The organism is Actinoplanes sp. NPDC051537, from assembly GCF_055586105.1.
This window is the reverse complement of sequence record NZ_JBVJIU010000035.1, coordinates 1-46,914: the sequence shown is the minus strand read 5'-3', so window position 1 is coordinate 46,914 and position 46,914 is coordinate 1. Positions and strand designations below refer to the sequence as shown.

Annotated in this window: 40 protein-coding genes and 2 pseudogenes; 28 read left to right on the top strand and 14 right to left on the bottom strand. The window is 72.5% G+C overall.

What is annotated here, in order from left to right; all coding sequences use genetic code 11:
• Nucleotides 1–57 precede the first annotated feature (57 nt).
• From hrpA to ACZ6TB_RS47770, 4 genes and pseudogenes are all read left to right on the top strand, one after another.
• Nucleotides 58–3,819: pseudogene (hrpA, locus tag ACZ6TB_RS47785) on the top strand (ATP-dependent RNA helicase HrpA); the annotation flags it as partial.
• Between the two features lie 75 nt (nucleotides 3,820–3,894).
• Complete coding sequence (locus ACZ6TB_RS47780) at nucleotides 3,895–4,284, top strand: DUF6401 family natural product biosynthesis protein (RefSeq protein ID WP_465568212.1); 390 nt, start codon at nucleotides 3,895–3,897, stop codon at nucleotides 4,282–4,284.
• Between the two features lie 75 nt (nucleotides 4,285–4,359).
• Nucleotides 4,360–5,127: a LamG-like jellyroll fold domain-containing protein gene (locus tag ACZ6TB_RS47775; RefSeq protein WP_465568209.1), complete on the top strand. Its 768-nt coding sequence runs from the start codon at nucleotides 4,360–4,362 to the stop codon at nucleotides 5,125–5,127.
• Nucleotides 5,128–5,435: 308 nt separating this feature from the next.
• Nucleotides 5,436–5,678 carry a hypothetical protein gene (locus tag ACZ6TB_RS47770; protein ID WP_465568207.1) on the top strand — a complete coding sequence of 81 codons (243 nt, stop codon included), beginning with the start codon at nucleotides 5,436–5,438 and terminating at the stop codon, nucleotides 5,676–5,678.
• A 370-nt stretch (nucleotides 5,679–6,048) separates the two neighbouring features.
• Here the strand turns inward: ACZ6TB_RS47770 and ACZ6TB_RS47765 are convergent, their stop codons facing one another.
• From ACZ6TB_RS47765 to ACZ6TB_RS47740, 6 genes are all read right to left on the bottom strand, one after another.
• Nucleotides 6,049–6,924, bottom strand: a complete 876-nt coding sequence (locus ACZ6TB_RS47765) for an alpha/beta fold hydrolase (protein ID WP_465568204.1) — start codon at nucleotides 6,922–6,924, stop codon at nucleotides 6,049–6,051.
• 96 nt (nucleotides 6,925–7,020) lie between these two features.
• Nucleotides 7,021–8,019, bottom strand: a complete 999-nt coding sequence (locus ACZ6TB_RS47760) for a cobalamin B12-binding domain-containing protein (protein WP_465568201.1) — start codon at nucleotides 8,017–8,019, stop codon at nucleotides 7,021–7,023.
• Nucleotides 8,020–8,024: 5 nt separating this feature from the next.
• A complete protein-coding gene (locus ACZ6TB_RS47755; RefSeq protein ID WP_465568198.1) occupies nucleotides 8,025–9,719 on the bottom strand; it encodes a PP2C family protein-serine/threonine phosphatase in 1,695 nt (564 codons plus the stop codon).
• Nucleotides 9,720–9,804: 85 nt separating this feature from the next.
• A complete protein-coding gene (locus tag ACZ6TB_RS47750) occupies nucleotides 9,805–10,566 on the bottom strand; it encodes an exodeoxyribonuclease III (RefSeq protein ID WP_465568221.1) in 762 nt (253 codons plus the stop codon).
• A gap of 215 nt (nucleotides 10,567–10,781) precedes the next feature.
• Nucleotides 10,782–13,022, bottom strand: a complete 2,241-nt coding sequence (locus ACZ6TB_RS47745; protein ID WP_465568196.1) for a putative bifunctional diguanylate cyclase/phosphodiesterase — start codon at nucleotides 13,020–13,022, stop codon at nucleotides 10,782–10,784.
• A 38-nt stretch (nucleotides 13,023–13,060) separates the two neighbouring features.
• Nucleotides 13,061–13,909 carry a universal stress protein gene (locus ACZ6TB_RS47740; RefSeq protein ID WP_465568193.1) on the bottom strand — a complete coding sequence of 283 codons (849 nt, stop codon included), beginning with the start codon at nucleotides 13,907–13,909 and terminating at the stop codon, nucleotides 13,061–13,063.
• Nucleotides 13,910–14,073: 164 nt separating this feature from the next.
• Here ACZ6TB_RS47740 and ACZ6TB_RS47735 point away from each other — a divergent pair, with 164 nt between their 5' ends.
• The 5 genes from ACZ6TB_RS47735 to ACZ6TB_RS47715 all read left to right on the top strand — a co-directional run bounded on the left by ACZ6TB_RS47735 (nucleotide 14,074) and on the right by ACZ6TB_RS47715 (nucleotide 17,425).
• On the top strand, nucleotides 14,074–15,357 hold the full coding sequence (locus ACZ6TB_RS47735; protein ID WP_465568190.1) for a citrate synthase: 1,284 nt from the start codon (nucleotides 14,074–14,076) through the stop codon (nucleotides 15,355–15,357).
• Nucleotides 15,358–15,504: 147 nt separating this feature from the next.
• Nucleotides 15,505–16,191, top strand: coding sequence for a polysaccharide deacetylase family protein (locus tag ACZ6TB_RS47730; protein ID WP_465568188.1), 687 nt, complete (start codon nucleotides 15,505–15,507; stop codon nucleotides 16,189–16,191).
• 8 nt (nucleotides 16,192–16,199) lie between these two features.
• Nucleotides 16,200–16,718 (top strand): pyridoxamine 5'-phosphate oxidase family protein, encoded by a 519-nt coding sequence (locus ACZ6TB_RS47725; protein WP_465568185.1) that lies wholly within the window; start codon nucleotides 16,200–16,202, stop codon nucleotides 16,716–16,718.
• 10 nt (nucleotides 16,719–16,728) lie between these two features.
• Complete coding sequence (locus ACZ6TB_RS47720) at nucleotides 16,729–17,061, top strand: cupin domain-containing protein (RefSeq protein WP_465568182.1); 333 nt, start codon at nucleotides 16,729–16,731, stop codon at nucleotides 17,059–17,061.
• Nucleotide 17,062: 1 nt separating this feature from the next.
• Entirely contained in the window at nucleotides 17,063–17,425 is a 363-nt protein-coding gene (locus ACZ6TB_RS47715) for a nuclear transport factor 2 family protein (protein WP_465568179.1), read from the top strand.
• Here the strand turns inward: ACZ6TB_RS47715 and ACZ6TB_RS47710 are convergent.
• Complete coding sequence (locus ACZ6TB_RS47710; protein WP_465568176.1) at nucleotides 17,415–17,909, bottom strand: SRPBCC family protein; 495 nt, start codon at nucleotides 17,907–17,909, stop codon at nucleotides 17,415–17,417. The genes ACZ6TB_RS47715 and ACZ6TB_RS47710 overlap by 11 nt on opposite strands.
• 3 nt (nucleotides 17,910–17,912) lie before the next feature.
• A complete protein-coding gene (locus tag ACZ6TB_RS47705) occupies nucleotides 17,913–18,215 on the bottom strand; it encodes an ArsR/SmtB family transcription factor (RefSeq protein WP_465568173.1) in 303 nt (100 codons plus the stop codon).
• 30 nt (nucleotides 18,216–18,245) lie between these two features.
• Between ACZ6TB_RS47705 and ACZ6TB_RS47700 the strand changes: the two genes are divergently transcribed.
• The 11 genes from ACZ6TB_RS47700 (at nucleotide 18,246) to ACZ6TB_RS47650 (ending at nucleotide 32,483) form a co-directional block, all read left to right on the top strand.
• The gene (locus ACZ6TB_RS47700) at nucleotides 18,246–19,925 is read left to right on the top strand and encodes a glycosyltransferase (protein WP_465568171.1); all 1,680 of its coding nucleotides are present in this window, start codon (nucleotides 18,246–18,248) and stop codon (nucleotides 19,923–19,925) included.
• Nucleotides 19,926–19,981: 56 nt separating this feature from the next.
• Nucleotides 19,982–22,339: an ATP-binding cassette domain-containing protein gene (locus ACZ6TB_RS47695; protein WP_465568168.1), complete on the top strand. Its 2,358-nt coding sequence runs from the start codon at nucleotides 19,982–19,984 to the stop codon at nucleotides 22,337–22,339.
• Nucleotides 22,340–22,405: 66 nt separating this feature from the next.
• A complete protein-coding gene (locus ACZ6TB_RS47690) occupies nucleotides 22,406–22,960 on the top strand; it encodes a SigE family RNA polymerase sigma factor (RefSeq protein ID WP_465568165.1) in 555 nt (184 codons plus the stop codon).
• Nucleotides 22,957–24,132: a hypothetical protein gene (locus ACZ6TB_RS47685; RefSeq protein ID WP_465568163.1), complete on the top strand. Its 1,176-nt coding sequence runs from the start codon at nucleotides 22,957–22,959 to the stop codon at nucleotides 24,130–24,132. Before ACZ6TB_RS47690 ends, ACZ6TB_RS47685 begins: the two co-directional genes overlap by 4 nt.
• Nucleotides 24,133–24,148: 16 nt before the next feature.
• Nucleotides 24,149–24,496, top strand: coding sequence for a VOC family protein (locus ACZ6TB_RS47680; RefSeq protein WP_465568160.1), 348 nt, complete (start codon nucleotides 24,149–24,151; stop codon nucleotides 24,494–24,496).
• Between the two features lie 9 nt (nucleotides 24,497–24,505).
• Nucleotides 24,506–26,095 (top strand): gluconokinase, encoded by a 1,590-nt coding sequence (locus ACZ6TB_RS47675; protein ID WP_465568157.1) that lies wholly within the window; start codon nucleotides 24,506–24,508, stop codon nucleotides 26,093–26,095.
• Nucleotides 26,096–26,455: 360 nt separating this feature from the next.
• The gene (locus ACZ6TB_RS47670) at nucleotides 26,456–28,633 is read left to right on the top strand and encodes a VWA domain-containing protein (protein ID WP_465568155.1); all 2,178 of its coding nucleotides are present in this window, start codon (nucleotides 26,456–26,458) and stop codon (nucleotides 28,631–28,633) included.
• Complete coding sequence (gene cobO, locus ACZ6TB_RS47665; RefSeq protein ID WP_465568152.1) at nucleotides 28,633–29,232, top strand: cob(I)yrinic acid a,c-diamide adenosyltransferase; 600 nt, start codon at nucleotides 28,633–28,635, stop codon at nucleotides 29,230–29,232. The genes ACZ6TB_RS47670 and cobO overlap by 1 nt, the downstream gene beginning before the upstream one ends.
• Nucleotides 29,226–30,587 carry a cobyrinate a,c-diamide synthase gene (locus tag ACZ6TB_RS47660; protein WP_465568149.1) on the top strand — a complete coding sequence of 454 codons (1,362 nt, stop codon included), beginning with the start codon at nucleotides 29,226–29,228 and terminating at the stop codon, nucleotides 30,585–30,587. The genes cobO and ACZ6TB_RS47660 overlap by 7 nt, the downstream gene beginning before the upstream one ends.
• A complete protein-coding gene (locus ACZ6TB_RS47655; protein ID WP_465568147.1) occupies nucleotides 30,584–30,994 on the top strand; it encodes a cobalamin biosynthesis protein in 411 nt (136 codons plus the stop codon). Before ACZ6TB_RS47660 ends, ACZ6TB_RS47655 begins: the two co-directional genes overlap by 4 nt.
• Before the next feature lie 58 nt (nucleotides 30,995–31,052).
• Complete coding sequence (locus tag ACZ6TB_RS47650) at nucleotides 31,053–32,483, top strand: hydrolase (protein ID WP_465568144.1); 1,431 nt, start codon at nucleotides 31,053–31,055, stop codon at nucleotides 32,481–32,483.
• Between the two features lie 33 nt (nucleotides 32,484–32,516).
• Here ACZ6TB_RS47650 and ACZ6TB_RS47645 read toward each other — a convergent pair whose 3' ends face one another.
• From ACZ6TB_RS47645 to ACZ6TB_RS47630, 4 genes and pseudogenes are all read right to left on the bottom strand, one after another.
• A complete protein-coding gene (locus ACZ6TB_RS47645; protein WP_465568218.1) occupies nucleotides 32,517–32,999 on the bottom strand; it encodes a CPCC family cysteine-rich protein in 483 nt (160 codons plus the stop codon).
• Nucleotides 32,994–33,161, bottom strand: a pseudogene (locus tag ACZ6TB_RS47640) (glycoside hydrolase domain-containing protein); the annotation flags it as partial. The pseudogene ACZ6TB_RS47640 and the gene ACZ6TB_RS47645, both read right to left, overlap by 6 nt.
• 24 nt (nucleotides 33,162–33,185) lie before the next feature.
• Complete coding sequence (locus tag ACZ6TB_RS47635) at nucleotides 33,186–34,667, bottom strand: glutamate-cysteine ligase family protein (protein ID WP_465568141.1); 1,482 nt, start codon at nucleotides 34,665–34,667, stop codon at nucleotides 33,186–33,188.
• An 82-nt stretch (nucleotides 34,668–34,749) separates the two neighbouring features.
• The gene (locus ACZ6TB_RS47630) at nucleotides 34,750–35,271 is read right to left on the bottom strand and encodes a hypothetical protein (protein WP_465568138.1); all 522 of its coding nucleotides are present in this window, start codon (nucleotides 35,269–35,271) and stop codon (nucleotides 34,750–34,752) included.
• Nucleotides 35,272–35,471: 200 nt separating this feature from the next.
• On the opposite strand from ACZ6TB_RS47630, the gene ACZ6TB_RS47625 reads away from it, so the two are divergent.
• Nucleotides 35,472–37,673, top strand: a complete 2,202-nt coding sequence (locus ACZ6TB_RS47625) for a hypothetical protein (protein WP_465568136.1) — start codon at nucleotides 35,472–35,474, stop codon at nucleotides 37,671–37,673.
• Nucleotides 37,674–37,789: 116 nt separating this feature from the next.
• Here the strand turns inward: ACZ6TB_RS47625 and ACZ6TB_RS47620 are convergent, their stop codons facing one another.
• Nucleotides 37,790–38,524, bottom strand: a complete 735-nt coding sequence (locus tag ACZ6TB_RS47620; protein ID WP_465568133.1) for an ATP-binding protein — start codon at nucleotides 38,522–38,524, stop codon at nucleotides 37,790–37,792.
• A 102-nt stretch (nucleotides 38,525–38,626) separates the two neighbouring features.
• Between ACZ6TB_RS47620 and ACZ6TB_RS47615 the strand changes: the two genes are divergently transcribed.
• The 6 genes from ACZ6TB_RS47615 (at nucleotide 38,627) to ACZ6TB_RS47590 (ending at nucleotide 45,723) form a co-directional block, all read left to right on the top strand.
• Nucleotides 38,627–40,360, top strand: coding sequence for an ABC transporter ATP-binding protein (locus ACZ6TB_RS47615; RefSeq protein WP_465568131.1), 1,734 nt, complete (start codon nucleotides 38,627–38,629; stop codon nucleotides 40,358–40,360).
• 36 nt (nucleotides 40,361–40,396) lie between these two features.
• Nucleotides 40,397–42,688, top strand: a complete 2,292-nt coding sequence (secA2, locus tag ACZ6TB_RS47610) for an accessory Sec system translocase SecA2 (protein ID WP_465568129.1) — start codon at nucleotides 40,397–40,399, stop codon at nucleotides 42,686–42,688.
• Between the two features lie 312 nt (nucleotides 42,689–43,000).
• The gene (locus ACZ6TB_RS47605; protein ID WP_465568126.1) at nucleotides 43,001–43,558 is read left to right on the top strand and encodes a winged helix-turn-helix domain-containing protein; all 558 of its coding nucleotides are present in this window, start codon (nucleotides 43,001–43,003) and stop codon (nucleotides 43,556–43,558) included.
• Between the two features lie 11 nt (nucleotides 43,559–43,569).
• A complete protein-coding gene (locus tag ACZ6TB_RS47600) occupies nucleotides 43,570–44,202 on the top strand; it encodes a nucleoside/nucleotide kinase family protein (RefSeq protein ID WP_465568124.1) in 633 nt (210 codons plus the stop codon).
• A gap of 167 nt (nucleotides 44,203–44,369) precedes the next feature.
• Nucleotides 44,370–44,786, top strand: a complete 417-nt coding sequence (locus ACZ6TB_RS47595; RefSeq protein ID WP_465568122.1) for a TraR/DksA family transcriptional regulator — start codon at nucleotides 44,370–44,372, stop codon at nucleotides 44,784–44,786.
• A 64-nt stretch (nucleotides 44,787–44,850) separates the two neighbouring features.
• Entirely contained in the window at nucleotides 44,851–45,723 is an 873-nt protein-coding gene (locus ACZ6TB_RS47590) for a DUF72 domain-containing protein (RefSeq protein WP_465568120.1), read from the top strand.
• Here the strand turns inward: ACZ6TB_RS47590 and ACZ6TB_RS47585 are convergent.
• The gene (locus ACZ6TB_RS47585; RefSeq protein WP_465568215.1) at nucleotides 45,698–46,438 is read right to left on the bottom strand and encodes a DUF72 domain-containing protein; all 741 of its coding nucleotides are present in this window, start codon (nucleotides 46,436–46,438) and stop codon (nucleotides 45,698–45,700) included. The genes ACZ6TB_RS47590 and ACZ6TB_RS47585 overlap by 26 nt on opposite strands.
• Nucleotides 46,439–46,530: 92 nt before the next feature.
• Between ACZ6TB_RS47585 and ACZ6TB_RS47580 the strand changes: the two genes are divergently transcribed.
• The gene (locus tag ACZ6TB_RS47580) at nucleotides 46,531–46,785 is read left to right on the top strand and encodes a BatC protein (protein ID WP_465568118.1); all 255 of its coding nucleotides are present in this window, start codon (nucleotides 46,531–46,533) and stop codon (nucleotides 46,783–46,785) included.
• Nucleotides 46,786–46,914: the final 129 nt, after the last annotated feature.

The window sequence follows — 46,914 nt, the reverse complement described above, 5'->3', positions numbered from 1 at the left end:
CTTTGGGACGACACCGGAAAGAAAAAGGAGGGGGCGCCCTGAGAACCCTTCTTCACAGAAGCGAGGACAGAGGCCACAAGGGCGCGCGTCCGTCGGGACGCGCCCCTCGCCTCGGTTCCGAAGATCACCTATCCCGAGTCCCTGCCGGTCAGCCAGCGCAAGGACGACATCCTCGCCGCCATCCGCGACCATCAGGTCGTGGTGGTGGCGGGCGAGACCGGCTCGGGCAAGACCACCCAGATCCCCAAGATCTGCCTCGAGCTCGGCCGCGGCGTGCGCGGCCAGATCGGGCACACCCAGCCCCGGCGGATCGCGGCCCGCACGGTGGCCGAGCGCATCGCCGAGGAGCTCGACCGGCCGCTCGGCTCCACCGTCGGCTACAAGGTGCGCTTCACCGACCAGGTCGGCGACGACACGCTGGTCAAGGTGATGACCGACGGCATCCTGCTGGCCGAGATCCAGAACGACCGGTCGCTGCTGCGCTACGACACCCTGATCATCGACGAGGCGCACGAGCGCAGCCTCAACATCGACTTCATCCTGGGCTATCTGCGTGAGCTGCTCCCGCGCCGGCCCGACCTGAAGCTGATCATCACGTCGGCGACCATCGAGACGCAGCGGTTTGCCGAGCATTTTTCGGACATTTCCGGAAAGCCGGCTCCGGTTATCGAGGTGACTGGCCGGACATTTCCGGTCGAAACGCGATATCGGCCGCTGGTGACCGCAGCCGAGGACGACACCGAGGAGCCGCTCGACCAGGTCGACGGCATCGCCTACGCGGTCGATGAGCTGGGCCGCGAGGGCGACGGCGACATCCTGGTCTTCCTCTCCGGCGAGCGGGAGATCCGCGACACGGCCGACGCGCTGGGCAAGCGCGATCTTCGCAACACCGACATCGTTCCCCTGTACGGGCGGCTGTCCGCGGCCGAGCAGCACAAGGTGTTCGAGCGGCACAGCCGGCGCCGTGTCGTGCTGGCCACCAACGTCGCCGAGACCTCGCTGACCGTCCCCGGCATCCGCTACGTCATCGACCCCGGCACGGCCCGGATCAGCCGCTACTCCAACCGGCTCAAGGTGCAGCGGCTGCCGATCGAGCCGGTCTCGCAGGCCAGCGCCAACCAGCGCAAGGGCCGCTGCGGCCGGGTCGCCGACGGCATCTGCATCCGGCTGTACTCGGAGGAGGACTTCGAGACCCGGCCCGAGTTCACCGAGCCGGAGATCCTGCGGACCAACCTCGCGAGCGTCATCCTCCAGATGACCAACCTCGGGCTGGGCGACCTCGCCAAGTTCCCGTTCATCGACCCGCCGGACCGCCGCAACATCACCGACGGCGTCAAGCTGCTCGAGGAGCTCGGCGCGCTCGACGACCGGAAACTCACCCCGCTCGGCCGCCAGCTCGCCCAGCTGCCGGTCGACCCGCGGCTGGCCCGCATGGTCATGGAGGCCGACAAGCAGGACTGCGTCACCGAGGTGATGGTGATCGCGGCCGCGCTGTCCATCCAGGACCCGCGCGAGCGCCCGACCGACAAGCAGCAGCAGGCCGACGAGAAGCACGCGCGCTTCACCGACAAGGAATCGGACTTCTTCAGCTACCTCAACCTCTGGCGCTACCTGCGCGAGAAGCAACAGGAACTGTCCGGGAACGCTTTTCGGCGGCTGTGCCGGTCCGAGTTCCTGAACTATTTGCGCGTACGCGAATGGCAGGACATCTATGCGCAGCTGCGCCAGGTGGCGCGCACTCTCGGATTGACGCTCGCCGAGGACCGCGAGGAGGTCGCCGAGGGGCAGCACGTGCACACCGCGCTGCTGTCCGGCCTGCTCAGCCACATCGGGCTGAAGGAGGGGGAGAAGCGCGAATATCTCGGCGCGCGCGGTGCGAAGTTCGCCATCTTCCCCGGCTCGGCGCTGTTCAAGAAGCAGCCGCGCTGGGTGATGTCGGCCGAGCTGGTCGAGACCAGCCGGCTGTGGGGGCGGGTGAACGCGCGCATCGAGCCCGAGTGGGCCGAGAAACTCGCGCCGCACCTGGTCAAGCACAGCTACAGCGAACCGCACTGGGAGAAGAAGCAGGGCGCCGTCATGGCGTACGAGAAAGTCACGCTCTATGGCCTTCCGATCGTGCCGCGGCGGCGGGTCGGATACGCCCGGGTCGACCCCGTGCTCTGCCGCGAGCTGTTCATCCGGCACGCGCTGGTCGAGGGCGACTGGGACACCCACCACAAGTTCTTCGACGAGAACCGCAAACTGCTCGACCGGATCGAGGAGATCGAGAACCGGGCGCGGCGGCGGGACATCGCGGTCGACGACGAAACCGTTTTCCGCCTGTACGACGAGCGGATCCCGGCCGAGGTCGTGACGACGCGCCATTTCGACGCGTGGTGGAAGAAGGCGCGGCGCGACGATCCGGAACTGCTCACCTTCACCCGCGACCTGCTGGTCAACGCCGGGCGCGACACCGTCGACCCGAACGCCTTCCCGGACGCCTGGCTGGCCGGTGGCGTACGGCTTCCCCTCATGTACGCGTTCGAGCCGAACTCCGATGCCGACGGCGTATCCGTCGAGGTGCCGCTGCCGCTGCTCAACAAGCTCGACGCCGACGATTTCGGGTGGTCGGTGCCGGGGTTCCGCCGGGACGTCGTGATCTCGCTGATCCGGTCGCTGCCGAAGGCGCTGCGGACCAACTTCGTGCCGGTGCCGGATTGGGCCGACGCCGTTCTCGACCGGGTGCCCGCCCGCCGGGGGCCGTTGCCGGACGCGATCGGCAACGAACTGCGGCGGCTCACCGGGACGGTCGTGCCGCACGACGCCTGGCGGCCGGCCGAGGTGCCGGCCCATCTGCGGGTCAACTTCCGGGTCGTGGACGAGGCGGGCGACCTGCTCGGCGCCGGGCGCGATCTGGACGACCTGCGGCGGCGGCTCGCGCCCAAGGTGCAGCAGACGATCTCGGCCGCGGCCGGCAACATCGAGCGGCGCGGGATCGTGGCCAACGACTTCGGCGTCCTGCCCCGGCGGATCGAGCAGGTGCGCGGCGGTTACCAGGTCAGCGTCTATCCGGCCCTGGTCGACGAGGGCGACAGCGTGGCCGTGAAGGTCTTCGAGACCGAGGCCGAGCAGCGGGTCGCCATGCGGGCCGGCACCCGGCGGCTGTTGCTGCTGACGCTCCCGCCGGCCGCGCGCTACCTGCAGGGACGCCTCGACAACCGGGCCAAGCTCGAGTTGTCGCGGGCCAACCCGTACCGGTCGATCGCCGATCTTCTCGACGACTGCGCGGGCGCGGCGGCCGACCAGCTGGTGGCCGACGCGGGCGGTCCGGTCTGGTCGTCGATCGAGTTCGCGTCGCTGCGCGACACCGTGCGGCAGGACCTGGTCGACGCGGTCGCCGGGCTGGTCACCGAGGTGCAGGCGGTGCTGGCCACGGCGTACGACGTCGATCAGCGCCTGAAGGGTTTGAAGGACCCGCAGCTGATCCCCGCGCTCGCCGACATCCGGCAGCAGCTCAAGGGCCTCGTGCACGCCGGGTTCGTCACCGAGACCGGCTGGCGGCAGATGCACCACCTGCCGCGGTACCTGCGCGGCATCGTCTACCGGCTGGACCGGGTGGGGTCGAACGTCGCCCGCGACCGGCAGCTGATGGCCCAGATCCACGAGATCGAGTCGGAGTACCGGGAGATCCGGGCGTCGCTCGGCCCGATGGACGACGTCGTGGCCATCCGCTGGATGATCGAGGAGCTGCGCATCAACCTGTTCGCGCAGTCGCTCGGCACCGCCTATCCGATATCGGACAAAAGGATATATAAGGCGATGGACCAGCTCCCGGCGTAGCGGGCTCGTAGGCGCTCGGGTGCCGTTCGGTTACCCCCCTGTCGTGGCGCGAACCCAGGCCCTAGCGTTCTGGCCATGACGAACGAATTCCTCGCCTTCGCCCCGATTTCCGCCGACGCGACCGCTGGTGTTCTCACCCCCGCCGCCGTGCTGCTGGACGAGATGATGGCGCGGGTCGGCGTCGACGGCCTGTCCGCGGCGTTCGCCGACCCGGGCCTGCTCGCCCTGGTCGACCAGCACGCGGCCGCGGTGCGCGACGCCATGGCGGACGCGTCGCGCTCGGTGGATGCCGAGGGCCTGGCCGCGTACGCGAAGTCGATCGTCTTCGCGGCCCGCCGGGGTGGCCGCGAGCTGCCCGCGCCGGGTCTCGCGCCCCAGCGCCCGTCCGACTGGATGGCGAGCGAGTGGCACCTGCTGCGCCTGCTCGGCGTCTGTGCCCTGGCCGAGGCGTCCAACCTGCTGTGACGGGGCCGCGGACCTCGTACCCCTTTTATCCTGATTTTTCGGGTAACGATTCGATGTAGCGGCGGTCTCTTAAGTATGAAGATCGCACTCGCGGTGATGGCCGGGCTTCTTGTCCCGGCTTTTGCCATGCAGGCGGCCGTGGCCGCCCCGTCCGACACGCCGCCCGCCACCACGACGGCCCCGGCCCCCACCGGGCCCGCGCTCGTGGCCCGCTGGAACTTCGACGCCGGCGCCGTGGGCGGCAAGATCGCCGACACCTCGGGCCGGGGGCCCGCGCTCACCGTCCGGGGCGCCGATGCCGGGACGATCCGCTTCCTGCGCGGCGCGACCGGCGGGCAGTACATCGCGTTCCCCGACGTCTGCGCCACCACCGCCACCGTCTGCCCGCGCGGCCTGCTCGAGGCGGCCAGCGACGCCGACCTCAACCCCGGCACGCGGCCGTTCCGCTGGTCGGCGACGGTCCACCTGACCAAGGCTCAGGTCCGCGGCTCCGCCAACATCATGCAGAAGGGCGTGGCCGGCACCGGCAGCCAGTGGAAGATGCAGGTCGGCGCCACCCAGGGCCGCGCCCAGTGTGTCGTGACCGGGGTCGGCTCGGCGACGGCGTACATCGCCCGGTCCGCCGCTCCGATCAGCGACGGCGTCTGGCACAAGGTGTTCTGCCAGCGCTCGGGCACGTTGCTGGCCGTCTACATCGACGGCGTGCAGAAGGGCTCGACGGCGATCCCGGCGACGCTCTCCATCTCCAACACGTCGCCGCTGCGCATCGGCGGCCCCAACTTCAACACCCGCAGCGACATGTACCACGGCCTCCTCGACGACGTGTACGCCGAGCTGGGCTGATCCGTTCCGTTTTCCGGCCCGGCGGCCAGTTGCCGCCGGGCCGTCCTTTGTGCCGCGTTAAATCGGTCGCGCGGACCCTGGGGTCCGGGCTAGCGTGTTCGCATGATCTTCTGATGCCTCTGAGGCCGCCACGTCGCGGCCGCGCGGCTCCGGGTGCTCCGGCGGGTTGGTCCGCCGTGGAGACGCCGATGTGCCGACGCCCGGAGCGATCTCTCTTCTCTTTCCACGGTTCCACCCTGCCCCTGCCACGCCCCGCCATGCCCTGCCCGGCACGGCGGCGGGCTCGGCCGGGCGACAAGGAGGTCTGTATGCCCCCGTACTTCTCCGTCCACGTCGACCAGGACGACCTGGCCAAGCAGGACCTGGCCGCCGGTCTGTCCCGGCCCGCCGCGGACGGCTCCGCGGCCGACCGGCCCGACGCCGGCACCGGCCTGTCCACCCACCACGGCGCCCGCGACGGCCGCCAGGCCGCCCGCGGCCGCTCCGAACGAGACCACGCCCGCACGGGTGCGCGGGGGAAGTCGCGTTCTTACGCGTTCCGCCGCAGCTAGAGAGACCCGGCACGAGATACCGGCCGCGCGATCGTCGACTCCGGCGAGCGCGCGGCCGTTTGCCGGTGCGGGTTTGCCTGCCGGCCCGCCTGCCTGCCTGCCCGCCTGCCTGCCGGCCCGCCTGCCTGCCTGCCTGCCGGCCCGCCTGCCTGCCTGCCGGCCTGCCTGCCGGCCTGCCTGCCTGCCTGCCTGCCGGCCCGCCTGCCTGCCGGCCCGCCTGCCTGCCGGCCCGCCTGCCCCGCCCGACGGCTTGCCTGCCCGCCTGCCAGACCCGCCTGCCTGCCCCGCCCGACGGCTTGCCGGCCCGCCTGCCTGCCGGCCCGCCTGCCTGCCGGCCCGCCCGCATGCCTGCCTGTCGGTCGGCCGGGGATCACAGCCGGATCAGGTCGGCGACCTCCTCGGGGAGGCCGGGTGAGGTCATGGTGTGGCCCATCCCGGGCACGACGTGCAGTACCGCGCCCGGAATGGCGGCGGCCAAGGCCTCGGCGTGGCCGAGCGGATAGATCGGGTCCTGGTCGCCGTGCACGATCGACGTCGGCGCGGTGATCGACGACAGCGGGGCCAGCAGGTCAGGGTCGTCCCGCCACACGGCCCGCCCATGGTGGGCCGCGGCCGCCGGGTCGGTGGCCCGCGACAGCGCCAACTCCAGCGTCGCCCGGGCGCCCGCCTCGTCGAACGGCCGAACCGGCCCGTTGAAGACCCGGAACAAGGCCATGTCGGACTCCACGCCCGGCGGCAGCCCGGCGGCCTGGTGCGCGAGAAACGCCGGCGTCGGCGGCGGCAGATCGTCCGGGTCGGCCGGCTCCCCGGCCCGCGCCCGCGCCCAGACCGGGCTCGGATCATGGCCCATCGGCGAGCTGGACATCACTGTCAAGGACCGGACCCGGTCGCTCGCGTGCACCCCCAGCCACTGCGCGAGCATGCCGCCCAGCGAGGCCCCCGCCACGTGGGCGGACTCCAGCCCGTAACCGTCCAGCACCGCCAGGCAGTCGCGAGCCATGTCCGAGATCGCGTACGGCTGCGTATCGAAGTCGACGACGCTCGACCGCCCGGTATCCCGATGATCGAACCGGATCACCTGAACCCCGCGCTCGACGAGCCGGCCGACCAGCGCATCGGGGCAGAAGACACTCTGCGCGGCCGAGCCCATGATCATCAAGACGGCGGGACGCCCGGGATCGCCGACCCGCTCGGTCCAGATCCGCAGCGGCCCGGAAGTCACAAATCGCTCGTCGGCGTCAACCATGCGGGCACCCTAGCGCCGACCACCGACACTTTGCGGAGGGCCCGTCGGCTGGGTGCGTGAGGATGGAGGGCGTCCGGTGACCGGCGCGGGGAACGATCAGGCCTCGATCCGGGCCAGCCCGCCATCCAACATCGACAAACACCGGGGGTAATCCGATAGCTGCGCACGCACCATCTGCAGCCCGACCCGCAGGGCCGCCCGCGGCACACCCCGCGCCCGCAGCACCTCGGCGGTCCAGTCCACGAAATCGGTGAAGATGCGGGGCTCGCTCACGTACAGGGCCGCCGCCAGGAAATCCACCACGTGGCCCATGTCCTCGGCGGTCGCGTCGAGCTGGCGGTCGTCATATTTCCGGTATTCCGGGTAGGTGGCGGCCAGCGACGCCAGGGACGTCGCCAGCAGGGTGGGGCGCGAGCGGACCACGAAGGTGTACTCGTCGTCGCCCAGGAAGAGGGGGTCCCGCGGGGTGGGCGGGGGCCAGCCGGCGGCCAGGCGGGTGACCGCCTCCTCGGCGCCGGCGGCCCAGGCGTCGGCGCCCAGGATCTGGGCGTAGCGGCCGCCGGGGCCGAAACCGCGGCCGCCGGCGATCACCGGGACGCCGGCCGTGCGGCAGGCCGTGATGGCGGCGTGGGCGCGGGGGAGGCGGGTCGCGATCATGCAGCTCAGGGCGACCGCGTCGGGGCCGGTCTGGTGCAGGTGGGTGACCAGGTGCGGGCCGGGCACGCTCGGGCCCAGGAAGTCCACGCGCCAGCCGTCGAGGCGGAGCATCTCGGCCAGCAGGCGCACCGGCAGCGCGTGCCACTCGCCGTCCACGCAGGCGATCGTGATGCGGCCGCGGGTGGGGCGTACGGGAAATCTCGCCGCCACCGCCGCCAGCGCGCGTTCGCTGGTCGCCGTCGCCGCGTGCTCGCGCGCCACCGACCACTCGTTGGCCGCCCAGAGCTCGCCCACCCGGGTCTGCGTCGGACCGATCAGGTCCATCATCACGCGCTGCGGCGGCACCCCGGCGTCGAGCAGGCCGGTGACCACCTCGACCGCGCCGAACTCGTCGCCGTCGCCGACCAGGGAGAGGTAGTCGTCGGCGACTGTTGTCATCGTCGTCATGAAGCGCGGGCCAGGCTCAGCGGGGTGCGGTTCGGCGCGCGTACGGCCAGCATGGCGATGTCGTCCCGCGCGCCGCCGCGCATCCAGTCGGACACCAGCTGGCGCAGCCGCTCCACGGTGGCCGTCCCGGGCAGGCCCCGGCAGCTGGCGAGCGCCGCGTGCAGCCGGGGCTCGCCCCACTGCTCGTTGCCGCTGGGACCGCCGCGCGCCTCGGTCAGGCCGTCGCTGTAGAGCAGGCAGATCTCGCCGGGCGCCAGCTCGACGTCCGCCGGGCGTACCACCGTCCGCGGAACCGCCCCGATCAGCGTGCCGCTCGCCGGCACCTCCTCGACCGTGCCGTTCGCGCGCAGCACCAGCGGCGGCGGATGCCCGCCGGTCGCCAGCGTGAGCCGCACCCGCCCGTGCTCGGCCCGCCGCACCGAGCCCACCACCATGGTCACGAACCGGTGCTGGCGCCCGGACTGCAGCAGCGCCTCGTTGAGCACCCGCAGCATGGCCGCCGGCTCGGCGCCGACCAGGCGCAGGGCGCGCAGCGTCTGGCGGACCTTGCCGGTGAGCACGGCCGCCTCGGGGCCGGTGCCGCAGACGTCGCCGAGCGCGATCATCGTGTCGGGCGCCGCGCCGGTCGGCCCGTACACGTCGTAGAAGTCGCCGCCGATCCGCAGCGAGTCGTGCGCCGCCTGGTACGAGCCGATCAGCTCGATGCCGTCGGGCTGGGGCAGCTCGGGCGGCAGCAGGTCGGCCTGCAGGACCGCGGTGGTGTCGACCTGCTCGCGGTAGAGCGCGGCGGCCGAGATCGCGGCGCCGGCCCGGGCCGCGAAGATGCGGGCGAGCACCTCGTCCTCTCCGGTGAACGGTTCGCGCCGGGCCAGGATGAGCGCCCCGGCCGGCTCGGCGTTGCCCGGCAGCGGCGTGACCAGCAGCGCCCCGATCGGCCCGAGCCCGAGCCACGTGGGCGCCTGGGCGGCGTCGAGCCACCGGCTCGGGATCGGCGGGAAGCCGCCCAGCACCTCGCCCAGGCCGGGCACGTCGGACAGCGCGGTCTCGTCGGCCGAGCCCTCCTCGATCGTCCCGCCCGCGATCAGCCGCACCCAGCTGCTGCGGCGGCGGGTGGCGGGCTGGATCACCACGGCGGCGTCGGCCAGGTGGGCGACGGCGAGCTCGGCGGTCGTACGCAGGCAGCGTCCCTGATGCAAGGACCCGGCCAGCCGTCGCCCGGCCTCGGCCAGGAACGCGGTGCGGGCCCGCTCGCGGGCGAGCGCCGCGGCCCGCTCGACCTCGTCGGTCCGGTCCCGCAGGAACCAGCCGTAGTGGTCGGCGTCGAGCCGGTGCCGGCGGCCGGCGAGGTGCCGTCCCCGGTGCTCGTCGGTGAACGTGTCGGCGCCGCCGGCGATCGCCGCGGCCATCCCGCCGAGCGGTCCGGCCGCCGCCGAGTCACCGGCGGCGAGACCGGGCACCAGGGTGGCGGCCGCGGCGTTGACCAGCAGGATCGTGTCGTCGGCCGTGCCACAGAGGACGACCGCCTCCCCGGCGGCGTCGAGCGCGGCCCGAAGAAGCGGGGCGCGAAGATGCACGGCGCGGGGCGACGCGGCGCGGGGCACCGCATCCTGGGGCACGGCGGCGCGGGGCACCGCGGGAGCCGGCCCGCCCGTGCGGACCTCGCCGGCCGAGGCCGGCGACTGCGCAGTCATGATCCCCTCCAAACGCCCCGCCGCCGTTGATCGTCAGCGCCCACCCTAGTTCGTCCGGCTCGGGACGGCTCGGCGAGCGGGGCGGTCAGCCGTCGATGTCGACCACGATCGGGGCATGGTCGGAGGGGCCCTTGCCCTTGCGCGCCTCGCGGTCGACCACCGCGTCCGTCACCCGGGAGGCGACGCCGGGACTGGCCAGGACCAGGTCGATCCGCATGCCCTTGTTCATGTGGAACATCCCGGCGCGGTAGTCCCAATAGGTGAACGGGCGGTCGCCCTTGAGGGGCCGGCCGACGATGTCGCGGAACCCGAGGTCGCGGATCGCGGCCAGGGCCTCGCGCTCGGGCGGGGTGACGTGGGTCGAGCCGACGAAGACGGCCGGGTCCCACACGTCGTCGTCGGTCGGCGCGACGTTGAAGTCACCGGCCACCACCAGCGGGCCGGCGGCGAAGTCATCGGCCAGGGCGGCGCGCAACGCCGCGAGCCAGGTCAGCTTGTACTGGTAGTGCGGGTCCTCGGGCGTACGCCCATTGGGCACATATACCGACATGAACCTGATGTCCCCGCAGGTGGCCGACACCGCCCGGGCCTCGGGATCGGGATAGCCGGGCTCGCCCGGGAAGCCGTTGCGCACGTCGGCGAGGCCGACGCGGGAGAGGATCGCCACACCGTTCCAGCGACCTTGCCCGTACGCCGCGACGTCGTACCCCTCGATGGCGGGGAACCCGTCCGCGGGCACCTTGGTCTCCTGGAGGCAGACCACATCGGGCTTCGTGATGTCGAGCCACTCCAGCAGCCGCGGCAGCCGGGCCTTGACCGAGTTGACGTTCCACGTGGCGAATCGCAGTGATTGAGCGGGGCGCATCAGCCCAGCCTGCCGCATCATGCCGGGAAAATCAGGACCGCCGCACCGCCGTCATGAGCGCCGCGGCGAGACCCACGGTGAGCATGAGCAGAACGCTGACCAGCGCGATCATGATCCTCCGATCGAAAGTGTGACGGGGGTTACGTCAGGCTCCGAATGATGCCCGAGAAACCCGGCAACCGCCAGAGGTCCGATTTTCAGTCGGTCTTGGCGAGCGTCGCCGCCGTGCCGGTCACGTGCCAGTGCGAGGCGAACTCGGCCGGCGCCACCGCCGGGCCCCACAGCCAGCCCTGGCCGTTGACCACCCCGATCGCGGCCAGGGCGTCCCGCTGGACCCGGGTCTCGACGCCCTCGGCGATCACGCTGAGCCGCAGCGCCTGGCTCATCGCCACGATGGCCCGGACGATCTCGGCGGCCTCCTCGTCGGTGCCGAGGCCGACCACGAACGAGCGGTCGATCTTGACGCCGGTGACCGGGAAGCGACGCAGGTAGCCGAGGCCGGAGAAGCCGGTGCCGAAGTCGTCGATCAGCAGCTTCACGCCCAGCTCGCGCAGCTCGAAGACGACCCGGGAGGTGGCGCCGGAGCCGTCCACCATCACGGTCTCGGTCATCTCCAGCGCCACGCAGCGGGCCGGCACGCCGAGGCTGAGCAGCTCGGCCGAGACCACGAGCGGGAAGTCGGGGTCGGTGAGCTGCTTGGCCGAGACGTTGATGGACAGGTAGAAGTCGTCGTCGACGGTCCCGTCGGCCCGCCACTCGGCGAGCTGCCGCAGGGCCTCCTGGCGCACGTAGGTGCCGATCGCCCCGATCAGGCCGGCGTCCTCGGCGAGCGGGATGAACACGGCCGGCGAGATCGCGCCCCGGGTCGGGTGCACCCAGCGGCACAGCGCCTCGGCGCCGACCGGCAGGCCGGTCTCCATCCGTACGAGAGGCTGGTAGGCCACCCACAGCTCGCCGTCGCCGAGCGCGCGCCGCAGCGCCATCTCGAGCTCGATCCGCTCCCGCACCCGGTCGTGCATCGACCGGTCGAAGAGCGTGGCGTGTCCCGGCCCCTCCGACTTGGCCTGGTACATGGCCGTGTCGGCGTCGCGCATCAGCTCCTCGGCGTCGCCGTCGGCGGCGGCCGACGCGATGCCCATCGAGGCGCTGATCCTCAGCTCGACGTCGCGCACCACGAACGGCCGGTCGAAGCAGCCCCGGGCGGCGGCCAGCAGCTCGTCGGCGCAGGCCTTGTCGCCGATGCAGGCGAGCAGGAATTCGTCGCCGCCGAGCGCCGCGACCGGCACGTCGGCGTGCACCCGCTCGCGCAGCCGCTCGCCGACCTCGATGACCAGGCGGTCGCCGGTGTCGTGGCCCCAGGTGTCGTTGACGTACTTGAAGCCGTCGAGGTCGAGCAGCACCACCCAGACCTGGTCGCCGCCGGGCGGCAGCAGGCCGAGCAGGCGGGCCACCTCGTCGGTGATCATGCGGCGGTTCGGCAGGCCGGTCAGCGAGTCGTGGGTCGCCTGATGCTCGGCGTAGTGCTGGGCGTTGGCCTGGGCCTTCACCGCGGCGATCGCGCGCAGCAGCAGCAGGGAGACGGTCACGGCGCCGGTGACCGCGATGATCCACCGGTGCTCCTCGGTGTCGCCGATGACCACGACCAGCGCGAACGGGGTGGCGAGGGCGGGGATCAGCAGCGCCATGCGGCGCCCCGACCAGGCCGGGACCGGGGGGCGGGCCGGGCGGCCCAGCATCACCGCGGAGGGGTGCAGGGCGGTGACCCCGAGGAGGGTGTACGCGAGGAGGAACGGCACGTCGAGCAGGGGCGAGGTGTAGAGATGCCCGGAGACGCCGATGATCGCGTACGCCAGGTCGCCGGTCAGCAGCATCGCCATCGTGCCCAGCATCGTGACGAGGCTGAACGGCCAGAGCCGGGCCGTGAACGTCAGGCTCAGCACCAGCATCAGCACCACGACGTCGAACAGCGGATAGAGCCCGGCCAGGGCCGACACGACCGGCGAGCGGCCGGGGGTGTCCAGGGCCGGCACCGCGAGCAGCAGCGAGCTGGCCAGGCCGCTGGACAGGCACACGATCAGGCCGTCGAGCACCGTGTGCCACTCGAGGCTCTGCCGGGCCCGCAGCAGCGAGAAGAAGAAGGCGCACAGCAGGACGTAGCCGGGCACGGTGAAGCAGTCGGCGATCAGCGGGAGGCCGGCGTCGGTCACGACCGGCCGCAGCACCACGCCGATGAGGAAGACCAGCGCGGCCGCCCCGATCAGGCGCCAGGCACGGCGAGGCTCGGCGCCGAGCCGCCGCGGCCCGGCGTAGCAGGCCACGATCGTGCCGGCACCGAGGAGCAGCGCGCAGGCGCTGTTCACCGCGGGGGAGAGGTCCAGCAGGTACACGGCCGTTGCCGTCACCCCGCCGAGAGCGAACAGGCGCCACAATCCGGTCATCAACGGTTCAGATCGGCGGATTCCGCCCCGTTATTAGCTCAATGGGCCAGTGCCTTGGTCGTCCCGGCCCCCGCGCGCTGACCGGGCGCCGGCCGCCCGTGCACGAAGACGGCCGGGCACGCGCCGTGGTGCAGCACCTCGCGGGCGACCGAGCCGAGCGGGCCGGTCTCGTGCTCGCCGCGGGCGCCGATCACGATCACCCGGGCCCGGCGGGACGCCTGCACCAGCGTCCGGCCCGGGGCGCCGGCCAGCAGGCGGACCCGGACCTTGGCGAGCTCGGGAATCGTCTCGAGCGCCTCGGTCAGCAGCCGGCGGCCCTGTTCCTCGTACCGGCCGCCGTACTCGCGGACCACGTGCGCCACCTCGACCGGGATCCGCCGGCGCCGCCCCTCGGCCGCCGCGTGCCGCAGCGCCAGCTGCCCGTAGCGCGAGCCGTCCACCGCGACCAGCACCGCACCGCGCGGCGGGCGCGGCCCGCGGGACACCGCCACCGGGCACCACGAGCGGGCCACCGTCTGCACCAGCACCGAGGCGGGCGGCAGCCGGGGAGTGATCGCGAGGTCGTCGTCACCCAGCACGAGCAGGGCGGCCGTGTGGCTCAGGCGCAACAGCACCCGATCGGGCAACCCGTCCACGAGTTGTCCCACGGCCCGGACGCCGGGTGTGGAACGCTGGGCGGTGGCGACCGCCTCGTCGACCACCTGTGAGGCGGCCCGGCGAGCCCGGTCGTAGTCGAGCCCGGCGCCCGGCGGGCCAGGACTGGGCCAGGTGAACGCGTGAACCACTCGGAGCTGACAGCCTCGGGAGACCGCCTCCCGTGCCGCCAGCCGCACGGCGGACAGGCCGGCCGGCGTGCCGGTCACACCTACCACGACAGGGTTCCGCACGGGTCGCACCTCCGCACTGAGACTGTGCACCATTATCTATGCAAGAGCGCCACTCTTCGTGATCAATCCCTCAGCGGGTGGCCGCCTGATGACCCATTCAGGTTGAGGGTTTACGGTGAACGACAAATTCTTGTGGACATCTGCCGGTGAAGTGAGGGAAATACATGACGGATGTCAAGCTCGACCACCCGGGTGGCCAGTTGTCGATGCCGGTACGTGAGGCTGTCGAGGGTCCCGGCGGCATCGACGTCAGTGCCCTTCTCAAGGAGACCGGCTTCGTCACCCTCGACCAGGGTTTCGTGAACACGGCGTCGACCACGTCCTCGATCACGTACATCGATGGCGACGCGGGCATCCTGCGTTACCGCGGTTTTCCGATCGAGCAGCTCGCCGAGAAGTCGACGTTCCTGGAGGTTTCCTACCTCCTGATGCACGACGCGCTGCCGACCCCGGAACAGCTCAAGGACTTCGCCGACAAGATCCGGGTGCACACCCTGCTGCAGGAGGAGATGCGCTCGTTCTTCTCCGGTTTCCCGCGCGACGCCCACCCGATGGCCGTTCTTTCCTCGGCCGTCACCGCGCTGTCGACCTTCTACCAGGACACGCTCGATCCGCTGGATCCGGAGCAGGTCGAGATCTCGGGCATCCGTCTGATGGCGAAGCTTCCGACCATCGCCGCGTACGCGTACAAGAAGAGCATCGGCCACCCGCTGCCCTACCCCGACAACAGCCTCGACTACGTCGAGAACTTCCTGCGCATGACCTTCGGACTGCCCACCGTGCAGTACGACGTGGACCCGAAGATCGCGAAGATCCTCGACATGCTCTTCATCCTGCACGCCGACCACGAGCAGAACTGCTCGACCTCGACGGTCCGGCTGGTCGGCTCGGCGCAGGCCAACCTGTTCGCGTCGGTCTCGGCCGGCATCAACGCCCTCTCCGGCCCGCTGCACGGCGGCGCCAACGCGGCGGTGCTCGAGATGCTCGAGCAGATCCGCAAGGAGGGCGGCGACGTCAACTCGTTCGTCACCCGGGTGAAGAACAAGGAAAAGGGCGTCAAGCTCATGGGCTTCGGCCACCGGGTCTACAAGAACTACGACCCGCGGGCCGCGATCGTGAAGAAGGCCGCCCAGGAGATGCTCAACACCCTGGACAAGCCGGACCCGCTGCTGGACCTCGCGTTCCAGCTCGAGGAGATCGCGCTCAGCGACGATTATTTCGTGAGCCGCAAGCTCTACCCGAACGTCGACTTCTACACCGGCCTGATCTACAAGGCCATGGGATTCCCCACCAAGATGTTCACGGTTCTGTTCGCGATCGGCCGGTTGCCCGGCTGGATCGCGCAGTGGAGCGAGATGATGACCGACCCGGCCACGAAGATCGGCCGTCCGCGTCAGCTCTACACCGGTTTCGCGGAGCGCGAGTTCGTCGCGATCGACAAGCGATAAATCTCACTCCCGAAAACGCCCCGCCGCTCTCGTGCGGCGGGGCGTTTCGCATTTTTCAGCAGCGTCATCAGAAACGCTCGATGGTCGGGTCCGGGGGCACACCGTCCACACGCTCATCCGCACCCGCCCGCGAACTACCCTTTGTTCATGGCTACGACACCGGCCGGACCCCGGCCCGTCAATGTTGTTCATCGATGGCGGGAGCCGGCCACCAGGGTGATCTCGCGCGTCATCCCCGGTGACGTCCTCTGGTACGTGGACACCGACGAGCCCGTCTTCGCGCTCACCTTCGACGACGGGCCGGGGCCGGGAAGCACGCCCGGTCTGCTCGAGGTGCTCGCGCGGCACCGCGCCAAGGCGACGTTCTTCCTGGTGGGGGAGCGGGTCCAGAAGTACCCCGAGCTGGTCGGCGCGATCACGGCGGCGGGGCACGAGATCGCCAACCACCTCATGCGGGACGAGCGGTCGGTGCTGATCCCGGATCCGCAGTTCCGGCGCGATCTCGCCCGTACGACCGAGTTGCTCTCCCCGCATGGACCGGTTCGCTGGTTCCGTCCCGGGTCGGGGGTGTTCACGCCGCGGATGCTGCGCTCGGCCGCCGGGCAGAACCTGCGGGCCGTGCTGGGCACGCTGGTGGCCGGCAACCGCGGCGGGCCGGCCGACGACCGGATCGCCTCCTCGCTGCTGCCGGGCATCCGGCCGGGGTCGATCGTGGTGCTGCACGAGGGCACGCCCGAGCGGGAGGGCGTGGTGCGGACCACCGACGAGCTGCTCGGCGCGCTCGACAAGCTGCGGGCAGTCACCGTTTCCGAGTTGGTCGGGCGGGCACGATGATCCATGGCATGAGCGAACCGACCGAGACCACGAACCTCGACATCTACGGCAACCCGCCGCTGGACTGGACGCGGGCCCAGGCCATCATCGCCACGCCGGCGTCGCCGGACATCACGCAGTTCCTCGGCACCTGCCGGCCGGACGGCACCCCGCACGCGGCCGGCGTCGGCGCCCAGTGGGACGACGGCTACTACTACTTCACCAGCGGGCCGGGCGCCCGCAAGGCCCGCGACCTGGCCGCCAACCCGCGCTGCACGATCTCGGTGCGGCTGCCGGGCATGGACGTCGTGCTCGAGGGCACGGCCGCGCGGGTCACCGACGCCGCGACGCTGGAACGGCTCGCCGCCGCCTACCGCGAGGGCGGCTGGCCCTGCCAGGTCGAGGGCGACGCGCTCACCGCCCCGTTCAGCGCGCCGAGCGCCGGGCCGCCGCCGTGGCACCTCTACCGGCTCACGCACACCTCGATCGTCGGGGTGGCGACCGAGGAGCCGTACGGCGCGACCCGGTGGACATTCCCCGAGCCCTAGACTCCGGGTCGTGACCATCTCCCGCGAGATCGTGCTCGACGTGACCCTGCCCGCCGACCGCGCCACCCGCCGGGTCGAGGTGCGCGAGATCCGGATGGATCCGGGGACCGTGGCCGGGCTGCACGTGCACAACGGGCCGGTCTTCGGCAGCGTGGTGGCGGGCTCGGTGATCTACCAGATCGAGGGCGAGCCGGCCCGCACCCTCAATCCCGGCGACGTCTTCCACGAGCCCGAGGGCGCGCGGGTCGCCCGGTTCGACGCCACCGGCGAGGGCGTGACGTTCCTGGCCTACTACCTGCTCGCCGACGGTGAGCAGGCCGAGATCGAGTTTGTCGGGAGCTGAAATGCACGAGTTCCGCGAAGCCGTCGAGAAGGGCGACATCGAGGCGGCCATCGCGCTGCTCGCCGACGACGTCGTGTTCCACAGCCCGGTCGCGTACAAGCCGCATCGGGGCCGTCCCGCCGTCGAGACGATCCTGCGCGCGGTCTTCACGGTCTTCGAGGATCTGCGGTACGTACGGGAGATCGCGGCCGGAAACGACGCGGCGCTCGTCTTCGAGGCCCGCATCGGCGAGCGGTCGCTGACCGGCTGCGACTTCCTGCACGTGAACGCGGCCGGCCAGATCGACGACTTCATGGTGATGGTGCGCCCGCTCAGCGGCGTCCAGGCCCTCGGCGAGGCGATGGCGGCGAAGCTCAGCGCCTGAACTGCTTCTCGTAGCCGGTGCGCAGCTCCTCCCAACCGTGGTCGAGCGCGTCCCGGCCGCGGATCACGCCGACCGGCTCGCCGTCGAGCAGGTGCTGCAGCACGTCCAGGCATAGGTGCCAGCCGGCCGCGACCATCGCGTCCATGCCGGGGCGGGACAGCGTGTGCCGCAGGGTGAGCCGGGTGCCGTCGCCGGCCGGCTCCAGCTCCCAGCGCAGGACGTCGTCGCCCCAGGTGTACTCCAGCAACGTCGGCTCGGCCGCCGCGCGTACGGTCGCGGGAAGGTCCTGCCGTTCGTCACCGTCGATCATGGTGAGCGTGGTGTCGCCGGTGACGGCCAGCGAGGACTTGGCGGCGAACGGCGCCCACTGGTCGAGCTCGCCGGGATCGGTCAGCGCGGTCCAGACCTCGCGCGGGGGCTGGCGCAGCTCGCGGATGAAGATCAGTGTCCAGGTCTCGCCGGTGGGAACGATATCGGCCTGCATGGCTCATCCCTTTCGGTTGAGATGGTCTTCGAGGGCGGTCAGATGCCTGGTCCAGAGACTGCGATAGGGGGCGAGCCAGTTGTCGAGCTCCCGGAACGGCTCCGGGTTCAACCGGTATATCCGCTTCTGGGCGGCCCGGTCGGCGGTGACGACCCCGGCCGCGCGCAGGACGCCGAGGTGCTTGGAGACCGCGGGCTGGCTCATCCCGAGCATGGTGACCAGGTCGGAGACGCTGCACTCGCGCACGCGCAGGGCGTCGACGATGCGCCGGCGGGTCGGCTCGGCGATGGCGGTCAGCGCGTCCATGCCTCGAACGTTATATAACCGGAGGGGCATGTGGCAACCGTTCTGATCGCGACCTCGGGCTCGATGGGCGACGTGGCGCCCTACACCGGCCTCGGCGCGCGGCTGCGCGAAGCGGGCCACGACGTCACCATCGCCACCCACGAGCCGTTCCGGTCGCTGGTCGAGGGCGCCGGCCTCGGATTCCGGCCGCTGCCGGGCGATCTGCGGGCGACGCTGGCGCATACTCCGGGCGGTCTGCATCCGCTCGCGCTCGCCCGCCAGGCGGCCATCGCGCGACCCCTCATCGCCTCGCTCGGGCCGGGGCTGGCGACGGCGGCGGATTCCGTACGCCCGGAAGTCCTGCTCCTCTCGACGATGGTGGCGCCGCTCGGGTACCAGGTGGCCGACGCGCACGGGATCCGCCGCGCCGCCGTCTTCCTCCAGCCGATCCACCCCACCCGCGCGTTCGCGCCCGTCCTGACCGGGGGCCGCTCGTTCGGCCCGCTGCTCAACCTGGCCGCCGGTCACGCCTCGACAAAGGCCATCGAGCCGCTCTACGCCGCCCCGATCCGCGCCCTTCGTCGCGACCTCGGACTGCCGCGCACGTCGCTCTCGGCGCTGCGGACGGCCCAGGAATGGCAGGCTCCGACCTTCCACGGCTTCAGCCCCGCCGTCGTGCCCCGCCCCCGCGACTGGCCGGCCGCCCTGCGGGTGACCGGATACTGGTGGCCGGTGCTCGCGCGACCCCTCATCGCCTCGCTCGGGCCGGGGCTGGCGACGGCGGCGGATTCCGTACGCCCGGAAGTCCTGCTCCTCTCGACGATGGTGGCGCCGCTCGGGTACCAGGTGGCCGACGCGCACGGGATCCGCCGCGCCGCCGTCTTCCTCCAGCCGATCCACCCCACCCGCGCGTTCGCGCCCGTCCTGACCGGGGGCCGCTCGTTCGGCCCGCTGCTCAACCTGGCCGCCGGTCACGCCTCGACAAAGGCCATCGAGCCGCTCTACGCCGCCCCGATCCGCGCCCTTCGTCGCGACCTCGGACTGCCGCGCACGTCGCTCTCGGCGCTGCGGACGGCCCAGGAATGGCAGGCTCCGACCTTCCACGGCTTCAGCCCCGCCGTCGTGCCCCGCCCCCGCGACTGGCCGGCCGCCCTGCGGGTGACCGGATACTGGTGGCCGGTGCCCACCGCATGGGAGGCGCCGGCCGCGCTCACCGGCTTCCTGGCGGCCGGTCCCGCGCCGATCTTCGCCGGCTTCGGCAGCATGGTTCCGGGCCAGGGCGCGCGCCTGGCCGAAATCGTGGTCGAGGCGGCCCGCCGCGCGGGCGTGCGGGTCGTGCTCCAGGCCGGCTGGTCCGGTCTCGCGGCCGGCGCCTCCGACCGGGTGCTGAGCATCGGCCCGGCCCCGCACGACCGGTTGTTCCCGCTGATGGCGGGCGTGGTGCACCACGCCGGGGCGGGCACGACGGCGGCCGGTCTGCGGGCCGGGCGGCCGGCGGTCGCGGTGCCGGTGCTGGCCGATCAGTCGTTCTGGGCGGCCCGGCTGCACAGGCTCGGGGTCGCGCCGCCGCCGATCCCGCTCGCCGCCCTGACGCCGGCGCGGCTGGCGTCCGCGTTGTCGGCGATCATCGGCAATCCCCATCACGCCGCGCGGGCCCAGGCGCTGGCCGCCCGTCTCGCCGCCGAGGACGGCGCGAAACCCGTACGGGATTGGATCGCTTTGGATAAGTAACGCCTGGCCGACGCCACTAGAGTGGTCAGACGCCATCGGCCGACCGGACTGGAGACATGATGACGCAGGCCGCCGACTCCCACGACCTGATCCGCGTGCACGGCGCGCGCGTGAACAACCTGAAGGACGTCAGCGTCGAGATCCCGAAACGGCGTCTCACCGTCTTCACCGGCGTCTCCGGCTCGGGCAAGAGCTCGCTGGTCTTCGGCACCATCGCGGCCGAGTCGCAGCGGCTGATCAACGAGACCTACAGCACCTTCGTGCAGGGCTTCATGCCGTCGCTGGCCCGGCCCGACGTCGACGTGCTCGACGGCCTCACCACGGCCATCTCGGTCGACCAGGAGCGGATGGGCGGCGACGTGCGCTCCACGGTCGGCACCGCCACCGACGCCAACGCCATGCTGCGCATCCTGTTCAGCCGGATCGGGCAGCCGCACATCGGCTCGCCGCAGGCGTTCTCGTTCAACGTGCCCTCGGTCAGCGGCGCCGGCGCGGTCACCCTCAACAAGGGCGGCGGCCAGGTCAAGGAGCGGCGCAGCTTCAGCATCCTCGGCGGCATGTGCCCGCGCTGCGAGGGCCGCGGCTCGGTCAACGACATCAACCTCGCGGAGCTCTACGACGAGGAAAAGTCGATCAACGACGGCGCCATCAAGATCCCCGGGTACAGCATGGAGGGCTGGTTCGGCCGCATCTTCCGCGGCGTCGGCTACTTCGACCCGGACAAGCCGATCAAGAAGTACACCAAGAAGGAGCTGAACGACCTCCTCTACAAGGAGCCGACCAAGGTCAAGATCGAGGGCATCAACCTGACGTACGCCGGGCTTGTCCCGTCGATTCAGAAGTCCATGCTCTCCAAGGACATCGACGCCCTCCAGCCGCACCTGCGGGCCTTCGTGGAGCGGGTCGCCACCTTCACCTCGTGCCCCGAGTGCGGCGGCACCCGCCTGGCGCCCGAGGCCCGCTCGTCGAAGATCGACGGGGTCAACATCGCCGACTGCTGCGCCATGCAGATCAGCGACCTCGCCACCTGGGTCCGGGGGCTCGAGGAGCCGACGGTGGCGCCGCTGCTGACCGCGCTGAGCGAGACCCTCGACTCGTTCGTCGAGATCGGCCTCGGCTACCTGTCGCTCGACCGGCCGTCCGGCACGCTGTCCGGCGGCGAGGCGCAGCGCACCAAGATGATCCGGCACCTCGGCTCGGCGCTCACCGACGTCACGTACGTCTTCGACGAGCCCACGATCGGCCTGCACCCGCACGACATCCAGCGCATGAACGACCTGCTCGTCCAGCTGCGCGACAAGGGCAACACGGTGCTGGTCGTCGAGCACAAGCCGGAGGCGATCGCGATCGCCGACCACGTGGTCGACCTCGGGCCGGGCGCCGGCAGCGGGGGCGGCGAGGTGGTCTTCGAAGGCACCGTGGACGAGCTGCGCGCGAGCGGGACGCTGACCGGGCGGCACCTCGACGACCGGGCCACGCTCAAGCCGGACGTCCGCAAGCCGTCCGGGGCGCTGGAGATCCGCGGGGCGTCCACCCACAACCTGCGGGACGTCGACGTGGACATCCCGCTCGGCGTGCTGGTCGTGATCACCGGGGTGGCCGGGTCGGGCAAGAGCTCGCTGATCCACGGCTCGGTCTCCGGGCACGAGGGCGTGGTGACGGTCGATCAGGGCGCGATCCGGGGCTCGCGGCGGAGCAGCCCGGCGACGTACACGGGCATGCTCGAACCCATCCGCAAAGCGTTCGCGAAGGTCAATGGCGTGAAACCGGCGCTGTTCAGCGCCAACTCCGAGGGCGCGTGCCCGAACTGCAACGGCGCCGGCGTGATCTACACCGACCTCGGGATCATGGCGAGCATCGCGACCACCTGCGAGGTCTGCGAGGGCAAGCGGTTCGACGCGTCGGTGCTCGAGTACCACCTGGGCGGCAAGGACATCAGCGAGGTGCTGGCCATGCCGGTGAGCGAGGCGGTCGGGTTCTTCGCCGACGGCGAGGCCAAGACGCCGGCCGCCCACAAGATCTTGTCGCACCTGGCCGACGTCGGCCTCGGCTACCTGACCATCGGGCAGCCGCTGACCACCCTCTCCGGCGGCGAGCGGCAGCGCCTGAAGCTCGCGACCCACATGGGCGAGAAGGGCGGCGTCTACATCCTCGACGAGCCGACGACCGGTCTGCACCTGGCCGACGTGGAAAACCTGCTGGGCCTGCTCGACCGCCTGGTCGACGCCGGCAAGTCGGTGATCGTCATCGAGCACCACCAGGCCGTGATGGCGCACGCCGACTGGATCGTCGACCTCGGCCCGGGGGCCGGTCACGACGGTGGGCGGGTCGTCTTCGAGGGGACGCCGGCCTCGTTGGTCGACGATCGCTCGACGCTCACCGGTCAGCATCTGGCCGCGTATATCGGTGCCTAGCTCGATGCAACCCTTCCCTCCCCGCCGGTGTCTTTGGAGGGTGTGAGGGCGGGGAAGGGACAAGCGTTGGACGACTTCGACGAGTTCGTGCGCACGAGGTCGACCGGGCTGTTGCGTGTCGCGTACCTGCTGACCGGTGATCGCGGCGCCGCGGAGGATCTGCTGCAGGACGTTCTGGAGCAGATGTGCGCCCGGTGGCGGCGCCTGCGCGGCGGCGCGCCCGACGCCTACGCGCGCCAGGCCATCGTCAACCGGGCGACGAACCGGTGGCGCACGCGGAAGCGCAAACCCGAGACCGGCCTCGGCGATCACGACGTGCGCGCCCCCGACCACAGCGACGACGTCACCCTGCGCGAGTCGGTGCTGGCCGCCCTGCGCGAGCTGCCGCCGAAACAGCGCGCGGCGGTCGTGCTGCGCTACCTCGACGACCTGCCCGTGGGTGAGGTCGCGGCCGCGCTCGACTGCAGCGTGGGCACGGTGAAGAGCAACACGTCGCGGGGGCTCGACAAGCTGCGTGCCGTTCTCGGGCCGGAGCCGGCCAATTCGGAGCCGGCCGATTCGGAGTTGGCCGATTCGGGGATGGCCGATTCGGCACGGACCGGAGAGGAGGGATGGCGATGACCGACACCGACATCCGGGACGCGCTGGAGCGCGCCACCGGGCATCTGAGCCCGCCGCCCGACCTGCTCGAGCGGGTGCGCGCGGGCGGGCGGCGCCGGGTCGTGCGCCGCCGGGCCGTGCTGCTCGGCGGCCTCGGGGCCGCGGTCGCGGCGGCCGGGGTGCCGCTGGCGCTCGGGCGGGGCCGGGGCGGCGGCGAGGCCGCCGACCCGGGCACCCGCGGCGACCTGGCCCACGACCGGGAGTTCCTCGACGAGGCGAGGGCGGCCTGGAGCACGGGCGCCGACGCGTTCGAGACCAAGGCCCCGCCGCACGTGCTGTGGGCCGGCACCACGCCGGCCGGGCCGGCCGCCCTGGTGAGCCAGCGGGCGATGGTCGAGACCGCGCCGCAAGACCTGCTGGGCTGGGTCGAGCCGGTCGCCGGCGGCGGCCTGCGCGGCGGCAGCTCGGTGCGGCTGATGCTGCCGGGCAGGGTCGACCCGGGGGCGATCCTCGTCGGCGAGAAACGTGATGTGCTGCTCGTCGCCGATCTCGGGCAGCCGTTCGACCTGTCGGCCGACTACTCGTTCGACAAGGACGGCAAGGTGCGGCGCGCGTACAGCCGGGTGACCTCGGGCGCCGACTGGGTGTTCGTGCGCCGGGTCGCGCCCCAGCAGGGCAACGTGCGGCTCGCCATGATCCGCGGCGGGATGGGCGAGGGCATCCCGCTCGACAACTTCGGCGACGTCGTGCACGAGAAGACCAACCAGGTGCCCGAGCTGCTGCAACGGCGCCTGCCCGGCGCGGGCGAGGCGTGGGAGATGCCGGGCGGGTACGACGATCTGTTCGGTTACCACGCGCTGACCGGTCTCGGCGCCTGGCAGATCTGGGGCGCCGCCCCGGACGGCCGGCAGTTCACCGTGCGGACGCTGCCGATGGACGGCACGGTCCGGGCGTTCTGGTTCCTCGGCGGGCCCGACCCGCACTACGCGGGACTTCAGCGCGACGGCGTGGTGCGGGTGCGGCTGCCCGACAAGCAGGGCGTGGTGGTGGCCGTGCTCAACGCGACGCTGCGCTACCGCGCGCGCGGGCCGTGGATCCCGGTGAGCGACGTGGCGCTGCTGCCCGACGCGGCGACCGAGCTCGAGGTGCGGCCGCGGGGCGGCGGTAATCCGGTGACCGTGAAGCTGCCGTGACCGTTAGGTTGGAGCCATGACGGTTCGCGGCGTGCGCCGGATCATCGTGTCGGTGGCCGATCTCGACCGGGCGCTCGCGCTGTATCGCGACGCGCTGGGTCTCGCGGAGAAATACCGGGCCGGCGACGTCGCCATGCTCGGCGATCCCGAGGTGATGCTGCACCGGCGGCCGCCCACGCCGGGCCTGGCCGGGGTCGCGGCGAGCTACCTGGTCGACGACGTCGACGCGGTCACGGCCGCCGCCGAGAAGGCCGGCGCCGCGATCATCGACGCGCCGGCCGACCAGCCGTGGGGCGAGCGGCAGGCGGTGCTCACCGATCCGGACGGGCACGTCTTCTGTCTGGTCGGCCCGGTCGCGGGGTAAGACCACCCCATGGACGTCGTGATCGGCATCGACACCGGGACCACCGCCACCAAGGGCATCGCGGCCACGGCCGACGGCCGGCTGCGGGCGCACACCAGCGTCCACTATCCACTCGCGGTGCCCGGGCCGGGCCGCGCCGAGCTCGACCCGCAGCATCTGATCGACGCCGCGGTCAAGGCCCTCACCGACGTGGCCGCGGCCTGCCGCGAGCAGGGCGACCGGGTCCGGGCCGTGAGCCTGAGCGCGTTCCTGCACGCGCTGGCCCCGATGGACGCCGACGGCCGGCCGCTCGGCCCGCTGGTCACCTGGGCCGACAACCGGGCCGGCGCGCAATGCGACGAGATCATCGCGTCCGGCCGCGCCCGGGCGCTGCAGGCTCGCACCGGCACGCCGGTGCACCCGATGTCGCCGCTCACCAAGCTCGCCTGGTGGCGGGCGAACGACCCCGACCGGCTGCGGTCGACGCCCCGGTGGGGCGGGGTGAAGGAGCTGGTGCTGGCGGCCATCGCCGACGCGCCGTTCCTGCTCGACCTGTCGGTGGCCTCGGGCACCGGCCTCTACGACATCCACGCGCGCCGGTGGGACCCCGAGGCGCTGGAGATCGCGGGCGCCCGGGCCGCGCAGCTGGCCGAGGTGGTGCCGACCACGACGGTCCTTCGGTTTCGCCCCGAGATTGCGTCTGCCGCCGGGCTGCCGGCCGACACCCCGCTGGTGATCGGCGCCGCCGACGGGCCGCTCGCCAACCTCGGCGTCGGCGCCACTCCCGCCGGGGTCGCGGCCGTCTCGCTCGGCACCAGCGGCGCCCTGCGCACGGTCGTCGACCGGCCCACGGCCGACGAAGCCGGGCGGCTGTTCTGCTACGCGCTCACCGACGACCGCTGGGTGATCGGCGGCGCGGTCAACAACGCCGGCTCGGTGGTGCGCTGGGCCGGTCAGAGCTTCGCGGCCGGCTTCGAGCGCCCCGGCGCCGAGGGCGAGGACGAGGACGAGCGCGACGCCGCCCTGCTCATGGAGGCCCAGGGCGTGGCGCCCGGCAGCGACGGCCTGCTCTGCCTGCCCTACCTGCTGGGCGAGCGCGCGCCGTGGTGGCGGGCCGGCATGCGCGGCGCCTACCTGGGACTGCGCCGCGAGCACGGCCGTGCCCACCTGGTGCGGTCCGCGGTCGAGGGCGTCTGCCAGCAGCTGGCGCTGGTGCGCGACTCGTTCGCGGCCGAGGGTTTCGCGGTCACCGAGGTGCGGGCGACCGGGGGAGCGGTGGCGTCCGAGCTCTGGGTCGGCGTGCTGGCGGCCGCGCTCGACCTGCCGGTGGCGATCGCCGACACCCCCGAGGGCACGGCGCTCGGCGCCTGCCTGCTCGGCCTGCACGCGCTGGGCGACCTGCCCGACCTCGATCACGCGGCGGCGCTCATCGCGATCGCCGCACCGACCCGCCCCGACCCGGAGAACGCCGAGCTCTACGCCCGCATGCGTCCCCTGATCGAGAAGTCGGCCCTGGCCACCATGGAGATCGTGCGCGAGCTCGACCGCCTGGCCCCGCCGGTAGAGACGCCGGTCACCGCCGGTCACGTTGACGCTGCCCCCGGCGGTGAGAAAGCATGACGGGCGAGCGGTAGCGGAGGAACCCGGTGCGATTCCGGGACGGTCCCGCCACTGTGACCGGGGAGTGACCCGCCCTGTGTCGCCACGGCCGGCTCACCGGCGGCATGTGCCGCCGGCGACCGGGTGCCCGCGGCGGCACTGTCGTCTTGGCGTGAGCCGGGGCCGACATCGTCTCGGCGTGAGCCGGGGCGACATCGTCTCGGCGCGAGCCGGGGCGACATCGTCTCGGCGCGAGCCGCGGCGGCATCGCCACGGCGTGAGCCGGAAGGCGGCGGGGAGCGTCGATCCGGGAGCCAGGAGACTCCGGCCGCTCGTGACGCTCATCGGCCGGGCGTGGACACCCGGGCAGAAGGGACCTTCGTGACGCCGTACCCGTTCTCCGCCGTGGTCGGGCTCGCCGACCTGCGCCTCGCGCTGCTTCTCACCGCCGTCTCGCCGCATGTCGGCGGGGTTCTCGTGCGAGGGGAGAAGGGGACGGCGAAGAGCACGGTGGTGCGAGCGCTGGCCGCGCTGCTGCCGCCGGTCGAGGTCGTGCGGGGGTGCCGGTTCGCCTGCGACCCGGCGGCGCCCGACCCGGCCTGCCCGGACGGGCCGCACCCGGCCGACAGCCCGGCGCAGTCCCGGCCGTCGGCGCTGGTCGAGCTTCCGGTCGGGGCGACCGAGGACCGGGTGGTGGGCACGCTCGACATCCAGCGCGCCCTGGCCGACGGGGTCAAGGCCTACGAGCCGGGCCTGCTCGCGGCGGCGCACCGCGGCGTGCTCTACGTCGACGAGGTCAACCTGCTGCCCGACCACCTGGTCGACCTGCTGCTGGACGCGGCGGCGATGGGCCGGGCCCACGTCGAGCGGGACGGGGTGTCGGTCAAGCACGCGGCCCGGTTCCTGCTGGTCGGCACCATGAACCCGGAGGAGGGCGAACCGCGGCCCCAGCTGGTCGACCGGTTCGGTCTGGTGGTGACGGTGGGCGCGCCGCGCGAGGCCCGGGAGCGCGCCGAGGTGGTGCGCCGGCGGCTGGCGTACGAGGCCGGCCCCGACACGTTCGCGGCCCGCTTCGCCGGTGACGAGCGGTCGCTGTCGGAGCAGATCGTCGCGGCCCGGCGGCGGCTGCCGCTGGTCGCGCTGCCGGACGGCGAGCTGGACCGGATCGCCCGGGTCTGCCTGGCGTACGGCGTCGACGGGATGCGCGCGGACATCGTGGTGGCCCGGTGCGCGGTCGCCCTGGCGGCCTGGCACGGGCGCGACCGGGTGACGGCCGACGACGTGCGCGACGCCGCCCGCCTCGCCCTGCCGCACCGGCGCCGCAAGGACCCGCTGGACCCGCCCGGCACCGATGAGCAGCGGCTCGAGGACGCGCTGGCCGAGGCCGAGGCCGAGCTCGAACGCGAACGCGCCGCCGAGCGCGAGCGGGCCGGACGGGAGCGGGCGGCCGGCGCGGGCGGTGACCAGGACGACCCCTCCGACGACGACCCGGACGGTGGCGGCTCCCCGAACGGCGGCCCGGATGACGCAGGTCCGGACGGATCCGGCAGCGGAGGTCCCGACGGCACCGGTCCCGGCGACGCCGGCCACAACGGCGCGGGTCACAACGGTGCGGGTCACAACGGCGTGGGTCATAACGGCGCGGGTCACAACGGCGCGGGTCCCGGCGGCTCGGGACCCGATGGCGCAGGTTCCGACGGCCCGCACCCCGATCTCGCCTCGCCCGACATTTCCGAAAAATCGGATTTGCGTGGCATGGGGAATGACCGCGCGCCGGACGGGGCGGGGCAGGCGGCGGTCGCCGGGAATCCCTATCGGACCCGGACTCTCTCCATCGCGCGCCGCGGGGAGGGTGGGCACGCCGGGCGGCGATCGCCGGCGTTCGCGCGCCGGGGACGGGTGATCGGCAGCCGGGAACCGCGCGGCAAGCTCGCGGGGGCGCCGCACCTGCCCGCCACCCTGCGCGCCGCGCTGCACCGGGGAGCGCGGGACGTCGACCGGCGGGATCTGCGCGAGTCCGTGCACGTGGGCCGCGAGGCGAACCTCGTGCTGTTCGTGGTCGACGCCTCCGGGTCGATGGCCGCCCGCAAGCGCATGACGATCGTGAAGACCGCGGTGCTGTCGTTGCTGCGGGACGCCTACCAGCGGCGGGACCGGGTGGGGATGATCACGTTCCGCGGGCACGACGCCGAGCAGGTGCTGCCGCCTACGTCCAGCCACGAGGTCGGGGTGCTGCGGCTCGCGAGCCTGCGCACCGGCGGCCGCACCCCGCTCGCCGCCGGGCTGCGCCGGGCCGCCGCCACCATCGCCACCGAGCGCCGCCGGGACCCGCGCCGCCGGCCGCTGCTGATCGTGGTCACCGACGGGCGGGCCACCAGCGGACCCGACCCGGTCACCGTGGCGCCCGCCCTGGCCGGGGTGGCCGCGGTGGTCGTCGACTGCGAGTCCGGGCCGGTGCGCCTGGGGCTGGCCCGGCGGCTGGCGTCCGCACTGGACGCCGACCTGATGCCGCTCGACCACCTGGAAGCGGCGGGCACGACCACGAGGAAGGCAGCCTGATGCCCCAGGGGAAGGTCGCGGTCGTACCGCAGGACGGGCTCACCACCCGGCAGCGCCGGCGGCAGGCCGTGCTGGCCGTGCACACCGGCCACGGCAAGGGCAAGTCGACGGCCGCGTTCGGGATGGCGTTGCGGGCCTGGAGCGCGGGCTGGCCGATCGGGGTGTTCCAGTTCGTGAAGTCCGAGAAGTGGCGGGTCGGCGAGGAGTCGGCGCTCAAGGCGCTGGGCGCGACCGGCGGCGCGCCGGTCACCTGGCACAAGATGGGCGAAGGCTGGTCCTGGATCCAGCGGGCGGGCACCGAGCGGGACCACGCGGCCGAGGCGGCGGAGGGATGGGCCCAGATCAAACGGGACCTCGCCGCCGAGACCCATAAGTTCTACGTGCTCGACGAGTTCACGTACCCGATGAAGTGGGGTTGGGTCGATGTGGACGACGTCGTCGCGACGCTGGCCGACCGGCCGGGGACGCAGCACGTGGTGATCACCGGCCGGGACGCGGCGCCCGGGCTGCTCGCGGCGGCCGACCTCGTCACCGAGATGACCAAGGTGAAGCATCCGATGGACGCCGGCCGCAAGGGACAGCAGGGCATCGAGTGGTGACGATCCCGCGCGTCGTGATCGGCGCGCCCGCCTCCGGACACGGCAAGACCACCGTGGCGACCGGGCTGCTCGCGGCGTTCGCCCGGCGGGGCGTGCCGGTGGCGCCGTTCAAGGTCGGACCGGACTACATCGACCCCGGCTATCACGCGCTCGCGGCCGGGCGCCCGGGCCGCAACCTCGACCCGGTGCTGGTCGGCGAGAGCCGGATCGGCCCGCTCTTCGCGCACGGCGCGGCCGGGGCCGGGCTCGCGGTCATCGAGGGCGTGATGGGCCTGTACGACGGCCGGACCGGCGCCGGCGACACCGGCTCGACGGCCCAGGTCGCCGCGCTGCTGAACGCGCCGGTGATCCTGGTCGTGGACGCGGCCGCGCAGGGCCGCTCGATCGCGGCGCTGGTGCACGGGTTCCGCAGCTTCGGCAGCGTGCGGCTGGCCGGGGTGATCCTCAACCGGGTCGGCTCGGACCGCCACGAGGCCCTGCTGCGCGACGCCTGCGAGGAGGTCGGCACCCCGGTCCTGGGCGCGATGCGCCGGGCCGACGCCGTGGCCGCACCCTCGCGCCACCTGGGCCTGGTGCCCGCCGCCGAGCGCCGCGCCGAGGCGCGGGCCTCGGTCGACGCCCTGGCCGCGCTGGTCGAGTCCTCGATCGACCTGGCCGAGGTGGCCGCGATCGCCCGCTCGGCGCCCCCGCTGAACGCGGAGCCCTGGGAACCGCCACGGACGGACGAGCCGGGAGGGCGGCCGGTCATCGCGCTGGCCGGGGGGCCGGCGTTCTCGTTCTCCTACGCCGAGACGCCGGAGCTGCTGGAGGCGGCCGGCGCCGAGGTGGTCGTCGTCGACCCGCTGCACGACGAGAAACTGCCGGCCGGAACGCGCGGCCTGGTGGTGGGTGGCGGTTTCCCCGAGGTGTACGCGCCGGAGCTGTCCGCCAACGAGCCCCTGCGCCGTGAGGTGGCCGCCCTGGCCGCGGCCGGCGGTCCGATCGTGGCCGAGTGCGCGGGCCTGCTCTGGCTGTGCCGCACTCTCGACGACGCCCCGATGTGCGGCGTCCTCGACGCGGACGCGGCCATGACCCCGACTTTGACCCTGGGGTACCGGGACGCCGTCGCCCTCTCCGACAGCCCGCTCGCCCCGGCCGGCACCCGGGTGACCGGCCACGAGTTCCACCGCACCACCGTCCACCCGCGCTCGGGCCTGCTGCTCTCCCCAGCCGCCGGCGCCGCCTGGCAGTGGCGCGGCGCCGACCCCGAGGGTTTCGCGACCCCGGCCGTGCACGCGTCCTACCTGCACCTGCACTGGGCCGGCACACCCTCGCTGGCCGGCAACGTGGTGGCGGCCGCCCGGCCGAAGCGGTGACCGGCGAACTCGTGCTCGGCCTGGGCGCCCGCCCGGGAACCACGGCGGCGACCCTGACCGGCGCGATCGTGTCGGCGCTCGGCGAGGCGGGACTGGCGCCGGCCGACGTGGGCGTGCTCGCGACGATCGACCGGCGCGCGGCCGAGGAGGGCTTCCGGGCGGTGGCCGAGGCGCACGGCTGGGAACTGGTCTCGTTCACCGCGGAGGATCTGGCGGGACACGAGCGGGGCAACGAGCGAGTCGCCGCCGCCGTCGGCACGCCGAGTGTGGCCGAGGCCGCGGCGCTTGTCACGGCCGGTCCGGGGGCGACGCTCGTCCTGCCGAAGCGCATTCTCGGAAACGTCACCGTCGCCGTCGCGCGCAGAGGGTTTTCCCTTGCGTCACCCGGGGGAGCCGCCGCAGGGTAGGCGCGGTCATCCCGCACCCATAGCCTTCGGTCGATATATCGACTCTCGGAGGTGCAAGGTGCTGGTCCGTACCCGGGCTGTCCTGGCCGCCGCCATCATGGCTGCCGGAGCCGCCCTCGTCGCCGTCGTCTCGACGCCACCCGCGTCGGCCGCGGTCGTCCATCGTGTGCTGTTCGACAACAGCAAGGCCGAGACGGCGGGCAACGCCGACTGGATCATCAGCACGTCCCAGCCCGATCCGCTGGGGCAGAACGGGAACCCGACCTCGGAGACCTCGTGGACGGGCGCGTTGTCGTCGTGGGGCGTCGCGCTCCAACGGACGGGCTCCTACAGCCTGAAGACGCTTCCGGCCGGGAACTCCATCACGTACGGCGGAAGCGGTGCTCTTGATCTGAAGAATTTCGACGTCTTCGTGATGCCCGAGCCGAACGTGCTGCTCAGCGCCGCCGAGAAGACCGCGATCATGAAGTTCGTCCAGGCCGGCGGCGGGTTCTTCCTGATCGTCGACCACACCGGCAGCGACCGGAACAACGACGGCTACGACTCGGTCGAGATCGCCAACGACCTGCTCACCAACAACACCCTGGACGCGACCGACCCGTTCGGCTTCAGCATCGACGCGAACGACATCAGCAGCGAGAACCCGGTCGCGATCACCAGCGGCGCCGACCCGGTGGTCAACGGCCCGTACGGCAAGGTGACCGGTAGCATCATCCGCGACGGCAGCACCCAGACGCTGCACAAGGCCGACAACGCGGCGGTCAAGGGCCTGGTCTGGCGGCCCGGCTCGAGCCCGACCGGCAGCACCGGCGCCTTCTTCACGACCAGCACGTTCGGGTCGGGACGGGTCGCGGTGTGGGGCGACAGCTCGCCGATCGACGACGGGACCGGGCAGTCCGGGAACACGCTCTACGACGGCTGGAACGATCCAGCGGGGACGAACCGGGCGCTCGCGCTGAACGCCACGGAATGGCTGGCGGGGACCGGCGGCAGCACGCCGACGACGCCGCCCACGACCCCGCCGACGGGCGGCGCCTGCTCGACCGCCCAGCTTCTCGGCAACACCGGCTTCGAGTCGGGCAGCACCTCGTGGACGGCCAGCTCCGGCGTCATCACCAACTCGTCGTCGCAGGCCGCGCACGCCGGCTCCTACAAGGCCTGGCTCGACGGCTACGGCGCCACGCACACCGACACGCTCGCCCAGACGGTCACCATCCCGGCCGGCTGCGGCGGCGCGACCCTGAGCTTCTGGCTGCACGTCGACACCGACGAGACCACCACGACGACGGCGTACGACAAACTGACCGTCGCCGCGCGAGGATCAACCTTGGCGACATATTCCAACTTGAACGCCAGCAGTGGATATGTCCAGAAATCTCTCGCGATATCCGGCTCAGGCGGCACCACCGTGACCTTCACCGGCGTGGAGGGAACCCAGATCCAGACGTCCTTCGTGCTCGACGACGTGACCCTGACCCCGAAGGCGTAAGGGCGGCCGGTGAGGGCCCTCGAGAAGGGGCCCTCACCGCCACCAGTACAACTCGGTCCGATCGGCCGGCCACTCCCGTTCCGCGACCCCGCGCGGTTCGAACGTGTCCCGGCCGAGGTCGACGGGCCGCCACCCCGGCTCGACCTCCTCGGTCGCCGGCCGCACGAATCCCAGCACCCGCTCCTCGCAGGCCCCGATCCGCCGGTAGGTTGCCTGGGCCTCGATCAGCGACGGCCGGTTGGCGCCGCCCGCCCAATCCGGCCACCGCAGCTGAACCTGGTCGTCCTCCCAGAAGCAGACCGGACAGATCTCGTACGAACCCGGCGGCGCCCCCATCGTGAGATGGCCGCAGCACACGCACGGATACCGGATCGGCTTCACCCCGGCATTGTCGGTGATCGCGGGGGGATCGGCGTCCTTGACCGCCCAGCTCTGGTTCGGCGTGGCGCCCAGCGTGAACACCGTCCCGCCGGATTGAACGTGTTCTTCCCGTACGAGCCCCGGATCGCCGGTCATCACGTGCGTCGGCGCGCCCAGGTGCGGCCACCGGTCCCAGATCCCGTTGTTCTGCGCGGCAAAGTCCATCATGGACGTAGCCAGTTCGCCGGCCACGTCCGGCCGCAGCAGGCCGAGCAGCTGAATGTGCGCGCGGTACTCGTCCCAGCCGGAGAACGCGCCGTAGGCGGCGTTCTGCCTGACCGTTCAGCCTTCGGGGTACTCCCACTCGTGGACCGGGCGGTTCTCGTGCATCAGCGGCAGATAGCGGTGGAGCATCTCGTGCAGGGCGGCCTGCCGGTCGTTGCCGTCCGCCTCCAGCGTGTGCAACGTGCGGATCTGCCAGGTGGCGCCGTTGCGGTGGGTGAGGCAGCGCTGCTCGATGATGCCGAGCAGCCGGTCGCGCTCGGCGGGGGAGACGCCCCAGCGCTCGAGGCCCTGGTGGGCGAGCGGCAGCAGCCGGCGTAGCACCAGCTCGGTCACCTGGATGTAGCCGAGGCCCGGCCAGAACACGCTGGCGTCGATGCCGTGCCGGGCGCAGGCGTGGAAGTTCTCCTCGGCGGCGCTGAAGCTCATCTGCGTCCACAGTGGCCGTTCCGCCTCGGCCAGGTTCCGGATCAGCCCGTAGTAGAACGCCGCGTTGGCCAGCGTGTCGACCACCGTCGGGCCGGCCGGGAGCACGCGGTTCTCCACCCGCAGGTGCGGCCGGCCGCGCACCACCGCGTAGATCGGCCGGTTCCAGCGGTAGATCGTGCCGTTGTGCAGCCGCAGCTCGCTGAGCTCGGGCACCTCGCCGCGCTCGAGGATGTCGGACGGGTCGGCCTCGTCGCAGATCGGCAGCAGGGCCGGGAAGTAGCGCACGTTCTCCTCGAAGAGGTCGAACACACTGGTGATCCACCGCTCGCCGAACCAGACCCGCGGGCGTACGCCCTGAGCCCTGATCTCCTCCGACCGGGTGTCGGTGGCCTGCTCGAACAGCGGGATCCGCGTCTCGCGCCAGAGCTCCCGGCCGAACAGCAGCGGCGAGTTGGCGCCCAGCGCGACCTGGATGCCGGCGATGACCTGGGCCGCGTTCCAGTACGAGGCGAACTGCGCCGGGCTGACCTGCAGGTGGAACTGGGTGCTGGTGCAGGCCGACTCGGGCGCGATCGTGTCGGTGGTGACGGCGAGCCGGTCCACGCCGTCGATGCGGATCTCCATGTCCTCGCCGCGGGCCGCGAAGATCTGCTCGTTCAGCAGCTTGTAGCGCGGGTTCGCGGAGAGGGCGTCGAGCGTCATGTGCTCGCGGCGCAGCGTCGGCAGGATGCCGATCATCACGGTGTGCGCGCCGATGCCCCGGGCGTGCTTCTCCGCGTTGTTGAGGCTGGCCCGCAGCGAGCGCTCGAGATCGGCGTTCTCGTCGCCGGCCAGCCGCCGCGGCGGCACGTTGATCTCGATGTTGAACTGGCCCAGCTCGGTCTGGAAATCGGGGTCGGCGATCGCGCCCAGCACCTCGGCGTTGCGCATCGCCGGATCGGCCGCCTCGTCGATGAGGTTGAGCTCGATCTCCATGCCGGTGAGCGGCCGCTCGAACTCGAAGCGGGACTCGCGCAGCATCGCGGCGAACACGTCCAGGCTCCGGCGGATCTTGTGCCTGTATCGGGCCCGGTCTTCTCGGCTGAAGTTGGTCTGCTCGACTTCCTCACCCACGGCACACCACCTCTCTCGAGTGACTCCAAGTTCGCACACCGGGAAGGTCTGCGCCACACGTGAGATTGGCGTGCCGGTTGTTTCACCTGAGCCAGGCGGCGGTCACCGCCAGAGCCACGGTTACCCCGAGAACGGCCTGCAGCAACAGGGCCGGCCCCAGATGCGACCACATGGTGGGAATGCGGGGGGTGAGCGGCTGCATGGTGGTCAGGTTGACCACCTGGACCAGGCGCACCGGCAGGCGTTCGTCCCGCTGCGGTTGCGTGCGCAGCTGGATCAGGTCGCCACGGTGCAGGGCCGACTGCGGCAGGTGCCCGTGCATCTCCACCTCGTAGGTCTGACCCAGGTCGTCGCGTACGCGCACCGGGGTCACCAGGAACTCGGGGCCCTTCTTCAGCTCCTTGAAGCTGCGCCGGGCCGGCCGCATGCGGATCAGCGAGCCGATCAGCTGGGCGATGCCGGCGGCCAGGAAGACCACGATCAGTAATGGCTGCCCGACCTTCACCTCCCGGGTGTAGGACGCCTGGTACCCGGCGAAGCGGCCGGTGATGACGGGACTGACGTGCCGGAGGATCTGCTCGCGGTACAGCTCGACCTCGTCCATGGGGGATCACCTCCTGGATGTCTTCATATCGTACGGTGATCATGTAGATACGCAGCGTGAGTGAATTGGCCGTGAGAAGGCCCTCGCGGTCCCGCCCTCCCGCCTGGGCAAATGCCTGAAAAGCGAGCGAATCGCCACTCGAAAAGGTGAACTGGACTCGGAACCGCGCCGGCAGCGCCGGGAATGGGGGCAGGGGACCGATGGCACCTTCACAGGCGTTCGTGAAGCCGGACAGCGTCCTGGCGCGCACCGCCCAGGCGATGCTGGAGGCCCACGCCGGCGGCGCCGGCCCGAGCGAGGGCATGACCGAGTGCCCCGCGTGCGGCGAGCCGCTGCCCTGCCCCGCGGGCCGCTCGGCGGCCGACGTGGTCGAGGCCGCGGGCCTGGCCGAGGCGTCCGGGTTGGTCGCCGCCGCCCGCCACGGCCTGGGCGAGCCCGCGTACGCGTCCCCGCTGGCCTTCGGTTCCCCGATGGAGCCCGCCTTCGCCTACGGCGAGCCGCCGTTCGGTGCCACCGGCTTCGACGCCCCCGCCGAGGGCGAGCCGTCCTTCATCCCGCCGCCGCCCGACGACCTGCCGCCCTGGGCCGGCCCGTCCACCGCCGGCCCCACCACCCCCGTGGCCGTCTCCTTCGCGACGCCGAGCTTCGACCTGCCGCCCATCCCCGAGGTGCCGCCAGGTGCGTCCCCCGACCCGCTCGGCCCCCGCCTGGCCGGCATGACCGCGGCGTCGCTCGAGGACCCACCCACCTACCAGAACGCCCAGCACGCCGAGCCCCGCCTGCCCGAGTCCCCGCTGACCGAGCCGCCCTACCTGGAGTCGCCCTACCTGGAATCGCCCCGCCCGGAGTCGCCCCGCCTGGAGCCGATCCGCCTGCCGGCCGAGGGCCGGAACCCCACCCATTTCGAGCCCGAGCGCATGGACCCGATCGCCCCGCCGCGCATGGAGCTCCCACACCCCACACCGGCCGCCTTCGAACCACCCCGCCCCGACCCGTCCGGCTTGGCGCCGTCGGGCCCGCTTCCGCCCGCCGTGGCTCCGTCCGGCTTGGCGCCGTCGGGCCCGCTTCCGCCCGCCGTGGCTCCGTCCGGCTTGGCGCCGTCGGGCCCGCTTCCGCCCGCCGTGGTTCCATCCGGCTTGGCTCCGTCCGGCCCAGTTCCGCCGGCGGTGGCTCCGTCCGTCCCGGCTCCGTCCGGCCCGGCTCCGTCCGGCCCGGCTCCCGCCGGCCCTGGCCCGTCGGGCTTGACCGCGGCCGGCCCGGAGTCCGCCCGCCCCGAGCCTCCCCGCCCGCAACCGGTGAGCCCCACCGCGCAACCTTCGGCGACAGCCCCGGCAAGCGCGCCCGCCCCCAAGCCCCAGTACCCGTCGGACTCCGACCCGCTGCTGACCGGCCGCCCGATCTACCCACCCCAGAACCGTCCCCTGGACGCCCCGCTCTACACCCCGGCCCGCCCCACCGCCGGCCCGCCCGTGACCGCCGCACCGTCGGCGTCCACGGCAGCGTCCCCGCCGGCACCCGCCGGCCCACCGGCACCCGAGAGCCGCCCCAGTTCGCCCGCGGCTCGCCCCGGCACCCCGCCGCCCACCGGCGCGCCCACCCAGCCGCAGCCCGGCCTGGGCGTGCAGCCGGGCCTGACCCAGCCGCCCCAGCCGGGAACGGCCCAGCCGGGAACCGCCCAGCCGGGATTGGCGCAGCCGGGAATGGCGCAGCCGGGAGCAGCGCAGCCGGGTCTGGTGCAGCCGGGTCAGCCGATTCCCGCACCGCAAGCCACGCAGCCTCCGGCCGCGTTCGCCCCGCCGCAGTCCGCCCCGGCCCCGCAGCAGGCGCCCGCCGCCGCCCAGCCGCCGACCGGCCCCGGCCAGCAGGTCCCGAGCGGCCTGACGCCCCCGGCCGCCCCGGCTCCCCAGAGCGCGAGCGCCCCGGCTCCCCAGGGCCCGAGCGGTTTGAGCCCCCAGGGCCCGAGCGGTTTAAGCCCCCAAGGCCCGAGCGGCTTGAGCCCCCAGGGCCCCAGCGGCCTCGGTCAAGCCGCCGCCACCCCGCAACCACCCGCCCCGGCTCCGGTTCCCGCCCCGGCCGCCGCCGCGCCGAACCCCGCGGCCCAGCCGGGAGGCGGCCCATCCAACCGCTTCGGCGGCGACGGCGCCGACCAGCCCAGCGGCCTCGGCCTGCTCGCGAGCCGCCCGCCCCAGGAGCCGCCATCGATGGGCCAGGCCGGTCACGAAGGTCAGGCGACCGAGGCGCAAGCACCCACCCAGGCGCCGCCCAACCAGCCACCCCAGCCCGAGGCCAAGACCACCCGCCGCAACCGCCCGCCGCTCGAGCCCCCGCAGATGGGCCAGCTCAACCGCCCCTTGGCCGACGGCGGTCCGCAGAACCCGCCCCGCAACGGCGGCCCGGCCTAGCCGCCGGACCGCAACGGCGACCCAGCCTAAGCCCAGTCCAGGCCCATGGTCCCAGGCCAGGCGCATGGCCCCAGGCCCGGCCCGGAGCAAAGGACCGCCCAAGCGCAAGGCCAGACCTAAGCCGCCGCCCCAAGCTGGGTCCAAACAACCTTCCCGTCGCTCACCGGCAGCACGCCCCACGCCTCGGTCAGCTCCCGCACCAGCCGCAACCCGCGCCCGCCCGGCGACGCCGGGCTCGGGTCCGCGGGCTTCGGCATGTGCCGGCTGCCGTCGCGGACGCTCATGGTCACGCGGCCGTCGCGCAGGGCGAACGTGAACTCCATCGTCGTGTGCGCGTGCCGGACCACGTTCGCCACCAGTTCGGTCGCGATCAGTGCCGCCGTGCCGGCCAGGTCGGAGCGGTGCCACGTCTCGCACGCCTGGGTCACCAGCTGGCGCACCTGTTTGCAGGCGTCCGGCACCGGGCGCAACCGCACCCGGATCCGCTGGGGCTCGGGTTCGCTGCCCGCCTCGGCCATCGCCGCCTCGCAATCCGCCGCGTACATCAGGTCCGCGCACTCGGGCGCCGCCGACACCGCGGCGCGGGTCTCGGCCGTCGCGCCGCACAGCACGATCGGCACGTTCGGCCAGTCCGCGGCCTCGCCGACCACGGCCGCGAGCGCGGTCAACCCCACCGGGTCGCCGATCCGCAGCGCCGTCACGTCGATCAGCAACCGCGTCGGCAACGTGGCCAGGCTGCGCCGGACCGCCTGCTGGAGCGCGTCGCCGGTGACCGGGTCGAGGGTGCCACTGAGCCGCAGCAGCGCCACAGGCCGGTCCCGCACCGGCCGGCAGACGAGCTGACTGGGCATTCGTCTCCTCCGTGTACCGAGAACCCCCCTGGTGCCCGGCGGGCGGGGGCGGCAAACGTCGGCCGGGGGCGGCAAACGCCGGACGTGGCTAATCTGGGCCTCATGCCAGCTGGCCGGGTCGGGTTGCGTGCGCTCCTGCCGTACCTCTCCCGGCACCGCCGCACCCTCGCCGTGGTCGCCGCGCTCAGCCTGATCGCCGCCGTGGCCGCGCTGGTCCAGCCCCTGCTGGTGCGCCGGGTGCTCGACGGCGTCGCGCACAGCCGCCCGATCGCCGGCCCGGTTTCCCTGCTCATCGGGCTGCTGCTGGCCGGGGCCGCGATCCGGGGCGTCCGCGATTTTCTGCTCCAGCGCACCGCCGAGGGTGTGGTCCTCGTCACCCGGCGGCGGCTGGCCCGGCACCTGCTGATGCTGCCGATCGCCGAGTACGACCGCCGCCGCACCGGCGATCTCCTGTCCCGGGTCGGCGCCGACTCGACCCTGCTGCGGGCGGTGGTCACCTCCGGCCTGTTCGAGATCGTCACCGGCGCCGTGATGGTCGGCGGCGCCCTGATCGCGATGGCCTTCCTCGACCCGCTGCTGCTCGGCGTGGCGGTGGCCGCGCTGGCCGTGGGCCTGACCGTGGCGATGTCCGCCTCCCGCCGGGTGCGCGGCCTCTCCGAGCAGGCCCAGGCCCGGCTCGGCGAGATGACCTCGGCGGTCGAGCGGGCGATCTCGGCGGCGCGGACGATCCGGGCCAGCCGCGCCGAGGAGCGCGAGGCCGCGACCGTTTCCGAGGGCGCGGAGCAGGCCTATCGGGCGGGCATCCGGCTGGCCCGGCTCGAGGCCCTGGTCGGCCCCGTCGCCGACACCGCCATCCAGGGCGCCTTCCTGCTGGTGCTCGCCGTCGGCGGGGTCCGGGTGGCGTCCGGCGCGATCAGCGTGGGCAGCCTCGTCGCGTTCATCCTGTTCCTGTTCTTCCTGGCCATGCCCCTGGGACAGGCGATCCACGCCTACACCCAGCTCCAGTCCGGGCTCGGCGCGCTCCAGCGCATCGAGGAGATCCTCGCGCTACCGGACGAAAGAACGGGCGACTCCGGCCGTACGCCCGAAGCAGCGCAGGCCGGCGCACCGGCCGTCGCCTTCCGGTCCGTCGATTTCGCCTACCCGGGCGAGAAGCCCGTCCTGCACGAGGTGTCGTTCGAGGTGCCGCGGGGCAGCCGGATCGCCCTGGTCGGCCCCTCGGGCGCGGGCAAGTCGACCGTCCTGGCCCTGATCGAGCGCTTCTACGACGTGACCGGCGGCGGCGTCAGCATCGACGGCCACGACGTGCGCGACCTGCCCCGGGACGCCCTGCGCGCCCGCCTCGGCTACGTCGAGCAGGAGGCCCCGGTGCTGGCCGGCACCCTGCGCGACAACCTGCTGCTGACCGCGCCGGACGCCACCGACGACGATCTGCGGGCCGCCCTCGGCGAGGTCAACCTGGGCGGGCTGGCCGAGCGCTCGCCCGAGGGCCTGGGCGTGCAGGTGGGTGAGGGCGGCGTGCTGCTCTCCGGCGGCGAGCGGCAGCGCCTGGCGATCGCCCGCGCCCTGCTCACCGACGCGCCGATCCTGCTGCTCGACGAGCCGACCAGCAACCTCGACGCCCGCAACGAGGCCGCCCTGCGCGAGGCGATCGCCAGCGCCGCGGTGAAGCGGACGCTGATCGTGGTCGCCCACCGCCTCAGCACCGTGGTCGACTCCGACCGCATCGTCGTCCTGGAACAGGGCCGGGTCGTGGCCGCCGGCCCGCACCACGAGCTGCTCGACGCGAGCCCGCTCTACCGCGAGCTGGCGACCCATCAGCTCCTGGTGTCGTGACACACCTCTCAGCTAGATGAAGTACCGTTGCCCGCCATGGGTGTGTCGCAGCGGCTCAAAGGCCGGTTCCGCAAGTTTCTGCAGCGTCCGGGCACCACGGTCGACCTCGCGCCGTTCCGCAAGCGGTTGCCGGCGATCGAAGGCCGTGAGGAGGCGCTGCGCGAGCTCGACGACGAGGCGCTGACCTCGGCGGCCGGTGAGGCGACCGACTTCACCGAGATCTGCGCGGTCGGGCGCGAGGCGGCCTGGCGGGCGCTGGAGCAGAGGCCGTACGACGTTCAGCTCCTCGGCGCGATGGCCCTGCTCTCGGGCCAGGTCGCCGAGATGGCCACCGGTGAGGGCAAGACCCTGACCGCCACGATCGCCGCCTACGGTCACGTCCGCCGCGGCCACGGCCCGGTGCACGTGCTCACCGTCAACGACTATCTGGCCCGCCGCGACGCCGAGTGGATGGAGCCGGTCTACAAGCTGCTCGGCCTCTCCGTCGCCTGGGTCGTCGAGGCGTCGACCCCCGCGGAGCGCCGCGAGGCCTACCTGGCCGACGTCACCTACGTCTCGGTCTCCGAGGCCGGCTTCGACTACCTGCGCGACCAGCTGGTCACCGACGTGGAAGACCGGGTCCAGCGCGAGCTGGCCACGGCGATCGTCGACGAGGCCGACTCGATCCTGATCGACGAGGCCCGCGTGCCGATGGTGCTGGCCGGCTCGATCGCCGACGAGAGCGACCCGGTGCACGAGGCCGCCGACCTCGTCCGCGACCTGCGCCCGGGCAAGGACTTCGAGGTCGCCGACGACGGCCGCAGCGTCGCCTTCACCGACACCGGCCTCCAGCGCATCGAGGAGAAGCTCGGCGGCGTCGACCTGTACGCCGACGACCAGGTCGAGCAGCTCTCCGCGGTGAATGTCGCGCTGCACGCCCAGGCGCTGCTCCGGCGCGACGTCGACTACATCGTCCGCAACGGCGGCGTCGAGCTGATCGACGAGATGCGTGGCCGGGTCGCCCAGCGCCGCCGCTGGCCCGACGGCCTCCAGGCGGCGGTCGAGGCCAAGGAGGGGCTGAGCGCCACGGCCGAGGGCGAGGTCCTCGACACGATCACCGTGCAGGCCTACATCGCCCTCTACAAGACGGTCTGCGGCATGACCGCGACCGCCGTGCACGTGGGCGAGCAGCTCCGGGAGTACTTCAAGCTCGAGGTCGCGGTCATCCCGTCGAACGCGGAGAACATCCGCGACGACGAGCCCGACCGCATCTACTCGGCGCACGACACCCGCGACGAGGCCCTGGTCGAAGAGATCAAGATCGCCCACGAGAAGGGCCGGCCGGTCCTGATCGGCACCCTCGACGTGAAGGCGTCCGAGCTGCTGGCCAAGCAGCTGGCCGCGGCCGGCGTCCCGTCCAACGTGCTGAACGCCAAGAACGACGCCGAGGAGGCGACCATCATCGCCGAGGCGGGCGCGCTCGGCGCGGTCACCGTCTCGACCCAGATGGCCGGCCGCGGCGTCGACATCCGCCTCGGCGGCAGCGACGAGGCCGACCGCGACGCCGTCGTCGAGCTGGGCGGCCTCTACGTGATCGGCGCCGGCCGGCACGACAGCCGCCGCGTCGACGACCAGCTCCGCGGCCGGGCCGGCCGCCAGGGCGACCCCGGCGGCTCGGTGTTCTTCGTGAGCCTCGAGGACGAGCTGGTCACCCGGCACGCCGGCGACATCCTGCCGGCCTCCCCGCGGATGGACATGGACGGCGTCGTCCACGACGACCAGGTGGAGTACGCCGTCGAGCACGCCCAGCGGGTAGCCGAGGGCGTCAACCACGAGATCCACCGCAACACCTGGCGCTACAGCGTCGTCATCGAGCAGCAGCGGGTGGCCCTGGCCGAGCGCCGGGAGCGGCTGCTCACCTCCGAGGTCGCCACGATCATGCTGCTCGAGCGCTCGCCGGAGAAGGCCAAGGAGCTCGATGAGGACGTCCTCTCCGACGCCGCCCGGGCCATTGCGCTCTTCCACCTCGACCGGCTCTGGGCCGAGCACCTGGCCGAGCTGAACGAGGTGCGCGAGGGCGTGCACCTGCGCGCGCTCGGCAAGCTCGACCCGCTCGACGAGTTCCACCGGGCGGCGGTGCCGGCATTCCAGAAGGTGTTCACCGACATCGAGTCGCGCACCATCGAAACGTTCGAGGAGACCGACTTCGAGGACGGCTGGGAGCCGGAGCGCGCCGAGATCGTGCGGCCCAGCGCCACCTGGACCTATTTGGTTCACGACAACCCGTTCGGCTCCGAACTGGACCGGTTGATTGCGGCGGTGGGGCGCCGCCTGACCGGCGGAAACTGATTCGTTCCTGATCCGCGCGGCGTCCAAGAGGGCGCCGCGCGGTTTTTTGTTCAGTTGATTCATCAAGGAACGTCTATGTGTGGCGGCCGTCTCATCAGGGCTTCCGGCGTTGGGCAACGTTTAAACAACCGGTCAGGATCCGTTCTCAGAATGCATTTCCCGCCGTCAAAGCCGATGTGGAACGATTTTCTCACATCGTGGTTGCCGTCTTGACCTGGCAACGACATTCGCGGAAATATTCACCGCGAATTTACGGAGGGTGACCGGGCATATACGGTTACCGACCATGCAATTTCAGGGGGCTCTCTTCCAATGCCGGTAAGCGCGCTGTCGCCTCGTGTCAACCGCCATGTCACAGGCCCGGGCCGTGGAAGCTCGGGGGTACGCCGGCCCGCCGATCCCGCCCTGACCGTCACGGTCGCGATTCCACTCACCACCGACGCCCTCACCCCGCAGGCCCATCGGCTCATCGAGGCGGTCCGCGAGCTCGTCGAGATCAGCCAGGGCACGATCACCGTCGAGCCGGCGGTCCCGGCCCGCGACGAGCCGGACGAGGCCTTCGCCGGCCCCGAGGTCCGCATGCTCACCGGCACCCGCCAGGTCCTCGTCGACGGCGAGGCGCTGCCGCTCACCCGGCTCGAGTTCGACCTGCTGCTGTTCCTGGCCGAGCGCCCGCGCCGGGTCTTCACCCGGGGCCAGCTGCTGGCCGGCGTCTGGGGCTACGAGCACACCGGCGAGCGCACGGTCGACGTGCACGTCCGCCGCCTGCGCCTCAAGCTCGGCAGCGCCCACCCGGTGATCACCACCGTGTACGGCGTCGGCTACCGCCTCTCCGACGACGCCAGCGTGGTCGTGCAGGCGCACGAGTAGTCTTCCCGGGCGTGCGTGTGCGTCCGGTGTCCGTCGAGAATCTCGTCGAAGAGCTCGCCGACGAGTTGATCAGTCGGGAACCCGACAGTTACCTCAGAGTGGCGATCGACGGGCCCGCGGCCGCCGAGCCCGGACGCCTCGCGGACGCCCTGGTTGACCCGCTGCGGCTCCGGGGCCGCCCGGCCCTACGGGTCGACACCGCCGACTTCCTCCGGCCCGCCTCGTTGCGCCTGGAGTTCGGCCGGGAAAATCCGGACACGTTCTACGCCGGCTGGTTCGACGAGGCCGGGCTGGCCCGCGAGGTCCTCGACCCGGCCGGCGCGGGCGGGGACGGGCGCGTCCTGACCCGGCTCTGGAACGCCGAGACCGACCGGTCGGCACGTGATCCCTACCACCCGCTCGCGCCCGGAACGGTGCTGCTGGTGAGCGGTCCGCTGCTGCTCGGCGGCGGTCTCGGCTTCGACTTCACGGTGCACCTCGAGCTGACCCCGGCCGCCCTGCGCCGCCGCACCCCACCTGGGCAGCAGTGGACCTTGCCGGCCTTCGACCGGTACGCCGCCGAGGTCGCCCCGGCGACCTTCGCCGACATGGTTCTGCGGGTCGACGATCCGAGGCGTCCGGCACGGGTCGAGGAACGTTGGTGACGCGAGTCTGTAGCGGACGCGACCACTGACAGTTATGCTCCGGTTACTTTTTTAGCGGAGACCCCGTTTGGGACCTCCGGCGGTGGGTATCAGCCGTCCCCACGGTGCGATGGGGGCCGGTCATCGGGGGACCCACCCGCAGGGGCAGAGGAAGGGCAGGGGAGCGCATGCTCGTCAATGGAGCGGTTATCACGGGCAAGGGTGCCGCGAAGGGGCGTACGCCGGAGGAGGTCGAGCAGATCCGCACGATCCTGCGCGGCCGGTTCGACGATGCGAGCACCGAGTACGAGGACGCCCTCGCGGAGAGCCACCGGCTACGTCTCGTCGAGATCGGCGACGCCGCCGGCGACGACCAGGCCGACAGCGGTTCCAAGACGGCCGAGCGCGACGCCGCCTCGTCGCTGCTGCGGACCCTGCTTGACCGGCGGACACAGGCCGAGCACGCCATCGCGCGGCTCGACGACGGCACCTACGGCAACTGCGAAGGGTGCTCGAACCCGATTCCAGTGGAGCGGCTCGAGGTCTTCCCCTCGGCCACCACCTGCGTGCACTGCAAGCAGAACCGGGAGCGCCGGGCCAGCTGACCGACGACGATCGAGTCCGCCGCCACGCGCGGCGGACTCGCCGTCTTCGGACTAGCTTGATCCCATGGGTTCGATCGCGGTCGGCACGGCCTCCTGGACCGACCGGACGCTGCTCGACTCGGGGTGGTACCCGGCCTCGGCCGACAACCCCGAGAAGCGTCTGGCCTACTACGCCCGGCAGTTCCCGGTGGTCGAGGTCGACTCGACCTACTACGGGCCGCCGGCCGAGCAGACCACCAAGCTGTGGGCGCAGCGCACCCCGGACGACTTCACCTTCAACATCAAGGCGTTCAGCCTGCTGACCGGCCATCCCACCAAGGTGTCCGCGATCTACAAGGACCTGCGCCCGGAGACGAGCAAGAAGAACATCTACCCGACCGATCTGCCGCCCCAGGCGTACGAGGAGGTCTGGAGCCGTTTTCTCTCGGCGCTGGACCCGCTCGCCCAGGCCGGGAAGCTCGGCGCCGTGCTCTTCCAGTTCCCGCCGTGGTTCGGCATCCGCCGCTCCAACAAGGACCTCATGCTCGAGGTGGCGGCCCGCTGCAAGCCGCTGCGGCCGGTCTTCGAGCTGCGCAACGCGTCCTGGTTCGAGGGCGACAACCGCGACGAGACGTTCGAGTTCCTGCGCAAGCACAAGCTGCCGTTCGTCTGCGTCGACATGCCGCAGGGCCACAAGTCGTCGGTGCCGCCGCTGCTGGAGGCCACCGCCGATCTGGCCGTCGTGCGTTTCCACGGCCACAGCGCCAAGTGGACAAGCACCGATATTCACGAAAAATTCGGATATAAGTATTCGTCGGCCGAGCTGTCAGAGTGGGCGCCGCGCCTACGGGATTTGTCGGATAAAACCCGGCAAACCCAGGTCTTCATGAACAACTGCTACTCCGACTACGCCCAGACCAACGCCTCCACGCTCATCGATCTGCTGGACTCCGACTGACTCCGGCGCCTCGGCGGCGGGCCATCGCGATCATGGCGGCGGCATCTCGCACTGCCGCACCACGCTGGTCATTGTTGAAGTAGACGTACGCGTCCGAGAAGTCACGCAGCCGGAGCAACCACGTCCCGAGCGCCGTCGACCCGTACCGTGGCCAGTCCTTCGCCCTTCCCTCGTGCAGCCGGAGATACCCGAACCCCGCGGTCGTCCAGAGCGGACCCAGCGGCCGGCCCTTGCGGTCCGCCCAGCACAGCGCCGCCCCGCGCTTCTCCAGCACGGCCCGCGTCTCGTCGGTGAACCAGCTCGCATGCCGCGGCTCGACGGCGACCCGTACGTCCCGCGGAAAGAGCCGCAGAGTCTCGTCCAGCGCGCCCGGATCGCCCTTCAGCGTCGGCGGCAGCTGCAGCAGCACCGGCCCGAGCTTGTCCCCGAGCCCCTCGGCCCGCGACAGGAACCGCGCGACCGGCTCGGCCGGCTCCCGGAGGCGCTTCACGTGGGTCAGGTAGCGGCTCATCTTCACCGCCACCACGAAGTCGTCCGGCGTCCGCTCCCGCCACTGCTCGAACGTCGCCTTCTCGGGCAGCCGATAGAACGCGTTGTTGACCTCGACCGTCGCGAACCCGGCGGCGTAGTGCTCGAGCCACCGCCGCTGCGGCACGCCCTTCGGATAGAACGAGTCACGCCAGTCTGCGTACTGCCACCCGGAAGTCCCCACCATCAGCACGAACTCGCGGATACCCGTGGTTTGTCGTGATCATGCCGGGGTAACCGGGGGACGCCACTTCGAACACCGAACTCGAGGAGCTTCCCATGTCACTCAGCGACGACGACATCACCACCGGCGGCGGGGCGGCGGGCGAGGGCCCGGCCGACGGCGGCGCGAACCCGGGCGGCCACGACGGCGGCGCGGACGGCAGCGCCTCGGGCGAGGGCCCGGCCGACGGCGGCGCGAACCCGGGCGGCCAGGACGGCGGCGCGGACGGCGGCGCCTCGGGCGAGGGCCCGGCCGACGGTGGCGCGAACGCGGACGGGCACGACGGCGGCGCCGACGGCTACGCCTCCTGAGAGCACCGGGATGACGATGGACGCGGCGGGGGGGAACCGCCCCGGGGCCTCCCCCTGCACTGCCCCCCCACCCCGCCAAGTCTGGGGGGTGTCCTTGGGAAAAGGCCCGCTGTTTTTCCGGGGCGGGGA

Bases quoted from the DNA above. Each gene is read 5' to 3' on its own strand.
- secA2 (WP_465568129.1), top strand. From the start codon at position 40,397: ATGGGTGTGTCGCAGCGGCTCAAAGGCCGGTTCCGCAAGTTTCTGCAG.
- ACZ6TB_RS47770 (WP_465568207.1), top strand. From the start codon at position 5,436: ATGCCCCCGTACTTCTCCGTCCACGTCGACCAGGACGACCTGGCCAAG.
- ACZ6TB_RS47620 (WP_465568133.1), bottom strand. From the start codon at position 38,524: ATGCCCAGTCAGCTCGTCTGCCGGCCGGTGCGGGACCGGCCTGTGGCG.
- ACZ6TB_RS47765 (WP_465568204.1), bottom strand. From the start codon at position 6,924: ATGGTTGACGCCGACGAGCGATTTGTGACTTCCGGGCCGCTGCGGATC.
- ACZ6TB_RS47780 (WP_465568212.1), top strand. From the start codon at position 3,895: ATGACGAACGAATTCCTCGCCTTCGCCCCGATTTCCGCCGACGCGACC.
- ACZ6TB_RS47630 (WP_465568138.1), bottom strand. From the start codon at position 35,271: ATGGACGAGGTCGAGCTGTACCGCGAGCAGATCCTCCGGCACGTCAGT.
- ACZ6TB_RS47730 (WP_465568188.1), top strand. From the start codon at position 15,505: ATGGCTACGACACCGGCCGGACCCCGGCCCGTCAATGTTGTTCATCGA.
- ACZ6TB_RS47775 (WP_465568209.1), top strand. From the start codon at position 4,360: ATGAAGATCGCACTCGCGGTGATGGCCGGGCTTCTTGTCCCGGCTTTT.
- ACZ6TB_RS47590 (WP_465568120.1), top strand. From the start codon at position 44,851: ATGGGTTCGATCGCGGTCGGCACGGCCTCCTGGACCGACCGGACGCTG.
- ACZ6TB_RS47585 (WP_465568215.1), bottom strand. From the start codon at position 46,438: ATGGTGGGGACTTCCGGGTGGCAGTACGCAGACTGGCGTGACTCGTTC.
- ACZ6TB_RS47605 (WP_465568126.1), top strand. From the start codon at position 43,001: ATGCCGGTAAGCGCGCTGTCGCCTCGTGTCAACCGCCATGTCACAGGC.
- ACZ6TB_RS47755 (WP_465568198.1), bottom strand. From the start codon at position 9,719: ATGACTGCGCAGTCGCCGGCCTCGGCCGGCGAGGTCCGCACGGGCGGG.
- ACZ6TB_RS47625 (WP_465568136.1), top strand. From the start codon at position 35,472: ATGGCACCTTCACAGGCGTTCGTGAAGCCGGACAGCGTCCTGGCGCGC.
- ACZ6TB_RS47760 (WP_465568201.1), bottom strand. From the start codon at position 8,019: ATGACAACAGTCGCCGACGACTACCTCTCCCTGGTCGGCGACGGCGAC.
- ACZ6TB_RS47595 (WP_465568122.1), top strand. From the start codon at position 44,370: ATGCTCGTCAATGGAGCGGTTATCACGGGCAAGGGTGCCGCGAAGGGG.
- ACZ6TB_RS47645 (WP_465568218.1), bottom strand. From the start codon at position 32,999: ATGACCGGCGATCCGGGGCTCGTACGGGAAGAACACGTTCAATCCGGC.
- ACZ6TB_RS47615 (WP_465568131.1), top strand. From the start codon at position 38,627: ATGCCAGCTGGCCGGGTCGGGTTGCGTGCGCTCCTGCCGTACCTCTCC.
- ACZ6TB_RS47580 (WP_465568118.1), top strand. From the start codon at position 46,531: ATGTCACTCAGCGACGACGACATCACCACCGGCGGCGGGGCGGCGGGC.
- ACZ6TB_RS47705 (WP_465568173.1), bottom strand. From the start codon at position 18,215: ATGGACGCGCTGACCGCCATCGCCGAGCCGACCCGCCGGCGCATCGTC.
- ACZ6TB_RS47745 (WP_465568196.1), bottom strand. From the start codon at position 13,022: ATGACCGGATTGTGGCGCCTGTTCGCTCTCGGCGGGGTGACGGCAACG.
- ACZ6TB_RS47695 (WP_465568168.1), top strand. From the start codon at position 19,982: ATGATGACGCAGGCCGCCGACTCCCACGACCTGATCCGCGTGCACGGC.
- ACZ6TB_RS47725 (WP_465568185.1), top strand. From the start codon at position 16,200: ATGAGCGAACCGACCGAGACCACGAACCTCGACATCTACGGCAACCCG.
- ACZ6TB_RS47680 (WP_465568160.1), top strand. From the start codon at position 24,149: ATGACGGTTCGCGGCGTGCGCCGGATCATCGTGTCGGTGGCCGATCTC.
- ACZ6TB_RS47675 (WP_465568157.1), top strand. From the start codon at position 24,506: ATGGACGTCGTGATCGGCATCGACACCGGGACCACCGCCACCAAGGGC.
- ACZ6TB_RS47735 (WP_465568190.1), top strand. From the start codon at position 14,074: ATGACGGATGTCAAGCTCGACCACCCGGGTGGCCAGTTGTCGATGCCG.
- cobO (WP_465568152.1), top strand. From the start codon at position 28,633: ATGCCCCAGGGGAAGGTCGCGGTCGTACCGCAGGACGGGCTCACCACC.
- ACZ6TB_RS47685 (WP_465568163.1), top strand. From the start codon at position 22,957: ATGACCGACACCGACATCCGGGACGCGCTGGAGCGCGCCACCGGGCAT.
- ACZ6TB_RS47710 (WP_465568176.1), bottom strand. From the start codon at position 17,909: ATGCAGGCCGATATCGTTCCCACCGGCGAGACCTGGACACTGATCTTC.
- ACZ6TB_RS47715 (WP_465568179.1), top strand. From the start codon at position 17,063: ATGCACGAGTTCCGCGAAGCCGTCGAGAAGGGCGACATCGAGGCGGCC.